Origin of the sequence: Thiohalocapsa halophila (assembly GCF_016583825.1) — a bacterium.
In the GTDB taxonomy this organism is placed as follows: domain Bacteria; phylum Pseudomonadota; class Gammaproteobacteria; order Chromatiales; family Chromatiaceae; genus Thiohalocapsa; species Thiohalocapsa halophila.
The window spans coordinates 1-44465 of sequence record NZ_NRRV01000044.1; the positions used below are offsets into that span (position 1 = coordinate 1).

The 44465-nt window shown below is 69.4% G+C and carries 37 protein-coding genes; 12 read left to right on the forward strand and 25 right to left on the reverse strand.

The features are described from left to right. The first annotated feature begins 31 nt into the window (after positions 1–31). Positions 32–238, forward strand: a complete 207-nt coding sequence (locus CKO31_RS16630) for a hypothetical protein (protein WP_200239718.1) — start codon at positions 32–34, stop codon at positions 236–238. Between the two features lie 241 nt (positions 239–479). Here the strand turns inward: CKO31_RS16630 and CKO31_RS16635 are convergent, their stop codons facing one another. The 8 genes from CKO31_RS16635 to CKO31_RS16670 form a co-directional block, all read right to left on the reverse strand. Continuing rightward, complete coding sequence (locus CKO31_RS16635) at positions 480–692, reverse strand: PIN domain-containing protein (RefSeq protein WP_438874017.1); 213 nt, start codon at positions 690–692, stop codon at positions 480–482. Between the two features lie 12 nt (positions 693–704). Continuing rightward, positions 705–953 carry a type II toxin-antitoxin system Phd/YefM family antitoxin gene (locus CKO31_RS16640; RefSeq protein ID WP_322789162.1) on the reverse strand — a complete coding sequence of 83 codons (249 nt, stop codon included), beginning with the start codon at positions 951–953 and terminating at the stop codon, positions 705–707. Positions 954–1364: 411 nt separating this feature from the next. Continuing rightward, positions 1365–2831: a mechanosensitive ion channel family protein gene (locus CKO31_RS16645; protein ID WP_200239722.1), complete on the reverse strand. Its 1467-nt coding sequence runs from the start codon at positions 2829–2831 to the stop codon at positions 1365–1367. A 41-nt stretch (positions 2832–2872) separates the two neighbouring features. Beyond that, on the reverse strand, positions 2873–3361 hold the full coding sequence (locus tag CKO31_RS16650; protein ID WP_200239723.1) for a hypothetical protein: 489 nt from the start codon (positions 3359–3361) through the stop codon (positions 2873–2875). Between the two features lie 151 nt (positions 3362–3512). Continuing rightward, positions 3513–4604: a hypothetical protein gene (locus tag CKO31_RS16655; RefSeq protein WP_200239725.1), complete on the reverse strand. Its 1092-nt coding sequence runs from the start codon at positions 4602–4604 to the stop codon at positions 3513–3515. A 129-nt stretch (positions 4605–4733) separates the two neighbouring features. Then, positions 4734–5531, reverse strand: coding sequence for an SDR family oxidoreductase (locus CKO31_RS16660; protein WP_200239727.1), 798 nt, complete (start codon positions 5529–5531; stop codon positions 4734–4736). Positions 5532–5584: 53 nt separating this feature from the next. After that, positions 5585–6352 carry a 7-alpha-hydroxysteroid dehydrogenase gene (gene hdhA, locus CKO31_RS16665; protein ID WP_200239729.1) on the reverse strand — a complete coding sequence of 256 codons (768 nt, stop codon included), beginning with the start codon at positions 6350–6352 and terminating at the stop codon, positions 5585–5587. A gap of 211 nt (positions 6353–6563) precedes the next feature. Then, complete coding sequence (locus CKO31_RS16670) at positions 6564–7013, reverse strand: helix-turn-helix domain-containing protein (RefSeq protein WP_200239730.1); 450 nt, start codon at positions 7011–7013, stop codon at positions 6564–6566. Between the two features lie 249 nt (positions 7014–7262). Here CKO31_RS16670 and CKO31_RS16675 point away from each other — a divergent pair, with 249 nt between their 5' ends. The 4 genes from CKO31_RS16675 (at position 7263) to CKO31_RS16690 (ending at position 15324) form a co-directional block, all read left to right on the forward strand. Continuing rightward, positions 7263–8801 carry a BCCT family transporter gene (locus tag CKO31_RS16675; RefSeq protein WP_200239732.1) on the forward strand — a complete coding sequence of 513 codons (1539 nt, stop codon included), beginning with the start codon at positions 7263–7265 and terminating at the stop codon, positions 8799–8801. Continuing rightward, positions 8798–10744 (forward strand): glycine betaine ABC transporter substrate-binding protein, encoded by a 1947-nt coding sequence (locus CKO31_RS16680; protein WP_200239733.1) that lies wholly within the window; start codon positions 8798–8800, stop codon positions 10742–10744. Before CKO31_RS16675 ends, CKO31_RS16680 begins: the two co-directional genes overlap by 4 nt. A 415-nt stretch (positions 10745–11159) precedes the next feature. Beyond that, the gene (locus CKO31_RS16685) at positions 11160–12263 is read left to right on the forward strand and encodes an efflux RND transporter periplasmic adaptor subunit (protein WP_200239735.1); all 1104 of its coding nucleotides are present in this window, start codon (positions 11160–11162) and stop codon (positions 12261–12263) included. A gap of 10 nt (positions 12264–12273) precedes the next feature. After that, positions 12274–15324, forward strand: a complete 3051-nt coding sequence (locus CKO31_RS16690; protein ID WP_200239737.1) for an efflux RND transporter permease subunit — start codon at positions 12274–12276, stop codon at positions 15322–15324. Positions 15325–15845: 521 nt separating this feature from the next. On the opposite strand, the gene CKO31_RS26910 is transcribed toward CKO31_RS16690, so the two are convergent. From CKO31_RS26910 to CKO31_RS16710, 4 genes are all read right to left on the reverse strand, one after another. Next, complete coding sequence (locus CKO31_RS26910) at positions 15846–16568, reverse strand: endonuclease/exonuclease/phosphatase family protein (protein WP_242475441.1); 723 nt, start codon at positions 16566–16568, stop codon at positions 15846–15848. Between the two features lie 6 nt (positions 16569–16574). Continuing rightward, positions 16575–19160 (reverse strand): VTT domain-containing protein, encoded by a 2586-nt coding sequence (locus CKO31_RS16700; protein ID WP_200239741.1) that lies wholly within the window; start codon positions 19158–19160, stop codon positions 16575–16577. 943 nt (positions 19161–20103) lie between these two features. Then, complete coding sequence (locus CKO31_RS16705) at positions 20104–20883, reverse strand: DUF2189 domain-containing protein (RefSeq protein WP_200239743.1); 780 nt, start codon at positions 20881–20883, stop codon at positions 20104–20106. A 182-nt stretch (positions 20884–21065) separates the two neighbouring features. Continuing rightward, entirely contained in the window at positions 21066–21731 is a 666-nt protein-coding gene (locus tag CKO31_RS16710; protein WP_200239744.1) for a hypothetical protein, read from the reverse strand. A gap of 44 nt (positions 21732–21775) precedes the next feature. Here CKO31_RS16710 and CKO31_RS16715 point away from each other — a divergent pair, with 44 nt between their 5' ends. Beyond that, positions 21776–25057 (forward strand): efflux RND transporter permease subunit, encoded by a 3282-nt coding sequence (locus CKO31_RS16715; RefSeq protein ID WP_242475442.1) that lies wholly within the window; start codon positions 21776–21778, stop codon positions 25055–25057. Positions 25058–25114: 57 nt separating this feature from the next. Here CKO31_RS16715 and prpB read toward each other — a convergent pair whose 3' ends face one another. Further along, on the reverse strand, positions 25115–25996 hold the full coding sequence (gene prpB, locus CKO31_RS16720; RefSeq protein WP_200239746.1) for a methylisocitrate lyase: 882 nt from the start codon (positions 25994–25996) through the stop codon (positions 25115–25117). A 378-nt stretch (positions 25997–26374) separates the two neighbouring features. On the opposite strand from prpB, the gene CKO31_RS16725 reads away from it, so the two are divergent. Both CKO31_RS16725 and CKO31_RS16730 read left to right on the forward strand, forming a co-directional pair. Then, the gene (locus tag CKO31_RS16725) at positions 26375–27364 is read left to right on the forward strand and encodes an AAA family ATPase (RefSeq protein ID WP_200239748.1); all 990 of its coding nucleotides are present in this window, start codon (positions 26375–26377) and stop codon (positions 27362–27364) included. After that, positions 27364–28848 (forward strand): DUF58 domain-containing protein, encoded by a 1485-nt coding sequence (locus CKO31_RS16730; RefSeq protein WP_200239749.1) that lies wholly within the window; start codon positions 27364–27366, stop codon positions 28846–28848. Before CKO31_RS16725 ends, CKO31_RS16730 begins: the two co-directional genes overlap by 1 nt. 324 nt (positions 28849–29172) lie before the next feature. On the opposite strand, the gene CKO31_RS16735 is transcribed toward CKO31_RS16730, so the two are convergent. Beyond that, positions 29173–29346, reverse strand: a complete 174-nt coding sequence (locus CKO31_RS16735) for a hypothetical protein (RefSeq protein ID WP_200239751.1) — start codon at positions 29344–29346, stop codon at positions 29173–29175. Positions 29347–29378: 32 nt separating this feature from the next. Further along, positions 29379–30266 carry an ABC transporter permease gene (locus tag CKO31_RS16740; protein WP_200239753.1) on the reverse strand — a complete coding sequence of 296 codons (888 nt, stop codon included), beginning with the start codon at positions 30264–30266 and terminating at the stop codon, positions 29379–29381. A 271-nt stretch (positions 30267–30537) separates the two neighbouring features. On the opposite strand from CKO31_RS16740, the gene CKO31_RS16745 reads away from it, so the two are divergent. Then, complete coding sequence (locus CKO31_RS16745; RefSeq protein WP_200239754.1) at positions 30538–31257, forward strand: hypothetical protein; 720 nt, start codon at positions 30538–30540, stop codon at positions 31255–31257. A gap of 155 nt (positions 31258–31412) precedes the next feature. Here CKO31_RS16745 and CKO31_RS16750 read toward each other — a convergent pair whose 3' ends face one another. The 3 genes from CKO31_RS16750 to nudB all read right to left on the reverse strand — a co-directional run bounded on the left by CKO31_RS16750 (position 31413) and on the right by nudB (position 33010). After that, a complete protein-coding gene (locus CKO31_RS16750; protein WP_200239756.1) occupies positions 31413–31820 on the reverse strand; it encodes an ABC transporter ATP-binding protein in 408 nt (135 codons plus the stop codon). 44 nt (positions 31821–31864) lie between these two features. Continuing rightward, complete coding sequence (locus tag CKO31_RS16755; protein ID WP_200239757.1) at positions 31865–32419, reverse strand: permuted SH3 domain-containing protein; 555 nt, start codon at positions 32417–32419, stop codon at positions 31865–31867. Between the two features lie 135 nt (positions 32420–32554). Next, a complete protein-coding gene (gene nudB / locus CKO31_RS16760) occupies positions 32555–33010 on the reverse strand; it encodes a dihydroneopterin triphosphate diphosphatase (protein ID WP_200239759.1) in 456 nt (151 codons plus the stop codon). 199 nt (positions 33011–33209) lie between these two features. Here nudB and CKO31_RS16765 point away from each other — a divergent pair, with 199 nt between their 5' ends. Further along, positions 33210–33506: a hypothetical protein gene (locus CKO31_RS16765; protein ID WP_200239761.1), complete on the forward strand. Its 297-nt coding sequence runs from the start codon at positions 33210–33212 to the stop codon at positions 33504–33506. A gap of 24 nt (positions 33507–33530) precedes the next feature. On the opposite strand, the gene CKO31_RS16770 is transcribed toward CKO31_RS16765, so the two are convergent. From CKO31_RS16770 to CKO31_RS16780, 3 genes are all read right to left on the reverse strand, one after another. Continuing rightward, complete coding sequence (locus tag CKO31_RS16770; protein ID WP_200239763.1) at positions 33531–33788, reverse strand: hypothetical protein; 258 nt, start codon at positions 33786–33788, stop codon at positions 33531–33533. 261 nt (positions 33789–34049) lie between these two features. Further along, a complete protein-coding gene (aspS, locus tag CKO31_RS16775; RefSeq protein ID WP_200239781.1) occupies positions 34050–35828 on the reverse strand; it encodes an aspartate--tRNA ligase in 1779 nt (592 codons plus the stop codon). A 135-nt stretch (positions 35829–35963) separates the two neighbouring features. Beyond that, positions 35964–36314 carry an FmdB family zinc ribbon protein gene (locus CKO31_RS16780; protein WP_200239765.1) on the reverse strand — a complete coding sequence of 117 codons (351 nt, stop codon included), beginning with the start codon at positions 36312–36314 and terminating at the stop codon, positions 35964–35966. 132 nt (positions 36315–36446) lie between these two features. On the opposite strand from CKO31_RS16780, the gene CKO31_RS16785 reads away from it, so the two are divergent. Further along, positions 36447–37319, forward strand: coding sequence for an SDR family oxidoreductase (locus CKO31_RS16785; RefSeq protein WP_200239767.1), 873 nt, complete (start codon positions 36447–36449; stop codon positions 37317–37319). Between the two features lie 195 nt (positions 37320–37514). On the opposite strand, the gene gshA is transcribed toward CKO31_RS16785, so the two are convergent. The 4 genes from gshA to rluD all read right to left on the reverse strand — a co-directional run bounded on the left by gshA (position 37515) and on the right by rluD (position 43447). After that, a complete protein-coding gene (gene gshA / locus CKO31_RS16790; RefSeq protein ID WP_200239769.1) occupies positions 37515–39149 on the reverse strand; it encodes a glutamate--cysteine ligase in 1635 nt (544 codons plus the stop codon). A 153-nt stretch (positions 39150–39302) separates the two neighbouring features. After that, positions 39303–41426, reverse strand: coding sequence for a carboxy terminal-processing peptidase (locus CKO31_RS16795; RefSeq protein ID WP_200239771.1), 2124 nt, complete (start codon positions 41424–41426; stop codon positions 39303–39305). Positions 41427–41742: 316 nt separating this feature from the next. Next, on the reverse strand, positions 41743–42516 hold the full coding sequence (gene pgeF, locus CKO31_RS16800) for a peptidoglycan editing factor PgeF (RefSeq protein WP_200239773.1): 774 nt from the start codon (positions 42514–42516) through the stop codon (positions 41743–41745). Next, complete coding sequence (rluD, locus tag CKO31_RS16805; RefSeq protein WP_322789163.1) at positions 42503–43447, reverse strand: 23S rRNA pseudouridine(1911/1915/1917) synthase RluD; 945 nt, start codon at positions 43445–43447, stop codon at positions 42503–42505. The genes pgeF and rluD overlap by 14 nt, the downstream gene beginning before the upstream one ends. Before the next feature lie 134 nt (positions 43448–43581). Here rluD and CKO31_RS16810 point away from each other — a divergent pair, with 134 nt between their 5' ends. Then, positions 43582–44400, forward strand: coding sequence for an outer membrane protein assembly factor BamD (locus tag CKO31_RS16810; protein WP_200239775.1), 819 nt, complete (start codon positions 43582–43584; stop codon positions 44398–44400). The last annotated feature ends 65 nt before the right edge of the window (positions 44401–44465 follow it).

Here is a 44465-nt window from a genome sequence, read left to right on the forward strand (position 1 = left end):
GCCCCGCCCACCCTTGAGGAGATCCAAAGCCATGGCAGAAATCATTACCGCGGTCTATGCGTCGGCAGACACCCTGACCAATGTGCGCAACGACCTCGTCTCCGTCGGCATTCCACAGGAGAAGATCCGCATCAGCCACGACAAGAACCAGGTGCAGGTGATGGGCCCGGAATCCGCCGAGGCCGAGATCGAGGAGATCCTGAAACGCCACGAGCCCACCGAGCTGCACACCAGCTGATCCCCTGCTGCTGCCGCCGGCGCCGCCCCTCACCGGGAGCGCCGGCTTGCCCGCCGGCGGCGCGGCTCGATGCCGAGCGTCCGGCGTCCAAGGGGCGGGAATGACCAAAACAAGGCAAGCTCGCGCCATTGCCGATGCCCACCAGACTGACGCAGTCCCTGCTCTTTCGCATGGATCAGATCGTCAGGCATGCGGAAAGCGCGCCGCAACGACGACCTGGCGAGGTCGGTCATCGCGGAAGTCATAACGACCAGGGGTTGAGCACAATCGCGCCGGTTGGTGCAAAGTCCGCCACGTTGCGGGTGACCACGGTCATGCCGTGGACGAGTGCGGTGGCCGCAATCAAGGCATCCCGTACCGGGCGGGGATCAGGCACATGCAGCTTGGCGCCGGCGCGTGCCACGGCGACATCGATAGGATCGGGCCTTGCGCAGCTCGGAGACGATGTTGGTATCCAGCAGGTACATCAGCCGAGCTCGGCCGCGCTCGCGAGATCGGTCAGCCGCGGCGGCTCGAAATCGATCCCTTCGTCGCCGGGCATGGCCAGCAGGTCGGCAATCTTGCGCTCGGCCCCGGAGAGCCTCCGGTATTCCTCGATGGATAGCAACACATAGCTAGGCTGCCCGCGGTCGGTGATGAACACAGGCCCCTGGTCGGCTGCCCGCTTGGCCTTGCCGGTCTCACGATTGAATTCTCGGCTGGTCAAGGTCGGCACGCCAAGCCTCCACAGATCACGAATGTAGAAACGTTACTACCTCCCGTCGACCGGCGCAATCGCGGCGCAACGAAAATGCGTAACCGCGTCGGTGGCTCGGCATTGGTCTGGATCGATTCCGATCGCGATTGCGGCAGTGATACCGATATCGGTCGCGATACCGATTTCGATAAGGGATGGGTACTATCGTATGGTCGCCTTGCCGTATCGGCGTACCCGGCCTCTATCATGCCCGCCCTCTGCCACACGCGCCTCTGATGGATGCTCACCAGACTTCTACCAGGAGTTCCGGTCGAGCGAGATAGCCGACCGACCAGGCTCAATGCACGAAAACGAACGATCAGGCGCCGACGTCGATGGTCCCGCTGGAGCCCGCGTCCGTCGAGCATCTGACCTCTCACGCAAGCGCTGCTAGCCGCGCCCGCCCCCATCGCCGCCGTCTCCTCCTTCCTCGGCCTCCCCCGGCTCATCGGCGCCATAATCACCACTGGCGTAGTCGGAAGCCGCGGGCTGCTTCTCCGTATCGTCTCCGATCAGAGTCGACACCACCGCCGGGCTCGCAGCCTTTTCGTTGTCTGCCACATGCAGGTGCATATCCGTCTGCGGGAACGGAATCGAGATACCGTTGGCGTCGAAGGCCTCCTTCACCGCGCGCTGGAGGTCCCAGTAGACGGTCCAGTAATCGGCGGTCTTGGTCCATGGGCGCACGATGAAGTTGACCGAGCTGTCCCCGAGCTCGCTGACGCGGATGTTCGGCGCCGGGTCTTCCAGCACCAGCGGATGGTTGGTGACCACGTCTTCCAGCACCTGCTGCGCCTGCTCGATGGAGTCGCCGTAGCCGATGCCGAAGACGAGATCGACGCGGCGGGTGTCGGAGGCGGTGACATTGGTGATGACGTCGCCCCAGACCCTGGAATTCGGGATCGTGATCACCTGGTTGTCGGGCGTGGTCACCGTCGTGGACATGATGGAGACGTGCTTGATAGTGCCGCCGAGACCGGCGACCTGCACATAGTCGCCTTCGTCGAAGGGGCGGTTGATCATGATCATCAGGCCGGCGGCGAGGTTGCCCAATGTCTCCTGCATCGCGAACGCGAGGATGAAGGAGGCGCCGCCCACCAACGCGAACAGCGGCGTGATGTTCACCCCCAGCAGCGCGAGTACGAACATCAGGCCGAAGGCGATGGTGAGCCAGTACACCAACATGACCAGGAACCCGCTCAGCAGATTGGAGAGCTGCGGGGTCCGGTCGACGGCGCGGCGCACCCAGGCGCGCACGATCCTGGCGACGATGAGCAGGACGAAGAACGAGCCGATGATGACGGCGAGACGAAAGCCGACCGCCACGCCGCCCTCTGGTGAGACCAGCCACTTCAGGAAACCGTCGGTGAACTCCTGCAGCGTCAGCTGCGAGCGCCCGGCGTCGATGACCGCATCCAGGTAGCCCTGCATGGACTCGACCTCCGCCGGGTCGCCGCCCTTGGCCTCGAGGCTTGCGATCACGGCCGAAGCCTTCTCGAAAATGCGACCACGCTCCTCCACCAGCTCGAGCCGCTCCTTACGCAGTGCCTCGGCCTCCTCCCCGTCGGCTGCGCGCACCTCAAGGCTCTGGTCGACGACTGCCTGGGCGGCGGCGCGCGCCTGCGCCTGCCAAACCGCAGCGAGCGCCGCGAGCTCATCGGCGGTCAGCGGGATCATCCGCAGCTCCAGCTTGTCCAGCTCGATGGTCGGATCATCGAGGCCCGCCGGATAGGCCGGTGCCGTGTCCCGGGCGTCAGCGCCGGCGGTCGCTGCTTCAGCCGTCGTGTCCTGCGCCCAGCCGACGCCTGTCGCCAGCGCGCAAGCCAGCACCAAGGCGCCGAGGGCGGCGCTGATCATCCTTGTTCTCCCAAGCTCGAAATGCGTCATCGGATGTACTCCTATCGGATTGCTATTGCGGGTTGACTGCGCCGGTGACTCTCCATGAGGGTCATATAGTTCACCACCGCCGCGACCACCCCCGCAACCAAGCCCAGGATGATCACGGCCGCCGCCAGCGGAACCAGGATGGAGCCGAGCACGCGTTGCCACAGCACCGCAAAGGTGACGATGACGCCGAGCGCAAAGAAGCCATGCTTGATGGTCATCCACAGGAAGGTCGGATAAAACCGCGGCTTGGGCGGCTTGATGGTCGTGTAGGCGACGGCCGTTAGAATGACGGCCAGACTGACCGCCAGCGGCACCGCGGCGCCGAATACGGTGTGCTCGTCGGTGGAAATGCTGTCCACGGTCAAGGGAAGCGGTGCGTGGCCTGCAAGCAGATACCATTGGATGGCACCGTTGATGATCGCATTGATGACGCCGGAAACAATCGCGCCTGTCGCGACCGCGGATGGATTCGGTGAAGCTGTTGCTTGGGAAGTGGACATCGGACGGACTCTCTGTGAACGGGCCTAAAAAGTCGGCGAGGCATGCGGCCGGTGGCGCATCGCTCCAAGCCTGAGCCTTGAGCACCAAGCGTACACGGGCGATCAAAAGCCCCAGAACACCTGAAGCTGGGCCGTATTCCAGGGCGCGGCCTCACCCTCGGTCGCGTCTTCGATGGCAGCGCCTGGAAAGGCGATGCCGGTGATGCCTTGCAGGAACAGTCGCCTCGACAAGGCCCATCGCATGGTGAGCTGGATCTCCTCGCCGAGGTCGCGACTCGACAGAGTCCCGAGCGCCGGGTTGGCACCGAGGTTGTTCTTCTGGTTGGCGATGTGCTTGTAGACGTCGAACGTCAGGTTGAGCTTCGGCGTGGGCGCGACGTTCAGCCGGACCCGGTGCGTCTTGCGGTTGGCCTGGGTGTTGCGAGCCGAACTGCGAGATCAGAAAGCCGCTGTTCAGGGTGAAGTTCTGGCGGCCGGCGGAGACCTTGAGCCGGCGGCGCTCGTCCTGCGGTGCATAGAGCAGGCCCGCATAGCCCAGCTCCAGGTCGAAGCTCGCGCGGAGGTCATCGCGAAAGATGTCGCGCCCCACCGAGCCGGGGGCGATGCCGGACACCGCGCCGAACCCGTACAGGTCCTCACCAGCGACCGGTGCGACGCCGCCCACACCGATCTGGACGAACCCCTCGGCCCAGCTCGCGCGGTTGCCGGTGCCAGCGCCCGCCGCCGGGTCCTCCACCAGCGGATTGCCGCGGGTGAAGGTCACTGGACTGTTGAACCAGGGTTTGCCGTCCGAGTAGACGCCGAAGCCGCCGTTGAGGATGACCTGCAGGTGGCGACCGCCGCGGCGGTAGAGCACCGGGAAGTCGCCCGGGTCGCCCGTGACAAGCAGACCCCGCGGGGGTGCCGCCGCCTCGGCAGTGGCCGGGCGTACGGTCACGATGAGCTCCCGGCCGACGCCGCCGCCGACGGCGCGTCCGGCAAAGGCGACGGTCCGGATCTCGGGCCGCGCCTCCAGCCTGGCGCGGATCGCCGCCCCGAGCATCGGGTCCCAGGGGTCGCCGGGGCGCAGCCCTAGCGCGTCGCGCACGCTCGCTTGGAGTTGATCCGCGCGGGGCGTATTCGGCGGCTCCACGTCAACGACAATGGAGGTGATGGTCTCGCCGCCGTGCAGGGGCTGGAGGGCCTCGTAGCCCGGCCCGCCACCGACACCGGCACCACTGCCGGCACCGGTTTGCGCAATCACGGCGCCGGCACCCAGCACCCCAACCAGCACCCCAACCGGTGCCCGGGCGAGCCGGAACACGCGCGTCCGTTGCGGGGCCGCGGAGGTCGCTGCATGGCTGAGCACTGGGCGGAGGCCTGCCGCCTGGCGTTATTCGGGCATCAGGCGCACGCGCTTGCCGCCGCCCGAGACCTGGATGGTCTGACCCGATATCCAACTCCCCGCCGGAGAGGCGAGCCAGAGGAAGGCGTTGGCGATGTCCTCGGGGCGTCCGGCCCGGCCCGTGAGGTTGTCGGGATGTGCCAGTGCCTGCTGCGCCTTCTCGTCGAGCCCGGCCTCGGCATAGCCTGGCGTGAGGACTGTGCCGATGAGTACCGTGTTGACCCGAACCTGCTTGGCGAAATAGTGGGCGAGCCCGAGCATCGCGTGGTTGAGTGCCGCCTTCGCCGCCGAATAGGCAATAAAATCGAAGGCTGGCAGCACGCCCACCAGGGAGCCGGAGTTTGTCACGGTCGGGTTGGTCGCCTGCTCCAGGTGCGGCCGGCAGGCCGCCGTCATCCGCAGTGCGGCCAGGGTATTGAGCCTGTAGCTCTCGATCATCTCCTCGGCCGGGACGGCGAGCGGGTCCGGATAGGCCCGGCCCCAACCGACGTTGTTCACCAGCGTCGAGACACCGCCGAAGGTCTCGGCGGTCTTGGCCACGCAGGCGTCGATCTGGTCATCCTTGGTCACATCGCAGGCCATGCCGATGACCTCGCTGCCGGTCTCCGCGGCGATCTCCTCGGCGGTCGCTTCGGCCTTCTCGCCGTTGAGATCGGCGATCATCACCTTGGCCCCGGCGCCGGCGAAGCTGCGCGCAATGGCCTCACCGATGTTCTGCGCACCGCCGGTGACGATGGCCGAATGGCCCTGCATGCGAAAGTCTTTGAACGGGTCGAATTGGGACATGTCGCGCTCCTGGTGGGTTTTCCGTTGGTCGGGACCGAACGAGCCCGTCTGCATCAGTCGAGCTCCTGCAGCCCGCCGCCGGACACGGTCAGGATCTGTCCGCTGATCCAGGCCGCGGCGGGCGAGCACAGAAAGAGCGCGGCATTGGCCATGTCCGCGGGCTCGCCGAGGCGCTTCAGGGGCGTGTGCTCGAGCATCTTGGCTTCGATCTCCGGGGTGAGCACCTTCTTGAGCGCATCGGTGCGGGTGGCGCCCGGTGCGATGGCATTCACACGGATGTTTTTCGGCCCGAGATCGAAGGCGATGTTGCGCGTGAGGTGATTCTCGGCGGCCTTGGAAGCCCCGTAGGAGGCCATCCGCTGATTTTTGTTCTCGCCGGCCATGGAGGTGATGTTGAGAATGGCGCCGCCGCCGGCCTGCGCCATGTGCGGCGCGGCGAGCTGGCAGAGCCGGAAGACGGAGAACAGGTTCAGCTCGAAGGCGAAGCGCATGTCCGACATGGGCATATCGAAGGGCTTCGGGCCGCCGCCGCCGGCGTTGTTGACCAGGATGGTCAGTCCACCGAAGGCGTTGACGGCGAGGTCCACCGCAGCGACGAGGTCCGCCTCCTGGGTCACATCGCAAGCGGCGCTGGTCGCCTTGCCGCCGGCCTCGGTGATGGCCGCGGCGACCTGCTGGGCCGTGGCCGCATCTCGGTCCGTCACGGCGACTGAAGCGCCGGCGGCGGCAAAGGTCTCGGCGATGGCGCGGCCGATGCCGGCACCGGCGCCGGTGACCAGCGCAATGGCGCCGTTGAGGTGGAAATCGCGTGGATCGTACATGGAGAGACCGGCTGGGTTGGCCTAGGGGCGGGCCAATTCAAGTGGATGCCCGCAGCCGCCGCAAGCCGCTGGGCACCCAAAATGGGCGCCGGCGGCAGAGCCCCTCATCAAGCCAGGGTTTCAAGCCGGGTTTTGGGATCGGCGCACACCGATGACTCGGCAGCTCCCAATCCGAGCCCAATGGACCCGGGCGGGAATGCGCGGATGACGCTCAGTCCGACAGCGTGTTGGTGCAGACGGCGACGACCGTGGCGAGGTAGTGCAGGGTTGCCTCGGTGGCGGGCGCCAAGTCCTTGGTGGCCTTGCTGGAGGCGATCAAGAAACCATTGTCGCGGCGGATGATCCAGCCCAGCTGCTCCAAGTCGCGGAGCTTGCGGCGCACGGTCTCCCGCGGGATGCCGCTGTAGTCCGCGATGGACTGGAGATTGATCGGCGCGGGCTCGTCATCCGGTCTATCCATCGCCGTGAAGTCCTCGTAGGACAGCCCCTCGATGCGGCCCCGGGACAAGGTGCGGGAGCCGATGATGGCGAGCACCAGCATCCGGTCCAGGTCGCCGCCGAATTGCCGGCGCAACAGAACCAACAGCTCGCAGAAGGCATCGTTGTGCACCGGCCAGATGCGGCCGAAGTGTGCGCTCAGGGTCTGTTCGTCGAAGGTCATGGCGGCCTCGGCTGGAACGATGCCGCGGCGTTGGAGACACCGACGGATAAGTGCGGACAGGCTCCACCATCGGTTGCGTCGATGTCGCAGGCGGCTTGCTCATTATGGCCCATTTTGAGCGGCCCAAGGTTGCGGCATCCCTCTGATGCCCGGACCCTGGTAGCCTATTCGCCTCTGACGAGACCGCACGCTGCGCCTTCCGCGAGCGCCACGAATGGCTAGTCGGCCCAACCATTTCCGGAGGCCTTAATGGTCAAAGCTTCACCATCAAGGCCCGTGCTCGGCGCCGTGTTCATCCTGTCCGTGATCATCTGCGGGGCCATCGGCGTCTGGAGCGTGCTGGCACCGGATGCCGTCGCCGGCGCCGCAAACGCCCTCACCGGCTTCGCGCTGACGACGCTCGACTGGCTGTTCCTGATGCTCTGCACCAGCTTCGTCGTCCTCGGCGCAGTGCTGGCGCTCGGGCCCTACGGCAAGATCAAGCTCGGTGCCGACGACGACGAGCCCGAGTTCTCGACGGTCTCCTGGATCGCCATGCTCTTCGCCGGCGGCATGGGGGCAGGACTCCTGTTCTGGGGCCCGGCGGAGCCGATGTACCACTTCACGGACCCGCCAGGCATCGCCGGCGGTACGCCGGAGGCCGCCCGACTGGCCATGGTGCTGACCAATCTGCACTGGGGGCTGCACGCCTGGTCCATCTACGCCGTCTGCGCCCTGGTCATCGCCTACTTCATTTTCCGCCGCAACAAGCCGGGGCTCATCTCCACCCCCATCCGCTATGCCTTTCGCGGACGCTGGGTCGGCCCCGTGGCCACCGCCGCCGACATCCTGGGGGTGGTGGCCGTCATCCTCGGTCTGGGCGGCTCGCTGGCCATGGGCACCCTGCAGGTGCGCGCCGGTCTCGGCGAGGTGGCCGGGGTGCCGGCGACGGACTGGGTGAGCATCACCATCGTCTGCGTGCTGGCGGTGTGCTTCTTCACCTCCGCCAGCACCGGTCTCGGCCAGGGCATCAAGGTGCTGTCCAACCTGAACATGGCCATCGCCGTGGCCATCATGTTGTTCATACTCTTTGTCGGCCCGACGCGTTTCATCCTGGAGACCTTCACCACCACCATCGGCGACTATCTCAACAACCTCCCGGCCATGTCCTTTCGCCTCTATCCCTTCGAGGGGCTCACGGAATGGACGGCCGGCTGGACCCTGACTTATCTCATCTGGTGGCTCGCCTGGGGTCCCTTCGTCGGCGTCTTCATCGCCCGCATCAGCCGCGGGCGGACCATCCGCGAGTTCATGCTGGGGGTGGTGCTGATCCCGTCCATCTTCTCCATGCTCTGGTTCGCCACCTTCGGCGGCGCCGGCTTCTTCATCGAGCTGCAGGGCTCGGGCGGGCTCGCGGACCTGGTGTTCGATGACGTTGCCAAGGCGCTGTTCGCGCTCTTCGACTTCTTCCCGCTCGCGGAGATGCTGAGCTGGGCGGCGCTGGTGCTGATCTTCGTGTTCCTGGTGACCAGCGCCGACAGCGGCACCTTCGTGGTCAGCATGATGACCGGCAAGGGCACGCTGGACCCTCCGGTGGGCCTCAAGCTGACCTGGGCGCTGATCATCACGGCCATCACCATCGGCACCTTGCTGGCGGGCAGCGTCGAGGTGGCCAAGACCCTGGCCGTCACCGGCGCCATTCCCTTCGCGCTGGTGCTGCTGCTGCAGATCGCCGCCTTCCTGCGCACGCTGCGCGACGAGGAAGGTCCGGCGGCGGCTCAGCGCGAGGAGGAGGCCCGCTCAGCATGAACGCGTACCGGCATATGCGCTGGCTGGTGGCGCTGGCAGTGGCGGTCCTTGCCGGCTGCGGCGAGATCGAGCGCCCGGTGGTGGTGGGGGCCAAAGACTTCGCCGAGCAGCAGATCACCGCCCAGCTCCTGGCGCAGACGCTGCGCGCCCACAACATCCCGGCGGAGGTGGACGACACGGCGCGCAACACCTTGGATACCCTCGGCGCCTTGTGGGTCGGCGACATCGACCTGCATGTGGACTACTCCGGCTCCATCCTGGCGCTGGCCGGCCACCCGCCTGTGCACGAGGACCCGGCGTCCTTCGTCGCTGCGCAGCAGGAGCTCGCGCCCTTCGAGCTGACCATGGGGCCACTGCTCGGCTTCAGCAACGACTATGTCGTGCTGGCGCGCCCGGGCTCCCGCGCCGCGGCATCACCGGCGACCTTGAGCGCGCTGGCCGACCGGGGCCAGGCGCTGCGCATGGGCATGACCGAGGAGTTCCGGGCGCGGCCGGTGGACGGCTTCGAGCCGCTGGTACGCCGCTACGGGCTCAACGCCGAGCCGACGCTGGTGGTGCCGAGCTCGCCGGAGGGCAAGGACAGGCTCTACGCGGCCCTGCTTGGCGGCGACCTCGACCTGGCCGTGGGCTTCGGCACAGACCCGCAGATCGCCGAGTTCGGGCTGGTCGGCATCGCCGACGACCGCGGCTTCTTTCCGGCCTATGCCGCAGCGCCCATCACCCGCAAAGCCTTGCTGGAGCGCCGTCCCGACATCGCGCAAGCACTGGCGAGCCTTGAAGACCGGGTCTCCACCGAGGCCATGCAGGAGATGATGGTGGAGGTGGCGACGCTGGGCACCGATCCTTTCGCGGCCGTCGCCCGCTTCCTGGACCCCACCCTGCCACCGGCCACCGACGGTACCCTGGCCCGCCCCTTCGGCATCGCGGTGGGCCGCCTGGATGCCGTCGCCGGGCAGGCGGCGGACGTGGTGCTGGGGCTGCGCAAGGCCTTCCCCGGGCGGCGCATCGAGGTGCGGCGTGTTTCCGACCCCCTCGCGCCGCTGCGCGACGGTGCAGTCCGCTATGCGCTGGTGAGCGGGCCTGAGCTCTTCAATCTCGACATCGAGCGCGGGGATGCCGATCCGACGGCGATCGCGACAGGGATGCCGCTCCCACAGACCGAGCGGGGCAAGCCGCAGCGGGGCGATGCCGACGCCCTGGTGCCGGTGGGCTTCGACACCCTGCATCTGCTGGTGCGGCCCGACGAAGACCGGGAGGTCTGGGGCGCCGAGTCGAGCCTCGGCGTGGGCCCCGGCGCCGGTGTCACAGCGCGCACCGTGGTCTTTCTCGAGTCCGGTATGGCGTCGGCCGAAGCGGCCCTGGTGCCTACCGATGCCACCGGCCTCGCCGCCTTCCGCGCCCAGGCCGCTGCAGTGCGCGACGGCGAGCTGGACGGCCTGCTGATCATGGCCGAGACCGGTCATCCGCTCATCGCCGAGCTGCTCGCATCCGGCCTGCGGCTCGCGCCCATCGACCGCTGGGCGGCCGAGGGCAACCGCATGGCCTTCCCCTTCCTGCAGCCGGTGACCATTCCGGCCGGGACCTATCCAGGGCAGACCACACCGCTCGCCAGCGTCGGCAGCCAGGCGGTACTGGCGGCGGCTCGACAGGATCCGACGGAGGCCGTCGGCGTTGTCGGCCCGGGCTCCGCCGCCATCGGCCAGAACCTACCGGTGGCCGCGGGCACGGTGGCGCGTATCCGCGAGGCGCTCGACGTCACCGTCGGCCTGGACCCGAGCCTGCCGACATCCACCGTCGCCTTCCAGCCGCCGGCGGAGCGCCGCGAGGGCATCGGACTCTCGCCGGCCGTGTCGCTGGCCAATCTGGGAGCCATCCTGGCGCTGGTGCTGATCATCCGGCTCTATCTCGCCAAACCGGCGGCTCGACCCGGCGCGCCGCCATAGCGGCGCTGACCGTTGTGGCAGATGCAATCGCCGCCTGCGAGCGACTCGCGAACGCCCCACTTGTCAAGCCAAACCAAGCGCAGCCGGTGATGGGCCGGTGATGGGCGACAGCGATGGTGGTCGTTCGCGCCTCCGCCCGGCTTACACCGGGAACTGCCCTGCCCCAATCCATTCCGGAACAGACGCTCGGCCGTCTCCGCAAAGAACGTGGGCCAGGGCCCTCGCGCGCTTGACGCAGCCGCTGACACCGACTCATCCGCCCATTTTGGGCGGTGCCGGCATGCGGCCGAGGCCCCGAGCGATCATCATCTAGCCCTTGGACCGGCCTCACCGAGGACGTGATCGCAAGACCATGACACACGAGCGCAGCCGCCGATGGCGGACGTCCACAATAACCCCCGCCCGGCACCGGTTGTTGACCGCGGCCCTGGCGCTGGCGGTCGCTCTCGCCGGATGCGGGCAGTCCGAGCCACCCCCGAGCGAGCCCGCCGACGTCTCCCGCCCGGCTCAGATCCTGCGGGTGAGCCCGGCGGCGCTGGACAGCAGCCTGCGCTTCCCCGGCCGGGTGCGGGCGGTGCAGCGGGTGGAGCTGGCCTTCAACGTGCCCGGGCAGATCGTCGAGCTGCCCGTGGTCGAAGGACAAGCGGTGGACACGGGCGCCCTGATCGCGCGCCTGGACCCCGCCGCCTACGAGACGACCCTGGACGCGGCCAGGGCGGAGCTCGATGCCGCCACCGCCGAGTACGAGCGCGTGCGCCGGCTCTGGGAGCAGAGCCAGGCCGTGGCGCGGGCCGAGGTGGAGCGCAAGCGCACTGCGATGGACGTGGCGCGCTCGCGCTTCGCCGCCGCCCGGCAGGACCTGGAAGACACCCGGCTGACGGCACCCTTCGCCGGCAGTATCGCCCGCCGATTGGTCGAGAGATTCCAGAACGTGCAGGCGAAGGAGCCGGTGGTGAGCCTGCAGAATCAGGATACGCTGGACATCGTCATCCATGTGCCGGAGCGCGTGGTGCGCAGCGAGCCGAAGCGCATCGCGGGCTCGGCGGTGTTCGACGACCTGCCGCAGCGGCGCTTCCCGGTGACGCTGAAATCCTTCGCGGGCGAGGCCGATCCGCAGACCCAGACCTACGAGGTGGTCCTCGGCCTCGCCCGGCCGCCGGACCTGCGGGTGCTGCCGGGCATGGCCGTCGAGGTGCTGCCGGAGACCGCCGCCGATCCCGCCCCTGCCGATGCCGCCGGGGCTGGCGATGCCGCTGGCGACGGCGAGGTACCGGTGTCCGTCGCCCCGGTGCTCGTACCCCTGGCCGCCGTCGTCGCAGGCGCCGACGGCACACCCACCGTCTGGGTGGTGGACCCGGAGACCGACCGCGTCAGCCGGCGCGTGATCGAAACCGGCGCCGTCCAGGGCGCCGACGTCACCGTGCCGGCGGGGCTCGCCACCGGCGAGCGGATCATCACCGCCGGCGTCCACCACCTGCGCGAGGGCATGCGCGTGCACCCGCTCGCGTCGGATCTCTGACGGCGCAGCCATGAACATCGCCGCCGCCACGCTGGACAAGCGCACCATCGCCTGGCTCGGCTGCCTGCTGCTGCTCATCGGCGGCTGGATCAGCTACCAGGGGCTCGGCCGCTTCGAGGACCCGGAGTTCGTCATCCGCGAGGCGGTCATCGTCACGCCCTACCCCGGCGCGCTGCCCACGGAGGTGGCGGACGAGGTCACCGACGTCATCGAGGGCGCCGCACAGCAGCTCCAGGAGGTGAAGGAGATCACCTCCGTCTCCGGCATGGGCCTATCGCGGGTGTCGGTGGAGATCGATCTGCCCTTCGCGCGCACCCGCGACCAACTGGAGCAGGTCTGGGACAAGCTCCGCCGCAAGGTGCAGGACGCCCAGCGCCGGCTGCCCCCCGGTGCCGGGCCGTCGGTGGTCAACGACGACTTCGGCGATGTCTATGCGCTCTTCTTCGCCGTCACCGGCGACGGCTGGTCGCTGGAGCAGATCCGCGACTATGTGGAGGTGCTGGAGCGCGAGCTGGTGCTGGTGCCCGGCGTGGCCAAGGTGGCCACCCTGGGCACGCCGCGGGATGCCATCTACATCGAGATCACCGCCGCCCGCGCCGCCCAGCTCGGCATCACCCGGGCGCAGATCGACGAGGCCCTGCACCGGCAGAACGTGATCGCGGCCGCCGGTGACGTGACCGCCGGCGCGCAGCGCATCCGCATCGTCCCCAAGGCGCAGGTAGATTCGGTGGCCGCCATCGGCAACATCGTGCTCGGCGCAGGCGGCGGCGACCGGGTGATCTTCCTCAAGGACGTGGCGCGCATCACCCGCGGCGTGGTGGAGCCGCCGCAGGCCCTGATGGGCTACGACGGCCAGCCTGCCATCGGCCTCGGCGTGTCGAACGTCGCCGGCGGCAACGTGGTGGAGATGGGCGATGCGGTGCGCGCGCGGCTCGCGGAGCTGGAGTCCCAGCGGCCGGTGGGCATGGCGCTCAACGCCGTCTCCTACCAGTCCGACTCGGTGCGGGCGGCCGTCGACGGCTTCGTCGCCAACCTCATCGCCGCAGTGGTCATCGTGGTGGGCGTGCTGGTGCTCTTCATGGGGCTGCGCAGCGCATTCGTCGTCGGCGCCGTGCTGGTGCTGACGGTGGCCGGCACCCTGATCGCGATGTATCTGGACGGCATCGCCATGCAGCGCATTTCCCTCGGCGCGCTGATCATCGCCCTCGGCATGCTGGTGGACAATGCCATCGTCGTCACCGACGGCATCCTGGTGCGCCTGCAGCGGGGCGAGGACCGCCGCGCCGCGGCCATCGCCGTGGTGCAGGCCACGCAATGGCCGCTGCTCGGCGGCACGGCGGTGGGCATCCTGGCCTTCAGCGCCATCGGGCTGTCGCCGACGGACATGGGCGAATACGCAGGCTCCCTGTTCTGGGTGATCCTGTACTCCATGCTGCTGAGCTGGCTGCTGGCGGTGACCATCACGCCGCTGCTGTGCGTGTCTTTCCTCAAGGTCAAGCCCGCCGCGGGCGCCCACAGCCCCCGCCATCCGGTGCTGGAGCGCTATCGGGCCCTGCTGCGCACGCTGCTGCGGCATCGCCTGGGCACCGGGCTCGCGCTGCTGGCCCTGCTGGCGGCGGGCGTGGCCGGGCTCGGACATGTACCGGCGGGCTTCATGCCGGAGTCGGCGCGCCCGCAGTTCGTCGTCGACATGTATCTGCCCCAGGGCACCGACATCGAGGCCACGGCGGCGGAGCTCGGCGCCATCGAGCAGCGCGTCCGCGCCAAGCCCGGCGTCACCCATGCCACCAGCTTCGTCGGCCAGGGTGGCCTGCGCTTCATGCTGACCTATGCCCCGGAGGAGCCGAACAGCGCCTACGGGCAGCTGCTGGTGGACGTGGACGACTTCCGGCGCATCGATCCGCTGGTGGCGGAGCTGCAGGCGGAGCTGACGGCAGCGCATCCGGACGCCGCCGTCAAGGTGTGGAAGTTCATGCTCGGACGCGGCGGCGGCAAGAAGATCGAGGCCGCCTTCCGCGGGCCGGACCCGGCGGTGCTGCGCCGGCTCGCCGACCAGGCCAAGGCCGTCATGGCCGCGGACCCGGGCGCTGTCGCCGTGCAGGACGACTGGCGCGAGAAGGTCGCGGTGCTGCGCCCGGACGTGGACCCGGTCGCCGCCCAGCGCGCCGGTGTCGACGCCGGGGAGATCAGCGCCGCGCTGAATCGTGCCTTCAGCGGCGAGCAGGTGGGCGTCTATCGCGAGGGCGACACCCTGGTGCCGCTGATCGCCCGGGCGCCGCAGGCGGAGCGCGAGGAAGCCGCGGCGCTGGACAACGTCCAGGTCTACAGCCCGACGGCCGGCCGTTACCTGCCGGTGGGCCAGCTGGTGGACGGCACGGACCTCGCTTGGGTGGACGCCATCGTGCGCCGGGTGGACCGCTTTCCCACCATCAAGGCCCAAGCCGATCCGCTGCCGGGCGCGCTGTCCGCACCGGTGCTGGAACGGCTCAAACCGCAGATCGAGGCCATCGCGCTGCCGCCCGGCTATGCGCTGGAATGGCACGGCGAGTACAAGGCATCCCGCGAGGCCAACGCCGGGCTCGCGGTCTCCGCGCCCTATGGCTTCGCGGCCATGGTGCTCGCGGTGGTGGTCATGTTCAACGCGCTGCGCCAGCCACTGGTGATCTGGCTCACCGTGCCGCTCGCGATCATCGGCGTCGCCGTCGGGCTCTTGCTCTTCCAAGTGCCCTTCGAGTTCATGGCCATCCTCGGTTTCTTGAGTCTCATCGGCATGCTGGTCAAAAACGCCATCGTCCTGGTGGACGAGGCCGACGCCGAGCGCAAATCCGGCAGCCCGGGCCTGGCGCCGGTGCTGGACGCCGCCGCCAGCCGCGCCCGGCCGGTGGTGCTGGGCGCGCTGACCACCATCCTCGGCGTCGCGCCGCTGCTGCTCGACCCCTTCTTCAAGAGCATGGCGGTGACCATCATGTTCGGCCTCGCCTTCGCGACGCTGCTGACGCTCATCGTCGTGCCCCTGCTCTATGCCGTGCTGTTTCGGATGCGGGATGATGCCCCTGCCTGAAGCGCGGCCGCTTGTCGCGCAGGCGCCCGGGTGCATGCACCCGCTGCCGGCGGCGCTGGTCGCCGACTTCAGATCGTCACCGGCATCCGCACCGGTGCGCTCATCGCGCCCTTTGCCTTTCTGGGGCCGGAGTACGACCCCGTGCTGCGCGAGGTCTACACCCAGTTCTCCAGCGAGGACCTGTGGAGCCGCGCGGTCCCCTGCAGATCGCCCGCGGCAATGCCGTCTCCAGCACCCGCCCGCTGCGCCGCAAGATCCCAGTGGCCCAGTGCCCGGATGCAGTGCCCGGAGATTGCGCCGCCCGAAGCATCCGAAGGCAGCCGCGGCCGATGCGGAGGCTGCAGCCGCCCTGCTCGACCCGCATGCGCTGACGCAGGAAGATCGCGACGTTGATGGGAAGCAACGCTTCGTGACACTTGGGCTCGGCAGCGCAGGCCGCTTGCTCGTCGTCGTGTGGACACAGCGCGATGACGACCGCGCATCCGCGTCGAGAAGTGATCCCGCCGATGGCGCGATGTGGCTCACGAAGCAGGCACCAGCGCCGGAACCTCGAGCACGTCGCACGCGACAGGACGGTGGTCGGATGCGACACGGAACGGTCGGTCGCCAACCACCCCGCCCGCCGCTCGCACGCCGGCGGGGCCGAGCAACACGCCGTCGAGGCTCAGCCAGGGCGCGCGGGCGGGGAACGTCGGGCCGCCGACGTACAGCGGGCAGGGGCCGCGCACCAGCGGGCCGCGCACGAAGGACAGCCACTCATTGAGGTCGGCGAGCACCGTGACGAGCTCGGGCCGCGAGCCCGAGGGCGGCGGCCGGAGCAGCCGGGCGGCGAGGGTCCGCTGCTGCCGGCGGCGCTCGAAGCGCTGGAGGCCGAGGTGCGTGACGACGACGCGCAACCTATGGCCGCGCACGCGGACGTCGGCGTCGATTGCCCCGCGGGGCTCGCGGCCGGGCTCGGACAGATCGACACGGCGGCGGGCCAGGATCTCGCCGCGCACGAGGAGGCCGTTGCCGAATTGCCCGCGGTGATCGCGGAGGTTCGGGCCCGCGACGGGCTCCATGTTCAGCTCGCGAGCGAACAGGGCGAGATGGTCGAGTCCGCGCACCGGCGGGCGCCGCCAGTCGACCTCCTGCAGGCCGACGACGTCGCCGTCGAGCGCGGCGAGGCAGGCGACGATGCGGTCCGGATCGTGTACGCGATCAACGCCAACCGCGCCGTGGATGTTCCAGGAGATCAGTCGCACGCGGACTCAGCCATCCTCTCCCGCCCGGCGCGGGCGCGCGGCACGGGACGAACGGTCCTCGGGCGCCTCGGCGTCGTCCTCGTCGGCGTCCACCGGCTCGCTCACGCGGGCGCCCCAGGTGGCGCGGAGGCCATCGGCGAGCGCAGTGAGCCCCAGAATCGCAACCACCGCGAGCCCCACCAGCAGCAGGTGGACCGGCTCCGGATTCGTCAGCAGGTCGGCGATGCCGCGCCCGAGCAGCACGAGGAGCACGATGCCGGGGAGCATGCCGAGGGCGGTGCCGAGGAGGAAGGACGACCACGGCACGCCGGCGACGCCGCAGGCGACGTTCACCATGCCGAAGGGCGCGACGGGCAGGTTGCGGATGAGGACCACCGAGAGCGTGCCGCGTCGTCGGACGTGCCGAGCGACGCGCCGGAGGAGGTGCTCGCCCTCACTGTCGTCGTCCCAGTCGCACCGCCCGGGGAAGAGGCCGCCGATCGCCCGGCCCGCCGCGGCCGAGCCGAGCACGCCCACGAGCCCGAAGCCGATGCCGAGGAGTCCCCCCTGCACGACGCCCAGCGCCACGAGCAGCACCGTGACCGGCACCCCGAGGGTGGCGAGGACGACGAAGCCGACCAGCACCCCGGCGAGGCCGGTCGGACCGGCTGTAAGCTCATGGAGGCGAGCGACTGCCTGCTCCAGCCCGAGGCCGCCGAGCGGCGTGAGCAGGTACGCGAGGAGCGCAGCCATGACGATGATCGCGGCCGAGATCCGTCCCGGCGAGCGGCGGAGACCGCCGACGAGGGCGTTCCAGCGGTGGCTCAGCCACGTCCGCACGCGCTGGTGCGAGCGCATCGTCCGCATCACCGTCTGCACATCGTCGATCGACAGCGGATGGTCGGGATCAGCGAGCTCCAGCGGAAGGGCCGTGGTGGCAATGTCTTCGGGCGCATGGTGCTCGAACGGCACGAGCGTCCAGCGGCCGCCGCGCAGGGCCTCGATCGCCGGCACGACACGACCGCCCGCCTCCCGCTCGGCGACCGCGACCTCCTCGGCGTCCACGTCGAGCATGTGCCCGAGGATCCGGCGGCGCAGGGCGGTGATCGCGGCGCGGCCGTCCTGGTCCTCCTCGGGCGCGCCGATGAACACATCGCACTCGGTCTCGAGGTGCATGGAGCGGTTGTTGAGGTTGGCCGAGCCGATGCGGAGCAGCGCATCGTCGACCACGAGCAGCTTGGCGTGGACGTAGACCGACGCATCGTGGGGGTGGTCGGGCTCGGGGCCGTCACGGGTCACCCAATAGACGCCGAAGCGCCCGTGCGGATCGGCCTGCCGGAGCCGTTCGAGCAGCCGGTCGCGGTGCGGATCATGAGCCATGGCCTGGATCCGCTGCGGACAGCCCCACGGCAGGATCAGGACGACCTCCGGCCCGTCGGGCTCGGCGAGACGGCGGGCGAGAGCGTCCGCGACGGCGCCCGCGGTGAAATACTGCGACTCGACGAAGATCAGGCGGCGGGCGGCAGCGACCTGGGCGATGAAGGTCGCCTTCACCTCGGCGCGGCCGCCGGAAGGATCGGTCTCCGGCTCGGTGACCGCGATCGCGAGCTCCCGATGGCGCAGCGCGGACTCGACGTCGTCCGGCCAGGGGTCGGGAGCGTGGTCGTGGTCGCGGCCGCCGGGGGCGCAGTCGACGCCTTCGTGCATGCCGCCGGGGTCCGCGTCGTCGGCGTCGTCTCCGGCTCCGGTCGCACTTGCCGCGCCGGCCGGCGCCGGCGGGTCGATTACCTGGCCGGTGGCCTGGCGCCACCGCTCCCGCGCGAGGTCGCCGAGCGCACGGGCGGCCGCACCGTCGCTCACCGTCATGAGGTCATGGTAGGGGGCGGCCAGCCGCGGGATCAGGCCCGGGGGGCGACGCCGGCGGTCGCCCGGTCGGTGCTCGTGGGCGTCCCAACGACGCCGGGTGAGGTCCATGCCACCGGCGAACGCGACGCGGTCATCGACGACGACGACCTTCTGGTGCCGCGACGCGAGCGAAGGCGCGCCCTCGTCCCAGAGCAGCTCGATGCGGGGATGGTCCGCCCAGGGCCGCTTCATGCGGGGCAGGTGCTGGCGCTCGGCGGCGAAGAGCGAGGCGCCCTCCCAGATCTGCAGCCGCACGTGCAGCTCAGGACGCTCCTCGACGAGGTACATCAGGAGGTCGGCCAATCGCACCGGTGGCTCGCCCGCCTCCTTCGCCTGCTCGGCCGCCTCGCCGCGGAGCAGATCGATTTCGCTGTGGATCTCCCAGCCGAGGACCCAGACCTGACGGCGGGCCGCCAGCAGCGAGCGACGGACCGCAGCGAAATACTCGACGCCGTCGAGCAGCGGGGCGAAGCGGTGGCAGCGGACGACGCGGCCGGCCTGGTCGAAGCCGGCGCGGTCGACGCGAGCCGCGGCATCGTCCGTCGGCGTCGCGTCAGCGTCGTGACCGTCCGATCCCAACGGGTGCGAGCGGGCCCCGGCTGCGCGCCGCGCCTCGTGCGACTCGGACGGGACTGAGCCCGCACGTCCGCCCGACGCCGAGGGACCGGTCGCGTGGTCGGATCGCGGGTGGCGCGGCAGGGGCGTCATGGGAGCTCCGGGGTGGATGGACGCCACGGCGAGTCCGGTCGGGTCGGCGTCGCTCGGCGTCGAGCATGCCACGACGCACCCCAGCGGCCGTCCCGCTCCCGGACGAGTCCGTAGTGCATGAAGAGCCCGCCGCTTGACTCCGACCAGCGGGCCCGCCCTCGGCGGTAGCGCCAGCCCCTCGCCTCGGACTTGTTGACGCGCTGCATCTGCGCGCGGGCGGTATCCGTGGCCTGCCAGCCGCCGGGCGAAACGCGGCACTAGACGCTCCCGTCGGCGACGAGTGGCCAGCCGCTCGTCGATCACCCAAGCGAGCGCTCGCACAAGAGGCCGCACCCGCCCGCACCGGCACACAGCGCCAGAAGTCTATGCTTGCGCGGCTCGCGAGGTCGGCGATGAGCACGATCAGCGTGCCGAAGCACTCGGACTGACAGCCGGGACAATGAAGCCACCCGACGCGCCCAGGTCCGCTTGAGCTAGGAGGTTAGCCGGGGGCCGGATACCCCGTCAACGCGCAGCGGCTAGGCTGGCGGACGTCGCGAGGGGCGCAATTGCGCGCGTCCCTGGGTCCCCGGCCGAGCCTCTGCGGCGCAGCGCGCTGCCGGCAGACGAGAGCGGCGGTACGGTTTCCGGCAGCGAGAGAGGGCGGCTACCCGGCAACGCGCTGGTCAAGCTCGAAGTCGGCCTCGGGCTGGCCGAAGCAACCCCAGTCCGGCACCGGCTCGGGTGCATCCTCCCGGGCGGGAGGGAGACGGCATGGCGAGGGATAAAGCTCACCGCGCCACAGTCTCCGCCGTCCGTTGGCCGCTGAACGACTGACAGAGCCCGGGCCCCTTGCCCGAGAGCAGTGCACGCTCGCACCGCTTCGGATCCAACAGCGCCGCCGTGTGCAGCCGGCTGCGCCAAATTGGACAGCCGGCGCCGACGCGCAACCGGCGCGAGTCGATCACTGCACCAACGACCGATAGCTGTACCAAGTCGCATAGCCCAGCACCGGGAACAGCACGACCATCGCGACGAACGCGGTCAGGATCCCGACTGCGGTCAGCGCAACGATCAAGCCCGCCCAGAGCGCCATCGCCTTCGGATTGCGGGCGACCGCCTTCCAGCTCGTCTGAATACCGACGATCGGGCCGGCATCCCGGTCGATGATCAAGGGTACCGTCACCGCGCTGGTGACGAATACGGCGAAGGCGAGGATGGCGCCCACCAGCACAAAGTACCCGGTTACGACCGGCTCGAAGCTGCCGGAGAGCGCGCCGAGATAACTTGTCGAGGTCGGCGAAAATGTGGTCACTTTGACCGCAAACAGAAGCGCGGACAAGCGCACCCACGCGGCCATGATCAGGCCCAGGAAGACCCCGAACAAACTCAGGTTGGTGCGCCTCTCCCACAGCAGCGCCAAGCCACTGCCAATGCTGACGGTCTCTCCCGCGGCGTGCTGCCGGGCCGCAACGTAGAGCCCGGCAGCCAAGAAGGGTCCGATCAGCAGCAATCCGGTAAGGAAGGCCGCCGTGAAACCCGGCATCGCCCGAGCCAGCGCCAGCGTGCCGATACAAGCCAGGGCGAACAGGATGCCGTAGACGAAACTGGCGAACGGAGCTGCCGCGAATGTCTGCCAGCCCTGTGCGAGCCAGGTTCCGACTGTCGGCGCGTTGATACGCCGGATCGTCAGGGTCGAAGCAGAAATGGTATCGCTCTCTTGGTCGATGAGATCGGTGTTCATCTGTGTTTGGCTCCTCAGTGTTCGGGGGTATCGCTCGCAGACCTGTGATAGGAATCCGCGCTTTACTTCATGGACCCTCGGCACGCGCGTACGCTTTCGTTCCCCCAAAGACGGCATGGGCGTGCGGCGGGCACGGCCGATCGCCCCGGGGCGGTCCGGCCTGCTGCGCCGAACGCGGCGAATCAGCCCAAGCGCTGCGCACTCAAGGTCCGGGCCTGCGCTGCCGTCAGGTGCCGCCACGGCAACGGCAGCAGGCTCGGCACCCGCTCGCGATAGCGCCGATAGCGCTCGCCATGGAAGGCGATCAGCTTGCGCTCTTCCAGGCGACTGCCGACCACGAAGTAGCCCGTCAGCAGGACGGCCGAGGTCAGAAACGACGGGTCCATGTCCCGGGTCCAGATCAGCACCAGGCTCAGGCTGTACCATGGATGCCGGACCCAGCGATGCAGCGGCGAGATCGCGAAGTCTTCCCGGTCGGCGACCGCCCCGATCCGCTCCCGCCACTGCCTGAAGCCGAGAAAGGACGCGCCGTCGTACCAACGCAGCGACCACAGCACCCCGGCGATGGCCGCGAGGGCCAGCCCGTTGGCGATCCAGGCGCCGACACCGGTCCAGGCGATCAGCACCGGCCCCGGACCCGTCAGGGTCAGCCACAGCGGCGGCAGCACCAGAAGCACCGCCAGCGCATTGAATCCGAGCCGGTACCGCGGCATCCAGTCGGGCCGCAGGGCCGCCGTCCAACGCTTGACGGCCAGCGACGCGAGCAGCGAATGCAGCACGAAATAGCCGAGCCAGGCCGCGACCAGCAGCGCGAGATGGAGCGGCAGGGAGGAATCGTCGATGGTCATGATACTCCGGTCTCGCTGCAGCGTCGGAACCCTGAGGCATCCGCATGTCTCAGCTAAAGGGTAAGCCGGCACCGAGCGCCGACAGCCCGCAGCCGACTCCGCCGCCAGCAGTGCCGATCCCCCAATCCGACACCTTGCCCTCGCCCATGATCACCGGCCTCTCCACCTGGTCCGTCCGCCATCCCATCGGCGTCGTCATGCTGACGCTGGCGGTGATGGTGCTCGGCGGCTTCGCGCTGGGCCGACTGAGCCTAGACCTGCTGCCGCGCATCGTCTACCCGGATATTCGCGTGCGGGTGCTGGATCCGGGCGTGCCGGCGCAGGTCATGGAGGACGAGGTGACACGCTTCCTGGAGGAGCAGCTGGCGGTCACCGAGGGCGCCGTCGCCATCCAGTCCGAGACCCGCGAGGGCCGCAGCGCCGTCGACCTGTCTTTCCGCTACGGCGAGGATATCGATCGGGCCCTGCGCGATGCCAGCAACCGCCTGGACCAGGCCCGGCGCTTCATGCCGGACACCATCGAGCCGCCCGTCATCTACAAGCGCGACCCCTCGCAGCGCCCGGTGGCGGAGTACGTCGTGAGCTCCAACCTGCGCGACGCCGTGGAGCTGCGCGACTGGGTGGAGTACACCCTGAGCCGCTCGCTGCTGACCCTGCCCGGCATCGCCGCGGCGGAGGTGGGCGGCGGCCTGGAGCGGGAGGTGAGCGTCATCGCCGACCAATACCGCCTGGCCGGCGTCGGGCTGGATCTGCTGGATCTGCGCGATACGCTGCAGGAGGCCAACCGCGACGTGCCGGCCGGACGGCTCATGATGACCGACGGCGAGATCAGCGGGCGCATCGGCGGGCGGCTGGACACCGCCGCGCAAATCGTCGACCTGCCGCTGCCGGTGGCCGGCGGCGCCATGAATGAGCGGGCGACCGCCGGCAACGGCGCGATGGACAACGCCAGCCGCGCCCCGCCCGGGCTGCTGCGCGTCGGCGATGTGGCGCGGGTCACCGACGGCGCCGCACCCGAGCGCCTGCGCATTCGCCTCAACGACGAGCCCGGCATCAAGCTGTCCATCCAGAAGCAGCCGCTGGAGAACACGGTCGCCGTCGTCGACACCGTGGACGAGGCGCTGGCGACCCTGGACGCCCAGGGCCGCATCCCGCCGGACATCGCGGTGCGCAAGGTGGACGACGAGGCCCGCTATATCCGCCAGAGCCTGCGCAATGCCGCCGGGGCGGCGCTCACCGGCGCCGGGCTCGCGATGCTGGTGGTCTATCTCTTCCTGGGCAGCATCCGGCGCACGCTGATCATCGGCAGCGCCATGCCCATCGCCGTGCTGGTGACCTTCATCCTGATGGCCGCCTTCGGGCTCAACCTGAACATCATGACCCTGGGCGGGCTCGCGCTCGGCATCGGCATGCTGGTGGACAGCACCATCGTCATGCTGGAGAACATCCAGCGCCACCAGCGCCTGGGCGAGGGCACGGTGCCCGCGGCGGTGAATGCCGCGCGGGAGGTCACCAGCGCCATCCTCGCCTCCACGTCCACGAACCTCGCCGCGGTGCTGCCCTTCCTGTTCATCGCCGGCCTGGTGGGGCTCCTGTTCCGGGAGCTGATCTTCACCATCTCGGCCGCCATTCTGGCCTCGCTGGTGGTGGCCCTGACCCTGGTGCCGGCGCTTGCCGGGCGGGTGCCGGCGACGCGCGAGGGGCTGTTCCGGCGCGGCATCGACCGCGGCATCGGCGCCCTGCAATCGGGCTACGCCTGGCTGCTGCGGCGGCTGCTGCCCCTGCGCTGGCTGGTGGTGGCGGGCTTCGGCGCCTGGCTCGCCTTCACGGTGCCGGGCTTCTTCGGCGGCGAGCAGCAGTTCCTGCCGGAGCTGGACGAGGGCGACGTGCAGATCTCGCTCTGGGCCGACGAGGGCATCAACGTGGAGCGCATGGATCGGATGGTGCGGCGCGTCGAGGCCATCGTCGCCGAGCAGCCCGAAGTGGATGCGGTGTTCACCACCGTCGGCGGCTGGGTGTTCGGGCGCTCGTCCTGGGAGAACCCCAACCGCGCCGGCATCCAGGTGCTGCTCTCGCCCGCCGCCGAGCGCGACGGGCTGACGTCGGATGCCTTCATCGCCCGCATCAAGCGCTTGGTGAAGGCCGAGGGCATCCCGGGGCTTCGCACGTACTATTACACCTCCGGCGTGCGCGGCATCCGCTACAACCGCGGCGACGACGATGTGAGCCTGCGCATCAAGGGGCCCGAGCTGGAGCGGCTGATCGCGCTGGCGGACACCGCCATCGAGCGCCTGCAAGATGTCCCCAGCCTGAGCAACATCCAGCACTCCAACGAGGACGTGGCCCGCGAGCTCTCGGTGCGCCTGGACCGCCGCCGGGCGGCGAGCTACGGGCTCGACGTGGAAGACGTGGGCGCGGTGCTGCGCTTCGCGCTGGAGGGCCAGACCGTCACCCGGCTCATCGACGGCGATCGCAGCATCGACATCCGCCTGCGCCTGGAACGGGCGGACGTGGGCGCGCCCGGGGACCTGGAATCCATCATCCTGTTCAGCAACACCGAGCCCCGGCGGCCCATTCGCCTGGGCGACATCTCCGAGGTAGACCTGCTGCCGCAGCCGGCGGAGATCATGCGCGACCGCCAGCAGCGGGTGGTGGAGATCTCGGCGTCCGTGGCCGGGGATGCCACCCTGGAAGGCGCCATCGACGCTGCGCTGACGGCACTCGACGGCCTGACCCTGCCCCGCGGCTACACCCTCTACGAGGCCGGCGCCCTGGAGACGCTGCAGAAGGGGCGCGACCTCGGCCGCATCCTGCTGGCCCTGGCGCTGTTCCTGGTGCTGGTGGTAATGGCGGTGCAGTACGAGTCCCTGCGCAACCCGCTGATCATTCTGCTGTCGGTGCCCTTTGCGCTCATCGGCGTGGTGCTCGGACTGGGACAGACGGACACGGCCGTGTCCATGCCGGTGTGGCTCGGGCTCATCATGCTCGCCGGCATCGTGGTGAACAACGCCATCGTGCTGGTGGAGTTCATTGAGCTGCGCCGCCGCGAGGCCGCGGCGATGACCGACGCCATCGTCGGCGCCGCGCGGCTACGCCTGCGGCCCATCCTGATGACCACGCTCACCACCGTCTTCGGCATGCTGCCGCTGGCGCTGGCCTTCGGCGAGGGCTCGGAGATGCTCCAGCCGCTGGCCATCGTCATCGTCTGGGGCCTCGGCTTCTCGCTGCTGGTGTCCCTGCTGCTGGTGCCGATGATCTATCGCATCCTGGGGCGGCGCGGCGACCGCGAGCCGGTGGCCGCGGCCGCCGAGCCGGCCAGTGCCTGAGCGGGTGCCTGAGCCGGCGCCTGAGCCTGAGCCGGACCCTGAACAGGCGCCGACGAGTCAGCCCTCGCTGCCGCCGGCGAACAACGCATCCAGCTTCTGCTCGAAGCCGTGGTAGTCCAGGTGCTCGTACAGGTCCGCCCGGGTCTGCATGCTGTCCACGACATTCACCTGGCTGCCGTCGCGGCGGATGGCCTCGTAGACGTTCAGCGCAGCCTGGTTCATGGCGCGGAAGGCGGAGAGGGGATACAGCACCAGGCCCACGCCCACGCCGGCGAGGTCGTCGGTGGTAAACAGCGGCGTGGCACCGAACTCCGTGATGTTGGCGAGCACCGGCACGTCCAGCGCCGACGTGAACCGGGTGTACTCCTCCAGCGTCGTCAGCGCCTCCGGGAAGACCATGTCCGCCCCCGCCTCGACGCAAGCCGCCGCGCGCTCCAGCGCCGAGTCCATGCCCTCCACGGCCAGCGCGTCCGTGCGCGCCATGATGACGAAGTCGTCGGTGCGCGCGTCCACGGCGGCCTTGATGCGGTCGACCATCTCGGCCGGCGGCACGATGGCCTTGTTCGGCCGATGCCCGCAACGCTTGGCGGCCACCTGGTCCTCGATGTGGCAGCCGGCGGCGCCGGCGCGGCTCAGCTCGCGCACGGTGCGGGCGATGTTGAAGGCGCCGCCGAAGCCCGTGTCGGCATCCACCAGCAGCGGCAGGTCGCAGGCATAGGTGATGCGGCGTACGTCCACCAGCACGTCCTCCAGCCCCGTGATGCCCAGGTCCGGCACCCCCAGCGAGCCGGCGGCGACGCCGCCGCCGGAGACATAGAGCGCGCGGTAGCCGGTGTGCGCCGCCAGCAGGGCATGGTAGGCGTTGATGGCGCCCACCACCTGCAGCGGGCGCTCTTCTTGTACGGCGCGGCGCAGCTTGGCGCCTTGAGTTTCGGGCATGAGTGACCTCCGGTGGTTGGATTGGGCGGGGGTGGGATTATCGTTCGGAAACGCATGGGGTGTCGCGGGGGAGTACGGAGTACGGAGTACGGAATGGTGCGCGGTGCGGGTTAGTGCGCGGTGCGGGGGAGAAAGTGCGCAGTGCGGAGGGCGGAGGGCGCGGTTCGGAGCGTGGCGCAGTCCGGATTAGTGCGCGGTGCGCGGTGCGCAGTGCGGTGTCCGCAATCCGATGGGCTGCACCGCATCGCACTGCGCACTGAGCACGACGTACTACGTACTACGTACTTCCCACTACGCACTTCGCACTTCAAACTTCAAACTTCAAACTTCAAACGCCCGACTATACTGGCGCGGACGCCAGTGGAGACCCCCCGAATCATGCCCAGCCCCGCTGCCGCTCATGCCGCTCCGACGCCGGCGGATCCGGATGTCGCCGCTGGCGCCCGTCAGATCCATGCCCGCCTGCGCGATAACCTGGCCCTCGTGCTGCGCGGCCAGGACCAGGCCATCCGCTGGCTGCTGGCGGCGCTCGCCGTCGGCGGCCACGTGCTCTTGGAGGACGTGCCCGGCACGGGCAAGACTACGCTGGCCAAGGCCCTGGCCCGGTCCATCCACGGCACCTTCAAGCGGGTGCAGTTCACGCCGGACCTGATGCCGTCGGACATCCTCGGCGTGTCGGTCTATGACCCGTCCGAGCACGCCTTCCATTTCCGCCCCGGTCCGGTGTTCACCCAGATCCTGCTGGCGGACGAGATCAACCGCGCCTCGCCGCGCACCCAGGCGGCGCTGCTGGAGGCGATGGGCGAATCCCAGGTGAGCGTGGACGGCGACCTGCGGGCGCTGGACGCCCTGTTTTTCGTCATCGCCACACAAAACCCCATCGAGCTGCACGGCACCTATCCGTTGCCGGAGGCGCAGATGGACCGCTTCGCGCTGCGCTTCGGACTCGGCTACATCGGCGAGGCCGCAGAGGCGGCGCTGCTGGAGGACCAGCGTACTGCCGATCCCCTGTCGCAGCTGCGACCCTGCGCCGGCGCGGACGACATCCTGGCCCTGCGCCGGGCGGTGCAGGAGGTGCGGGTGGCCGAGTCCATGCGCCGCTACATCGTCGCCCTGGCTGCCGCCACCCGCCGGCAGGAGGGGGTGGCCCTGGGCGCGAGCCCGCGGGCCTCACTGACGCTGATGAAGATCGCCCAGGCGCTTGCGCTCTTCGACGGCCTCGACTACCTGCCGCCGGAGCCGGTGCGGGAGGCCGCGGTGCCCGTCATCGCCCACCGCCTCGGACTCGACCCCGCCGCCCGCTATGCCGGTCGTCGCGCCGCCGACGTGGTGCGGGACTGCCTGGCCGAGGTCCCGCCGCCCGCTTGATGCAGCAGCGCAGCGCAGACGCGCCCGAAGCCGTCCGGCACCGCCGACAGTCGGAGCGCCCACGCGGCCTCGCCGCCCGCGCCGGGCGCTGGCTCAAGGCCTGGAGCTGGCTCAACCTGCGCCTGGCCAGCAGCAGCCAGGAGTGGCTGCGCCGGCACTTCACACCCGCCGGCCAGGGCGTGCTCGCGGCCACTTTCGCCGCCGGGCTGTTCGGCCTCGATACCCGGCTCACCGCGGCGCATCAGGCCTTCGCCTTCGGGCTCGTCCTTCTGGGCGTGGCCTGGCTCGGCACGCTGGTGCCGCTGGCGAAGCTGCGCAGCCACCGCCGCCCGCCGTCGCGGGCCGCCGTCGGCGCGCCGTGCAGATACAAGGTCGAGGTGGCGAACACCGGCGGGCGCATCGCCCGCGGCCTGACGCTGCACGAGCGCCTGCCGGACCCGCGGCCGAGCCGTGCCGCCTTCGTCGACACCCGCGCCCCGGTGGAGGCGACTCTGAATCCCTTCGAGCGGCTGCTCGGCTACCCGCGCTGGGAATGGCTCATCCGGCAGACCCGCCGCGCCGAGGCGCCGGCGCCGGTGCAGCTGCCGGACTTGGCGCCCGGCAGCGTGGCCGAGCTGACGCTTGCGCTGACGCCCACCCGGCGCGGCTGGCTGACCCTGGATGCCCTGGTGCTGGGCCGGGTGGACCCCCTGGGGCTCATGCGCCGCGAGCGCGTGGTGGCGGCGAGCGCCCGCTGCCTGGTGCTGCCGAAACGCTATCCCACCCCACAGCTGCGCCCGCCGGGGCGCCGGCGGTTGCAGCCGGGCGGCATCGAGCAGACGTCCAGCGTCGGCGACTCCCGGGAATTCATAGGCCTGCGCGACTACCTGCCCGGCGACTCCCCGCGGCACATCCACTGGGCCGCCTGGGCGCGCTGCGGCGAGCCCGTGGTGAAGGAATACCGCGACGAGTTCTTCTCCCGGCAGGCGCTGGTGCTGGACACCTGCCCGGCGGCAGGCGCCGACCCGGTGCGCTTCGAGACCGCAGTGTCCGCGGCGGCCTCCCTTATCGCGCCCCTGGGCGAGCAGCCCAACGGCCCGGACGGCCTGCTGGACCTGCTGCTCTACGCCGAAGGCACCCGCGTCCTCACCGCCGGGCGCGGGCTCATGTCCACCGCCGCCATGCTGGAGGTACTGGCCTGTGTGGAGCCGCAGCCGGCGGCGGCCTTCACGCACCTGGCCGAGACCGTCAGCAGCCGCGCCGCGCGCCAGAGCGCCTGCCTGTGCGTGCTGCTGCACTGGGACGATGCCCGCCGCGGGCTCGTCGCGCGCCTGCGCCGCAGCGGACTGGCGGTGACGGTGCTGGTGGTGAATGAGCAGGGGGAGCAGGATGACCCGGCTGCGGCCGGCGGTGCCTTCATCGCCGTCGATGCCCGGGATCCGGCCCCGGCCCTCGCCCGATTATCGCCGGATTGGTCGCTCCATGGGGCTCATCGTGCAGCCTGAGCGAGACAACCGTAGGTCGGCGCTGAGCGACAGCGAAGCCCGACGCGGGCGGCTGTTCGTGCGCTTGTGGGAGCGGCATCCTTGCCGCGACTTGCGGACGTCGCTGCACTGCAAGCCGTCGCGGTCGGGAGCCTGCTCACGCAGTTGCTTGTGGGAGCGGCATCCTTGCCGCGTCGCCCGGCGCGCCGCGTCACTGCAAGCCGTCGCGGCCGGAGTCCGCTCCCACGGTTGCTTCGTGGCTCGACTGACGAATCTAGGCTGAACGCCCGCCGCGGGCACCGAGCCCGCGGCGGCCGTTGCCGACTGGAAGTCGGCGCTCCAAAGCTACTCCTCGTGCAGGGCCGCCACCGGGTCCAGCGCCGCGGCCGGCAGCACGCCGGCGGCGAGGCCGATGAGCCCCGCCGCCAGCTCCGCCAGCAGCACGAAGTCCCAGGCCGTGCGGGCCGGCAGCGCCGGCACCAGCACGCCGATGAGCCAGGCGCCGCCGGCGCCGATCATCCTAGAAACGGCAGTTGACCGCTTCGTCGCAGCTACAAGTGCTTGCGCAATTTGAGAATTCGTACCGATTTCCAGGTCACCTCCCGGGTGAGGGCCGCTACGACCCCCATGGCACGCCCCGCGCGGCGCCCAGCTGCGTTACAACTCGTTGGAATAGGTCGGCTATTCCGCCTCGTTGTGCCTTGCTGGACGCCCCGCGGGACGCACCCTGGGGGCCGTTCAACTACCGTTTCTAGGATCATGAAGCCGAGGGCGCCCCCCAGGAGCGCCAGCACGGTGGCCTCCAGCAGGAAGAGCGCCAGGATCTGCCCGCGACCGGCGCCGAGCGCCCGCAGCAGACCGATCTCCGCGCGGCGCTCGCCGACGGCGATGGTCATGATGGTGAGGATGCCGATGCGGATGCGCGCACCCAGCGCCGGCGCGCCCCGAAACAGCTCCCGGTGCAGCTTGGCGCCGAGCACTGCCACCGGCCGTGCGGCGCCGTCCGCCGGCAGGAAGCGCCCCTGCGCCGGGCGCATGGCCCAGATGGCCGGCACCTCCGGCCCGGCGCCGAAGACCATGGTGCGGCGGCTGCGCCGGCCCGCCTCCACCGCGGCATTGCCGGACACGACGCCGACCACCGCCTGCACGTCCGGCACCCGCTCCAGGGCATCGACGTCGTCCATGGACAGGGGCCGCACGCTCGCGATCATGGCCCCGGACATGCCCATGGTGGTGGTGCGGCCCGGATTCACGGCGATGAGGTTGGTGCCGAACTGCGTAAACTCCGCCAGCACGAAGCGGTGGATCCCCTCACCGATGGCCGTCAGCACGACCACCGCGGCGGTGGCGAAGGCCATCGCCGCCAGCGTCAGCCAGGTGCGGGTGGGGTGTGCGGTGAGCGCCCGGGCGGCGCTGGTGAGGGTGTCGCCGGTGTGCATCCCGCTAGGCGGCAACGCGCAGGCCCGGGGCCGGCAGGCGCCAACCATGACGGGATACGTGAGAAGACGTCGACATCACCGGCTGCCTCGGCATTGATCGGCCGAGTCGTCAGCATGCACCCAACCCCCGAGAACGTCCATCCGGGCTTCGGTACCCCCGAGGTGAGCCGTGTCGGTCCCGACCCTTCTGAACACTCACCCACACCGATTATGGTTTAGACTCGAAGCTCGGACCCGTCGGTTCGAGCCAACCACCAGAGGAGGAAGCATTGTGTCCGACGTCACCACTTCCGCCACCCAATCCAGAATACAGAATCCGCTGATTCTCACCGTCATCCCGCTGCTGATCCTGTTCGCGGCGGCCGTCGTGCTGTTCCGGATGAGCGTCGACGACATGGCGGGCACTTACAAGTATTGGGAGATCTTCGTACCGGCCGTTGCCGTGCTGTCGCTGTTCTCGGGCTGGCACCAATGCCAGATGCTGGGTCAGGACCGCATCTGGTACGTGCTGCGGCAGTTCATCCATTGGGGGGCGGTCATCGCCGTGCTCTACCTCTTCCATATCGCCGGCTTCCGGGAGCTGCTGAACGACCAGCAATACACGGTCATCCTCCTCGGCATCCTCGCAGTGGCCACGCTGCTGGAGGCCATCCAGATGGACTACAAGCTGGTGCTGTTCTCGTTGTTCATCGCCTTCTGCGCCTATGTGCTGTTCATGCCGGAGGGCAACCCCGGCTTGATGATGCTCGGCAACCTGTTCGGCATCGACGAGCCGGCGAGCCACCCGGTCACCGTCGTCGGCATACTCGGCGTGATCGGCTTCATTCTGAGCCTCGGCGTGCACTGGCTGATCCCCAGGGATCGCAGCGCCAGGAAAGCGGACCGGTCCAAGCAGAAGCCGCCGGCGACCGGGCAGACTCGGTCCGCCCCGAGCAGCTCGTCGCAACCGTCATCGTCGACGAGCGCCGCAACCCCGGCGGGCGCCGCCTGAGCCCCATACCCTTGCCCCTGGGCGGTGCGCGCACCGCCCACGGGAGACTGCCAGCCATTCGGCCTTGTGCCGGCGAAGCCCGTCTCGCTTGCTGTCCGAGCGCAGAGCTCGGCGCGCGAGCCGGCCGAAAGCCGCCGCGCTCGGGTGCAGGCGCATCAGACGATGGCACCGTCGTCCATTTGAATACGCCGGTGGGCACGCGCGCCGAGGGCCTGATCGTGCGTTACGACCACCAGCGTCAGGCCCTGGGCGTTCAGCGCTTCCAGGGCTTCGATGACGTCCTCGCCGCTGGCGCGGTCGAGGTTGCCGGTGGGCTCGTCGGCGAGCAGCAGGCTCGGATGGGTGACGGTGGCGCGGGCGATGGCCACCCGCTGGCGTTGGCCGCCGGCGTCCGGGCGGTCCAGCAGGCCCAGGATGTTCAGGAGCGTACTCTTGCCGGAGCCTGACGGACCCATGACGGCGGCGTAGTCGCCGTCGGCGAGCGTCAGCGCCACGTCGCGCAGGGCATGGACGACTTGGTCGCCCACCTGAAAGCTGCGCTCGATGCCACCGAGCGCGATCATCGCTGCGCCCTCAAGGTCGCACCGGCCGGCGACAGCGGCGCGGCTCAGCCATCGGCGGCGTCTTCGGCCACCGCCGCCGCTCCGGCCTCGACGCCATCGCGATCCGCCGAGAGCACGACGCGCTCACCGGCGGCGAGCCCCGCCGTCACCTCGGTTCGCTCCCAATTGGCGAGGCCGGTCTCGATGTCCCGGGAGGCGAGGCGGCCATCGCCGCCGAGCACCAGCACCGAGTCGGACGCGTCCTCGAAGCCGGGCGTGATGGCTGCGGTGGGAACGGACAGGGTGTCTTCGGCGACGGCGGTGACGATCTCGACATCGGCGCTGTAGCCCGCGAGCAGCGGCGGGTCGTCCGGCGGATGGGCGATGACCTCGTGCACCTCCAACTGCGCGATCTGCCCGCCCATGGCCGGCGCCAGCCGCGCCCGGCGGCAGGCCTTCACCGTGCCGGCACGGGTGTTGGCGACCATCTCCTCGACCCGACCGCGCTCCACCTCCGCGATGCGCACGGATACCGGGTGCGGGCGGCTGACAGACCACCACACGGCGCCGGCGCCGGCAGCGAGCAGCAGGATCAGCAGCAGTTTGACCGGCAGACGCATGCTTGTTCTGCCCACACAATCAGCCGGCGCATGGCCTGCGCTGCTTCGACGCGCGCCAATCAGCGAGCATCAAAGCGGCTTCACCGGCGCCGCGTTTGTGGAATCTGCCGCCAATGCCCTTGGCCGGCAGGCGGATCAGGCGCTTGGCGCGCACGACGCCAGCAGCCGGATAGCATCGCGGTTGGTCCAGGAGCCGGTCAGACGCGCGGCCTCGCCGGCCCGCAGCCAGCGGCAGCCGCTGTGCTCGTCGGCGGCGAGGCGGATACGGCGGCGTCCCGGCAGCCGCAGCGCGAACCAATGCTCGCGGTTGAAGCACACCCCCGGGCGATAACGCGCCCGCCAGGCGGGCTTGATGGGAAAGAGCCGGCTTTGGCGCAGGTCCACGAGACCCGCGGCACCGATCAGCCCCGTCTCCTCCTTGAGCTCGCGCAGCGCCGCCGACCGCGGCGATTCCCCGGCCAGCAGGCTGCCGGTGACCGACTGCCAGAAGTGCGGCGGTCGCACGCGATTCAACAGCAGGAACTCGCCGGCGTCAGTGTAGATCACGACGAGAACCGATACTGGGCGCTTGCCTGTTGCTGATTGAAGCATGGGGTGGCGTTCCCGCTCAGCGCCGGCTTGACGGCTGGACGATTGATTGTTGAAACAGATCGATCCAATGACTACGATAGCGCGAATCGCGTCACCCACTGTAATTGCCACGCTTCCATGCGGCGTGCCTGATATCAATTGACCTGCGGTGCGAGGCGTTGGTTAACATCATGTGGGGCGGAAGCGCGGAGCACCGAGCATGCCGAGCTGCAATGTTCTACTCGACCTGAACTTCCCGGACTTTCAGGCCGACCTTTTCCGCTTGGACGCCGGCGAGCTGAAACCCGTGCTCAAGACTCTGCGCAAGCTCCGAGGCATGGATTGGCCCACAGTCTACAAAGACAAGGGGCTCCACTGGGAGCAGATCAAAGATGCGCCGGGCCGGTTCACCATCAGACTATCCAAGCGCATCCGCGCCGTGGTGCGCAGGGAGGGTGACTACATCCGATTCGTCGCGCTGCACACCGAACACGACGGCGCTTATGGGAAGCGGTGAGCCGAAGGAGCGGATGGCCCGACGTCACTGCGCCTCGTTGTCGAGCTTCTCCGCGAGCGCATCCAAATCGGTCTCGGCGGGCGGATTCCGGTCCATCCAATCATCCGCTGCGCGCAGACGCTCACGCGTCTCGGCCGTATAGAGCCAGGCATCGCACTCGGGAATCACCCGCATGGGCGTGAGCACAATCGACCCGTCCTCACGCTGTTCTACCTCGAAGTAGCGGCCGGCGTACTGCTTGCCCAGCGACAACTGACCACTGTTGCCCACCATCTTCAGCATACTCAGAACCTCCTACCACATACGGATCATGCAGCATGATATGCCGTGCGCACGCACATCTGCAAGACAGCGGAACACTTGCTCGATTCAGCAACAGCGCACCGGCCTCGGTGTAGACCAAAGCCAGGATTTAGATGTGGCGCCTAGCGCCGCCGGGCATTGGAAAATAGGTCCGAGTTACGAGGGGCGAGGGGCGGATCGCTGCGGTGTTACTGATGCCTAGCTCCTAGCGCCTCGTCACTCGCCACTCGTTACTCACCTTCAAGCTCGAAGCCGTATCCGCAGCGCCAGCTCGTGCAGCTGGGCCTCGTCCACGGCAGAGGGGGCGTCCGTGAGCAGGCAGGACGCGGTCTGGGTCTTGGGGAAGGCCATCACGTCGCGAATGGAGTGGCTGCCGGTCATGAGCATCACCAGCCGGTCCAGGCCGAAGGCGATGCCGCCGTGGGGCGGGCAGCCGTACCTGAGCGCATTGAGCAGGAAGCCGAAGCGGGACTCGGCGTCCTCGTCGGAGATCTTGAGCAGGCGGAAGATGCGCCGCTGCACCTCCTCGCGGTGGATACGGATGGAGCCGCCGCCCACCTCGGTGCCGTTCAGCACCAGGTCGTAGGCACGGGATTCGACGCTGCCGGGGTTGGACTCCAGACGCTCCAGCTGGTCGTCCTTGGGCGCCGTGAAGGGATGATGCAGGGCCACCCAGCGCCCGGTGTGGGGATCGCGCTCGAACATCGGGAAGTCCACCACCCACAGCGGCTGCCAGTCATCCGAGGCCAGACCGCGGTCGTGCCCGAGCTTGACGCGCAGGGCGCCGATGGATTCGTTGACCACCTCCGCCTTGTCCGCGCCGAAGAAGACCAGGTCCCCGTTCTGCGCACCCGTGCGCTCCATGATGCCGGTCACCGCGCTTTCCGGCAGGAACTTGAGGATGGGCGACTGCAGCCCGTCGCGGCCCTGGCCCGTCCAATCGTTGACCTTGATGTAGGCGAGTCCCTTGGCACCGTAGATGCCGACGAACTTGGTGTAGTCGTCGATCTCCTTGCGGGTCAGCTCGCTGCCGCCGGGCAGGCGCAGCGCCACCACCCGGCCTTCGGGGTCCGCGGCGGGGCCCGCGAAGACCTTGAACTCCACCTCACCCATCAAGTCAGCCACGTCCACCAGCTCCAGCGGCACACGCAGGTCTGGGCGGTCCGAGCCATAGCGGCGCATGGCCTCGGCGTAGGTCATGCGCGGGAAGGGGTCCGGCAGGTCGATTGCCAGCACCTGGCGAAACAGCTCGCGGATCATCCTCTCCATCAGGCCCGTCAACTCGGTCTCGTCGAGAAAGGAGGTCTCGATGTCGAGCTGGGTGAACTCGGGCTGGCGGTCGGCGCGCAGGTCCTCGTCGCGGAAGCAGCGGGCGATCTGATAATAGCGGTCGAAGCCGGACATCATCAGCAGCTGCTTGAACAGCTGCGGCGACTGCGGCAGGGCATAGAACTCGCCGGGATGCACGCGGCTCGGCACCAGGTAGTCCCTGGCGCCCTCCGGCGTGGACTTGGTGAGGATGGGCGTCTCGATGTCCAGGAAGCCCTCGGCGTCCAGGAAGGCGCGCAGCGTGGCGGTGATGCGGCTTCGCAGCCGCAGGCGCTGCTGCATCTCCGGGCGGCGCAGGTCGATGTAGCGATGGCGCAGCCGGACTTCCTCGGAGGTGTCCGAGTGGTAGTCCTCCAGCTGGAAGGGCGGGGTCTCGGCGCGGTTCAGCACCTGGAGCGACTGCGCCAGCACCTCCACCTCGCCGGTGGCCATGCTCGGGTTCTCGGTGCCCTCGGGGCGGCGGCGCACCCGGCCCTCCACGGCCAGCACGTATTCGCTGCGGATCTGCTCCGCCAGCGCGAACATCTCCGGGCGGTCCGGATCGAAGACCACCTGCACCAGGCCGCTGCGGTCGCGCAGGTCCACGAAGATGACGCCGCCGTGGTCGCGGCGGCGGTGCACCCAGCCGGCCAGACGGACCGTCTCGTCGATGAGCCCGGCGTGGACGTCGCCGCAATAATGACTGCGCATGATCATCGGTCCCCTGTGCCGCCGGCCGCCGTGTGGCCGACGCATGAAAACGGCTCGGGCGGCTCGTCGCCGCCCGAAAAAAGCAGATCAAGATAGCGCCGCGCCGAGGGCGGCGCAAGCGATCCGCGATCGGTGTCAGCCAGTGGTAGCGCCCGCCTTGGGCTTGGCGGGTGCGGCTTCCGCCGCGGGCTTGGCGGCGGGCTGCTTATCGCCGCCGGTCTTGTCCTTGCCGCCGTCCTTCGACTTGTCGGCGGCGGGCTTGTCCGCCGGCTTGTCCTCGGTCTGGTGCAGATTCTTCTTGCCGTCCTTCTTGAAGTCCGTCTCGTACCAGCCGCCACCCTTGAGCCGGAAGGCCGCGGCAGTCAGCTGTTTCTTGAGCGCTGCGGCACCGCAGGCCGGGCAGTCCGTCAGGGGGGCATCGCTGATCTTCTGCAGCGCGTCCAGCTCGTGGCCGCAGGCCTCACAGCGATAGGCGTAGATGGGCATGGTCGGGTCCTCACCGGGGGGAAAAGCGAACAACCGGATAATGGTAAGGTTTACGCGCCGCGATTCAATGTCCGGCGAGCTCGGAGCACCTCGGAGCCACCCATGCATTTCCACCCCAAGGGCCACTGACGCATGGCGCCGCAGTCGGAGCCGGCGACCGCCGCTGCCCGCAGCATCCTCATCACCGGGTGCTCCAGCGGCATCGGTCATGCCTGCGCCCGCGGGCTGGCCGCCCGCGGCTGGCGGGTCATCGCCGCCGCGCGCAAGCCTGAGGACGTGACCCGGCTCACTGCCGAGGGCCTCATCAGCGTCGAGCTGGACCTCGACGACCCGGCCAGCATTCAAGCCGGGCTCGAGGCTGCGCTCGCACACACCGGCGGGCGCCTGGATGCCCTCTTCAACAACGGTGCCTACGGCCAGCCGGGTGCCGTCGAAGACCTCACTCGCGACGTCCTGCGCGCCCAGCTGGAGACCAACCTGCTCGGCTGGCACGACCTCACCCGGCGCGTGATCCCGCTCATGCGCGCCCGGGGCCATGGGCGCATCGTGCAGAACAGCTCCGTGCTCGGGCTCATCGCCCTGCCCTACCGCGGCGCCTATGTGGCGAGCAAGTTCGCCCTGGAGGGGCTCACGGACACCCTGCGCCTGGAGCTCGCCGGCAGCGGCATCGCGGTAAGCCTGATCGAGCCGGGCCCCATCCTGAGCCGCTTCCGAGAGAACGGCTACGCCGTCTACCAGCGCACCATCGATGCCCGGGCGAGCGTCCATCGGGACACCTACCGGCGCATGGAGGAGCGGCTCACAACAGATGGCCCGGCCCAGCCCTTCACGCTGCCGCCGGAGGCGGTATTGAAGAAGCTGGTGCACGCCCTGGAGAGCCCGCGGCCGCGCCCGCGCTACTACGTGACCTTTCCCACCTACCTCATGGGCACGCTCAGGCGCCTGCTCGACACACGGGGGCTGGACTGGGCAATCAGGCGCATCAGTCGCGGCGGGCGGGGTTGACTGCGATCCATCTGCTCACGGCTCTGGCGCGCCTGGCACGCTTGTCCTGCGCAGCGCGCCGCGCCGGGCTACCAGATGTCCGCGACGGGGGTGCGCAAGCCCGGCCGCAGCGCCGGCGTGATGACCTCTCTGCCTCCCAAGGTCAGCAGCCGCAGCAGCGCAAGATCTGCGCGCCCGCCGGCTACCGCAGGCGTCTCACACCGGCGCCGGCAGGTCCACCGGATGCGCCTCGCTTTGGGCGAAGTAGCGGCGCAGGAACTCGTCGAAGTCGATGGCGTCGGCGGCCTCGATGGCGCGCTGGCGGTCCAGGGAGGTCGCCGTCAGGTCTTGCAGCCAGGCATCGCGCTCCGGCGTCGGCGCCGCTGCCAGGAAGCTCTCACGATGCTGCTCGGTGAGGCGGCGGGCGAGCTCGGCGAAGCCCTCGCCGCGCTCGCGCATCTCCGTCAGCATGCGCGCGGACGGCGTCAGCGCCGGGTCCAAGACCTTGGCCCGCTGCACGGAGAGACTGCGCGCGTAGCCGCAGTCGCTGCCGGCATCCAACAGCTCGGCGAGCGGCTGCATCGCATCCAGCACGCCGAGCGCCCAATCGCGCAGCGTCGGCATGGCGTCGCCAGCCTGCAGCCTGAGACCCGGCTCCCGGCCGCGGTGGGCGGCCAGCACCTGATTGGCATCGATGGCGCGGCGCTCGCGGGCGGCGATGCGCGGGCTGTCCGTAAGCAGGCTATAGAGCATCAACAGCCGCAGAAAGCACATCTGCTCGGCCTCGATGCCGAGCGGATGGTAGGCGTTCACGTCCAGCGAGCGCAGCTCCACGTAGCGTACGCCGCGGCGGCGCAGCGCCAGGGTCGGGCGCTCCATCCAGTTGGTCAGCTGCTTCGGGCGGACGCTGCTGTAGTACTCGTTCTCGATCTGCAGCACATGATCGTTTAGCTGCTCATAGATCCCGTTGACCTTGACGCCGATGGTCTCGTATTGCGGGCAAGGGGTCTCGATGGCCCAGGTGAGGCTCTTGATGTAGGCATCCAGACTGTCGTAGCAGGCCTTCATGCCCGTGCCTTCTTCCTGGCGGTTCTGATAGCCGATATCCCCCATGCGCAGGGAGGTAGCGTAGGGATAGTAGTAGGTTCGGTCGTCGAAGGACTCCAGATCGGTGCCCGCGTCTTGCACGAAGCTCTTGCACACCGCCGGCGAGGCACCGAACAAATAGGGCACCAGCCAACCCAGGCGCTGGAGGTTGCGCACCATGCCCATATAGCGCTCCGAGCGCAGCGCCTGCTCACCGCCCTGGACAGCGACGCCCGCCACCCCCGGCAGCTCGGCGAGACGGGGCCAGACGGCTTCGTCCACCGAATAGTTGAAGTGGACCCCGGCGATGATCTGCATCACCCGTCCATAGCGGTTGCCGAGCCCGCGGCGATAGACGGTCTTCATGCGTGCCGCATTGGAGCCGCCGTATTGGGCGAGCGGAATCCGCGCCCCGCCGTGAAGTACACAGGGCATGCTGGTGGCCCACAGCCGCTCGTCGTCGATATGGCGGTAGACGAAGCGGTGCAGGTCATCGAGCAATGCCAGCACGTCGGCGCTGGAGCCCATGGCCGGCGTCACCAGCTCCAGCAGCGCCTCGGAGAAATCCGTGGTGATAGAGGGGTGGGTCAGCGCCGAGCCGAGCTCTGCGGGATGGGGGGTCGTGGCGACGGAGCCCTCGGCGTTGACACGCAGGGCTTCCTTCTCCAGCCCGACATAACCACCCGCGAGGATGCGCCGGCCCTCGGCATCCGCAAAGCCGGCGAGCACCGGCGGCGCGATGCCATGCAGGACACCATTGGTCATGGCCGAGATCCGCCATCGGGGCAGCCTAACAGCCCGCTCGCGCCTTGCTTACGCAGGCGCTTCGCGGCCGCTGGGCGGGCGGGCAAAGCTTGGAGCTGCTGCGGCATCTTGACGTGGAGCGCGCTCCGCCCGGAGCGGGCCAAGGCGGGCGGCCTAATCGCGCATCGCGGCCCGCGGGCGGTCCGCAGAGCCTTGCATAACAATGACATCGGCGAGGATGCGTGCGGCTTCCTTGGCCTGGATGCGGTCGATGAGCTCCTGTTGGCGCTCCAGGGCGTCTTCGTCCACCTCGTCTGCGTCCTCGTCCACAGGGTCAAGGCCGCGGGCGCGCAGGAAGCGGTTGCGCTCCTCCTCCAGCACGCGGTCACGGCGCTCGGACTCGCGCCGGCGCTCGCTCTCGCGCAGCGAGACTTCCTGTTGCTCGTTGATCTCGCTCAGGAGCTCGCCGCGGGACATAAGCATACGGAAGCCGTCGTCCTCACGGATACGCGTTGACGAGCGCTGACGCAGCGGCTCGACGTCGAGCGGGCGGTAGCGCGAATAGCGCGCGGGCCGGATGCGATCCCACGGAAGCGCGTTCTCCAGCGAGCGCTCGCCATGCTCCGAGAGGTCCGGACCGAGGTCGAAACGGATATCCGGCTCGATCCCCCGAAGCTGGGTGCTGCCGCCACTGACGCGGAAGAACTCCGCCATGGTGAGCCGCAGCCGCCCGAGCTCCGCCGCGTTGCCCGGCAGATAACGCTCCAGGTCGATGAGGGTCTGCACCGTGCCCTTACCGAAGGTCGGCTCGCCGATGATGACGCCGCGGCCGTAGTCCTGGATCGCGCCGGCGAAGATCTCGGAGGCCGACGCACTGTTGCGGTCCACGAGCACAGCCAGGGGTCCGGAGTAAATGGCACCGGGATAGGGGTCGACCTCGACATCCACCTTGCCCAGGGCGTCCTTCACCTGCACCACCGGCCCTTCGTCGATGAATAGGCCGGTCAGGGACGTGGCCTCGGTGAGGGACCCGCCGCCGTTGCCGCGCAGGTCGACGACCAAGCCGTCGACGCCCTTGGCCTGGAGATCCTTGATGAGCCGGCGCACATCCCGGGTGGTGCTGGTGAAATCGCGGCTGCCCTCGGACTCGGCGCGGAAGTCGCGGTAGAACGCGGGCACCTCGACCACGCCGATACGCAGGTCCGGTGCGTTCTCGGGGCCGTCGATCAGGTAGGACTGCGCTGCCTGGTCCTCCAGACGGATCTCGTTGCGTACCAGCTCCACCTCGCGGGTGCGCCCCGCGGAGCCGCTAGCCTTGGGCAGGACCTCCAAGCGCACCACGGAGCCCTTCGGCCCGCGGATCTTGTCCACCACGTCCTGCAAGCGCCAGCCGACGACGTCTTCCATCTCCCCGCTCTTGCCTTGGGCGACGCCGATGATGCGATCACCCGTGTGCACCTGGCCGGACTGGCGCGCCGGACCGCCCGCGATGGTGCGCTGGATCACCGTGTACTCGTTCTCCCCGCTCAGCACGGCGCCGATGCCCTCCAGCTTGAGCCGCATGCTGATGTCGAAGTTCTCCGACGTGCTCGGCGACATGTAGCTGGTGTGCGGCTCCAGCGTGCCGGTGTAGGCGTTGACGAAGGCCTGGTAGACATCGTCGCCGGTGAACTGGTGCACACGCCGGGAGATGCCCTCGTAGCGTTTGCGCAGCTGGTCGCGAATCTCTTCGTCCGATTCCTCGGAGAGCTTCAGCGTGAGATAGTCGTATTTGACGCGCTTGCGCCAAATGTCGTCGAGCTCGGCATCGCTCTTGGCCCAGTCCGCATTCTCCCGATCAAAGCGATAGGTCTCGGCCTTGTCGAAGTCGAAATCCTCTTCGAGCAGCTTCAGCGCGTACTCGATGCGGTTGTCCACCCGCATGCGGTAGACGCGGAAGATATCGAAGGCGACGTCGAGCTTACCCGCATCGAGGTCGTCGTCGAGACGGTTGCCGCCGCGGGTGAAGCGCTCGATATCGCGCTCGAAGAAGAACGAGCGATTCGGGTCCAGGTCGTCGAAATAGTTGCGCAGCGCCGACTGGGCGAAGCCGTCGTCCAGCTTGAAGTCGCGATAGTGGAAGCGCTCCAGAACCTTGTTGATGACCAGCGTCGTCTTGCTCTGGCGATCCGACGGAAAGAGCTCGGCCATGCCCACGGGCGTGAACTCCGCCACCGCGGCACAGGACACACAGAGCCATGCGGCGAGGAAGACCAGCAGGGTGCCGAGGCGCGTGCGCCGCCGGGCGCCGCCGGTCATGCGCCGCCATGGGTCGGAACACCGGGGCGCGGCCGCGTTGGCCGGGCGGGCTTTATCGTCGGGACAGGACCAAGGCGTGGATCGATTCATGCTCATGTCAGCCAGCGGCAGGCTTGAAGGGCGCGTGGAAAAAAACCGGCGGCAGCAGCCGAACAGTGGCGCGCAAACCAGGACAGTAACGACACCGCCCGCTAAGTTCAACGATCGGGCGCGCACCGCGGTGGCCGAGCCGCCGCGGCGCGCCGTCACCAGAGACCTTGGACCACCGCACCCCGTGCCTGAGCTCCGCCCAGGTGCCGGTCCCGCCGCGCTTCGCTCAAGCGGCGCCGGCGGCGAGCCAGATCAGTGTGGCCATGCGCCCGGTGCGTCCGTCACGGCGATAGGAGTAGAAGCGCGCGGCATCGCTCGCCGTGCAAAGCCCGCCGCCGCTGACCTGCTCCACGCCGGCCGCCGTGAGGCGCCTGTGCGCGAGCGCGTAGAGATCCGCCAGCCAGCGGTCGCCGGCACCGGGCCGGAACGCGTCGGCGGCCCCGGCGTCCTGCGCCAGGAATGCCGCGCGCACCTCGGGCCCGACCTCGAATCGGCTCGGACCGATGGCGGGACCGAGCCACGCTAGTATCGAGGTCGGCGGTCGCCCAAGGCGCGCCAGCGCCGCCTCGATGACCCCGCGGTGCAGACCGCGCCAGCCCGCATGCACGGCGGCGCAGACACTGCCGCCGCGGTCGCACAGCAGCACGGGCAGGCAATCGGCGGTGAGCACAGCGCAGACGCGCCCGGGCACGTGCGTCACCGCCGCATCGGCCGCCGGCGGCTCGGCGGCACCGGCCGCGGCATTCAGCGACACGGCGTCGCAGCCGTGCACCTGCGCCAGCCAAAGGGGCTCGGCGGGGAGTGCCAGTGCGGCGCGCAGGCGCGCGCGGTTGGCCGCCACCGCCGCCGGATCATCCCCGACGTGCTGCGCCAAGTTCAGGGATGCAAAGGCCCCGGTGCTCGCGCCGCCGCGGCGAGTGGTGGTACAAGCCCGCACCGACGGCGGCGCCGGCCAATCCGGTACGATGACGTCATCCCAGGTCGGCTCAGCGGCGCTCATGCAGAGCCTCCAGCGCCGCCAGCAGGGCGCCGAGATCCGGCGCCATGGGCACCTCCCAATGCATAGACGCACCGTCGTGCGGATGCGCCAGCCCGAGCCGAATCGCGTGCAGCGCCTGGCGCGGAAACGCCCTCACCGCGGTCGCGGCCGCCGCCGGCAAGCCCGCCCCCGCCGCCCGGCCATTGCCATAGAGCGGGTCACCCACCAGCGGATACCCCAGATGGGCCATATGCACTCGGATCTGATGGGTCCGGCCGGTATGCAGCCGCAGCCCCAACAGCGTGTGGCCGGGGTAGCGGGCCAAGACCCGGTAGTCCGTCACGGCCCGCTTGCCGCCGGCGGTCACCGCCATGGCAGTGCGTCGCACCGGGTGGCGGCCCACCGGGGCGTCGACGCGACCGCCGGCGGCGAGCGAGCCCACCACCAGGGCTCGGTACTCGCGGCTTACGGTGCGCGCGCGCAGCTGCTCCACCAGGGATTTGTGCGCGGCCGGGGTCTTCGCCACCACCAGCAGGCCGCTGGTGTCCTTATCCAGGCGGTGGACAATGCCGCAGCGCGGCAGCGCCGCCAGCGCCGGCGCGTGGTGGAGCAGCCCGTTCAGCAAGGTACCGGACCAATTGCCGGCGGCGGGATGGACGACAAGGCCGGCGGGCTTATCCAGCACCATCAGATGGGCGTCCTCGTGGACGACGGCAAGGTCCATGGGCTCCGGGTCATAGCTCTCCCGGGCCGCCAGCCAGGCGCGGACATGCACCCGCTCGCCGCCGGCGAGCCTGGCGCGGCGCTTGGTGGCGCGCCCGTCCAGTCGCACCATACCGGCGTCGATCCACTCTTGAATGCGCGCGCGGGAGAAATCCGGCAGCAGCCGCGCCAGCACTTGGTCCAGGCGCCGACCTGCATCCGCGGAGTCGATATCCAGCCACTGCTCGATCCGCTCTCCACCGCCGGGCGCGGCCCCCGCCAGCAGGTCAGCGTCCGCGCCGTCGGCCCCGAACTGTCCTGTGTCACTCACCGAAGATTCGCTACAATGATGGGCTGTTTTGTAACCTGCGACCCGGCCTGACGATGCGCGTAGCCCTCGCCCTCCTCCTGCTCGCCATCGGTCTGTCCGGCTGCGGCATCATCGGCAAGGAGTTCGATGAGACCAAGGGCTGGACGGCCGCTGAGCTGTACAACAAAGCCGCCGGGGAGCTGGACGGCGCCAACTACAAGCGCGCCATCGAGCTCTACCAGAAGCTCGAGACCCGCTACCCGTTCGGGCGCTACGCCATGCAAGGGCAGCTCGATGTCGCCTACGCCTACTACAAGGCCGAAGAGCCCGAGCAGGCCATCGCCGCCGCCGACCGTTTCATCAAGCTCTACCCGCAGAATCCCTTCGTCGACTACGCCTATTACCTCAAGGGCATCGTCAACTACAACCGTAGTATTGGCTTCCTCGACCGCTTCGTTCCGACGGACCAATCCCAGCGGGACCCCGGCTCGGCGCTCGACGCCTTCGAGGATTTCGCAGAGCTGGTGCGCCGCTTCCCGGACAGCAAGTACGCGGCCGACGCCCGCCAGCGCATGCTCTATCTGCGCAGCACCCTCGCCCAGAGCGAGGTCAATGTGGCCGAGTATTACATGAAGCGGGGCGCCTACCTTGCCGCCGCCAACCGGGCCCAATACGTCATCGAGCGCTTCCAGCGCACGACAGCCGTGGAGAGCGCCCTGGAAATCCTCATCGACGCCTACCAGGCCCTCGGCAAGGACAAGCTCGCCGCCGACGCACGGCGAGTGCTGGAGCTGAACCGCCGCGAAGGGCGGTTCATCGACGATACGCCGGCGCCGGAGGAGATCAGCCTCGGCCGGCGAATCTGGGACTATCTGGGGCTGGACGAGAACTGAAGCCGCCCTCGGCGCGAGCGCCGCAGGGCCGGTGGCGCGCCAAGCCGCCCTACCCCCAATCGGCC

Bases quoted from the DNA above. Each gene is read 5' to 3' on its own strand.
- nudB (WP_200239759.1), bottom strand. From the start codon at position 33,010: ATGCTTCAATCAGCAACAGGCAAGCGCCCAGTATCGGTTCTCGTCGTG.
- CKO31_RS16680 (WP_200239733.1), top strand. From the start codon at position 8,798: ATGAACGCGTACCGGCATATGCGCTGGCTGGTGGCGCTGGCAGTGGCG.
- aspS (WP_200239781.1), bottom strand. From the start codon at position 35,828: ATGCGCAGTCATTATTGCGGCGACGTCCACGCCGGGCTCATCGACGAG.
- CKO31_RS16690 (WP_200239737.1), top strand. From the start codon at position 12,274: ATGAACATCGCCGCCGCCACGCTGGACAAGCGCACCATCGCCTGGCTC.
- CKO31_RS16735 (WP_200239751.1), bottom strand. From the start codon at position 29,346: ATGATCGGCGCCGGCGGCGCCTGGCTCATCGGCGTGCTGGTGCCGGCG.
- CKO31_RS16785 (WP_200239767.1), top strand. From the start codon at position 36,447: ATGGCGCCGCAGTCGGAGCCGGCGACCGCCGCTGCCCGCAGCATCCTC.
- gshA (WP_200239769.1), bottom strand. From the start codon at position 39,149: ATGACCAATGGTGTCCTGCATGGCATCGCGCCGCCGGTGCTCGCCGGC.
- CKO31_RS16700 (WP_200239741.1), bottom strand. From the start codon at position 19,160: ATGACGCCCCTGCCGCGCCACCCGCGATCCGACCACGCGACCGGTCCC.
- CKO31_RS16705 (WP_200239743.1), bottom strand. From the start codon at position 20,883: ATGAACACCGATCTCATCGACCAAGAGAGCGATACCATTTCTGCTTCG.
- CKO31_RS16675 (WP_200239732.1), top strand. From the start codon at position 7,263: ATGGTCAAAGCTTCACCATCAAGGCCCGTGCTCGGCGCCGTGTTCATC.
- CKO31_RS16755 (WP_200239757.1), bottom strand. From the start codon at position 32,419: ATGCGTCTGCCGGTCAAACTGCTGCTGATCCTGCTGCTCGCTGCCGGC.
- CKO31_RS16715 (WP_242475442.1), top strand. From the start codon at position 21,776: ATGTCTCAGCTAAAGGGTAAGCCGGCACCGAGCGCCGACAGCCCGCAG.
- CKO31_RS16725 (WP_200239748.1), top strand. From the start codon at position 26,375: ATGCCCAGCCCCGCTGCCGCTCATGCCGCTCCGACGCCGGCGGATCCG.
- CKO31_RS16770 (WP_200239763.1), bottom strand. From the start codon at position 33,788: ATGCTGAAGATGGTGGGCAACAGTGGTCAGTTGTCGCTGGGCAAGCAG.
- CKO31_RS16645 (WP_200239722.1), bottom strand. From the start codon at position 2,831: ATGATCAGCGCCGCCCTCGGCGCCTTGGTGCTGGCTTGCGCGCTGGCG.
- CKO31_RS16650 (WP_200239723.1), bottom strand. From the start codon at position 3,361: ATGTCCACTTCCCAAGCAACAGCTTCACCGAATCCATCCGCGGTCGCG.
- CKO31_RS16710 (WP_200239744.1), bottom strand. From the start codon at position 21,731: ATGACCATCGACGATTCCTCCCTGCCGCTCCATCTCGCGCTGCTGGTC.
- CKO31_RS16780 (WP_200239765.1), bottom strand. From the start codon at position 36,314: ATGCCCATCTACGCCTATCGCTGTGAGGCCTGCGGCCACGAGCTGGAC.
- prpB (WP_200239746.1), bottom strand. From the start codon at position 25,996: ATGCCCGAAACTCAAGGCGCCAAGCTGCGCCGCGCCGTACAAGAAGAG.
- CKO31_RS16730 (WP_200239749.1), top strand. From the start codon at position 27,364: ATGCAGCAGCGCAGCGCAGACGCGCCCGAAGCCGTCCGGCACCGCCGA.
- pgeF (WP_200239773.1), bottom strand. From the start codon at position 42,516: ATGAGCGCCGCTGAGCCGACCTGGGATGACGTCATCGTACCGGATTGG.
- CKO31_RS16660 (WP_200239727.1), bottom strand. From the start codon at position 5,531: ATGTCCCAATTCGACCCGTTCAAAGACTTTCGCATGCAGGGCCATTCG.
- CKO31_RS16670 (WP_200239730.1), bottom strand. From the start codon at position 7,013: ATGACCTTCGACGAACAGACCCTGAGCGCACACTTCGGCCGCATCTGG.
- CKO31_RS16765 (WP_200239761.1), top strand. From the start codon at position 33,210: ATGCCGAGCTGCAATGTTCTACTCGACCTGAACTTCCCGGACTTTCAG.
- CKO31_RS16750 (WP_200239756.1), bottom strand. From the start codon at position 31,820: ATGATCGCGCTCGGTGGCATCGAGCGCAGCTTTCAGGTGGGCGACCAA.
- CKO31_RS16810 (WP_200239775.1), top strand. From the start codon at position 43,582: ATGCGCGTAGCCCTCGCCCTCCTCCTGCTCGCCATCGGTCTGTCCGGC.
- hdhA (WP_200239729.1), bottom strand. From the start codon at position 6,352: ATGTACGATCCACGCGATTTCCACCTCAACGGCGCCATTGCGCTGGTC.
- CKO31_RS16740 (WP_200239753.1), bottom strand. From the start codon at position 30,266: ATGCACACCGGCGACACCCTCACCAGCGCCGCCCGGGCGCTCACCGCA.
- CKO31_RS16630 (WP_200239718.1), top strand. From the start codon at position 32: ATGGCAGAAATCATTACCGCGGTCTATGCGTCGGCAGACACCCTGACC.
- CKO31_RS16795 (WP_200239771.1), bottom strand. From the start codon at position 41,426: ATGACCGGCGGCGCCCGGCGGCGCACGCGCCTCGGCACCCTGCTGGTC.